We start from the raw sequence: 54,235 nt of genomic DNA on the forward strand, positions 1-54,235 counted from the left end.
GCACACCGAACCAGCCCACGTACAGGCGGTTGTTGGTGGAGGTGACCCACTCGCAGAACTGGTTCCACGCAGAAGCGCCTTGGCGCTGCTGAATAGTGGTTGTCATGAGAACGAGAGAAGGGTGTTCCAGAGGAACGGGTATGGAGGGCGGTAAACCGCCAGGGCGAAAACCGCCGGACGGAATCCCATCACACGCAACTGTAACGGAAGATTGCGGCACTGGTGAGAAGGTCGCCGCCTGGGCGCCCCAGCGCTGCTGATGGCTCCAATAAGCCCTGCTGATGTGTACCGCGGGGGCGGCGCGATCACTTGGAGTCCCAGCGTCACGCTGGTGCCCACCCGGAGCTGCTTCAACGCCTGCGGCTATTGCAGCTTTCGCAGGCCCGCCAATCCCGTCGATCCCCTGGCGGATGCCTTGCCTGATGGCGAGGCCCGGGCGGTTCTGGGGGCCCGGCCCCAGGCCGCCGAGGTGCTGCTGCTCAGCGGCGAGGTCTCGCCCAGCTCTCCCCATCGGCGCGCCTGGTTGGCCCGCCTGCAGGCGCTCAGTCGGCTGGCCTGGGCGGCGGGCCGATTGCCCCACACCAATGCGGGTCCCCTGTCCCTGGCGGAGATGGCGGCCCTGGGCCGGCTCAACGCTTCGATGGGGCTCATGCTGGAGGGGCTTGGCCCCGCCTATGACGCCCTGCACCGCCGGGCACCGAGCAAGCGGCTGGAGGTGCGGTTGGCCCAGCTGGAGCAGGCCGGGCGGCTGGGGATTCCCTTCACCAGCGGGTTGTTGCTGGGGGTGGGGGAGAGCCAGGCCGATCGCCGCGAGGCGCTGGAGGTACTGGCCAGGCTGCAGCGGCGCTGGGGCCATCTGCAGGAGGTGATCCTGCAGCCCTTCCGGCCCGATGGCGCCACGGCCGAGCGGCTCACCGCAGCGGAGCAGGCCGACCTGCTCGGCACCATCGCCGAGGCCCGCAGGACCCTGCCCCCGGAGGTGCATCTGCAGATGCCGCCGAACCTCTGGCCCCTGGAGGCCTTGCCTGCGGCCCTGGCGGCCGGCATTGACGATCTGGGCGGGATCGACAGCGGCGATGTGATCAATCCCGCCTATCCCCAGCCCACGCCCACTGAGTTGGCGGCTGTTCTGGCGCGTTCCGGCTACCGATTGGTGCCTCGGTTGTGCGTGCATCCGGCCTGGCAGTCCTGGCTGCCCGCTGCCATTCAGGAGCAGGCCCGCCGCGCCGAATCCAGGTTGTTAGCGTCCATCTCTTCGGGCCCCTGGAGTTAACGGCCGTGAGCACCACGAGCGACCACCGGGTGCTGCTGGTACGGCTGCCCTGCAACCCCATCTTCCCGATCGGCCCCATCTATTTGGCCGATCACCTGCACAAGCAATTCGGGGAGATGCCCCAGCGCATCCTCGACCTGGCCGCGGTGCCCTTGCTCGATGTGGAGCGGGTGTTGCTCCAGGTGGTGGCGGCGTTCCGCCCCACCCTGCTGGTGTTTTCCTGGCGCGACATCCAGATCTACGCGCCGGTGGATGGCCGGGGGGGCAATCCCCTGCAGAACTCCTTTGAGGTGTTCTATGCCCGCAACCCCCTGCGACGGCTGCGGGGGGCCTGGGGCGGTTTGCAGTTGATGGCGTCGTTCTACGGCGAGCTGTGGCGCAATCTGCGGCTGGTGCGTCGGGGGTTGCGCCGGGCCCGCCGCTTCCACCCTGAAGCGCGCGCCGTGATCGGCGGCGGGGCGGTGAGCGTGTTCTACGAGCAGCTGGGCCGCAAGCTCCCGAAGGGCACCGTGGTGTCGGTGGGCGAAGGCGAGCCCCTCCTGGAGAAGCTGATCCGCGGTGACTCCATCGCCGGTGAACGCTGCTTCGTGGTGGGCGAAGCGCCCCGGGCGGGGTTGATCCATGAGCAGCCGGCGGGCATGGAGAAAACCGCCTGCAACTACGCCTATATCGCTGAGATCTGGCCCCAACTCGACTGGTATCTCGACGGCGGCGACTTCTACGTGGGCGTGCAGACCAAGCGCGGCTGTCCCCACAACTGCTGCTATTGCGTGTACACGGTGGTGGAGGGCAAGGCGGTGCGGGTGAACCCCGTCGAGGAGGTGATCGCAGAGATGGGCCAGCTCTATGCCAAGGGGGTGCGCGGCTTCTGGTTCACCGATGCCCAGTTCATCCCCGCGCGCCGCTACATCGAGGATGCCAAGCAGCTGCTCCGAGCCATCCAGGCCCAGGGCTGGAACGACATCCGCTGGGCCGCCTACATCCGGGCCGACAACCTCGACGCCGAGCTGGCGGAGCTGATGGTGGCCACCGGCATGGACTACTTCGAGATCGGCATCACCTCCGGCTCCCAGGAGCTCGTGCGAAAGATGCGCATGGGCTACAACCTGCGCACCGTGCTGGAGAACTGCCGCCTGCTGGCGCGGGCCGGCTTCCGCGAGCACGTGTCGGTGAACTACTCGTTCAACGTGATCGACGAGCGGCCCGAGACGATCCGCCAGACCGTGGCCTACCACCGCGAGCTCGAACGCATCTTCGGGGCCGACAAGGTGGAGCCGGCCATCTTCTTCATCGGCCTGCAGCCCCACACCCATCTGGAGCAGTACGGCTTCGACCAAGGCCTCATCCAGCCCGGTTACAACCCGATGAGCATGTTGCCCTGGACGGCCCGCCAGCTGCTCTGGAACCCTGAGCCCATGGGCAGCACCTTCGGCCGCATCTGCCTGGAGGCGTTCGAGCGCAACCCCGCCGATTTCGGTCGCACGGTGATGGATCTGCTCGAGCGCGACTACGGATTGGCTCCCCTCGAGGAGGCGTTGCACGCGCCGGTGGAGGGGCGCAAAGCCCTGGCTACGGCGACCCGTTAGCGCCATTCCACCAGCGGCGGCGCACCCAGAGCAGGGCCGCCAGGCCGATCCAGCCGATCAGGCCGCCGATCGGGTTGATGTCGGCGCCACCGGGCCCCACCCACCAGGCGGGTGCCGCCGGGGAGATTTGCAGCAATCCCTTCTGCACCAGAAACCAGCCCCCCACCAGGCCGCCGTGGAGGCCGACGGCCCCCCACAGGGAGCCCCCATCGGCGCGGCGCTGCAGGGCCAGCACCAATCCCAGCAGCACCAGTCCCCCCAACAGGCCTACCGCCTCCAGGCCAGGGGCGCGATACCACGGGTGCAGCAGGGCAAAGATCACGGCCTGCAGGAGCAAGGCCCGCCTGGGGCCCACCAGCAGGTCCAGTTCGCCCCAGAGCCAGCCGCGAAACAGCAGCTCTTCAGCGAAGCCAACCCCGATCAGCAGCAACAGGCCGTTGAGGAGCAGGGCGCCATGCACTTCACCCAGCCACTGGGCCTGGCCGGCCAGCAGCAGGGCCCCGGCCACCAGCACCAGCAGGGCCAGGGCCTTGAGCAGGCCGCGAACGCCGCTGCGGAGAGCGACGGCTGGGGGGACGGCCACGCCCAGCCGCGCCCAGGGGTGGGGCTCTTGCCAGACGCGCCGCAGGCGCATGGGCAGGCTGACCAGGAGCAACAGCAGCGCCACCACCAGCCCGGCCAGGTCAACCTGGTCAGAGCGCCAGCCAGGGGCCACCAGGGCCAGGGGACGGGACACCAGCCATCCAGCGGCATAGAGCAGGGGCACGTACAGCAGGGTGCCCCAGCCATGGGGCCGGATCGCGTGGGGCACCTCGGCTGAGGGCGGAGCCATTCAGGTTTCCGGCTCGAGGCTGCTGCTCAGGCCCTTGGCCTTGAGGGTTTCGCAGTAGAACTCCGCCGGCTCCAGATCGCAGACGATCACCAGGCCCACGCCAGTGTTGTGGGCCTCCAGCATCACGGCGATCGCGTCCTGCTCGCTGAGGCTGGGCACCACCTGACGCAAGGTGCTCACCACGTATTCCATGGTGTTCACCGGGTCGTTGTGGAGCAACACCTTGTAGCGGGGAGACGGCTTGCGCACCCGCTCTGGAGCCTTCTCCATCACAGCCGCTCCGCCGCTTTCGCGGCCCGGGCTCTGGCTGGCGACTGGTTGGGAGGTCATGGCCGCTGGTGTCATGACAACGGTTCCATTAAAGGGCGCGGATGCGCCGCATGGCTTCTTCCACGTTCTCGCGACTGTTGAAGGCCGAGAGGCGGAAGTAGCCCTCGCCGGCGGCGCCGAAACCGCTGCCGGGGGTGCCCACCACATTCGCTTTGCTGAGCAGACGATCGAAAAATCCCCAGGAATCCAGGCCCTCCGGCGTTTTCAGCCACACGTAGGGGGCCTGCTCGCCGCCATACACCTGCAAGCCGGCCGCCTGCAGCTCCCGGCGGATGATCGCGGCGTTCTCCATGTAGAAGCCAATTAGCGCCTTCACCTGGGCCTTGCCCTCGGGCGAATACACGGCTTCGGCCCCGCGCTGCACGATGTAGCTGACGCCGTTGAATTTGGTGCACTGGCGCCGGTTCCACAGGCCCCAGAGCTCCACGCGCTCGCCGTTGGCCGCCGTGCCCATCAGGCCGCGGGGCACCACGGTGAGGGCGCAGCGGGTGCCGGTGAATCCGGCGTTCTTGGAGAAGGAGCGGAACTCGATCGCGCACTCGCGGGCGCCCTCGATCTCATAGATCGAGTGGGGCAGGGAGGGATCCTGAATGAAGGCCTCGTAGGCGGCGTCGAACAGGATCAGGGCGCCATGGGCGCGGGCGTAGTCCACCCAGGCCTGGAGCTGCGCCTTCGTTGCCACCGCGCCGGTGGGGTTGTTGGGGAAGCACAGGTAGATCAGATCCACCGGTGCGTTGGGGATTTCCGCTGTGAAACCGTTTTCGGCGTTGATGGGCAGGTAGGTGAGGCCGCCGTACTGGCCGGCGTCATCGGCGTCGCCGGTGCGCCCCGCCATCACGTTGCTGTCCACGTACACCGGATACACCGGGTCGGTCACGGCGATGCGGTTGCCCTCGCCCAGGATGTCGAGAATGTTGGAGCTGTCGCACTTCGAGCCGTCCGACACGAAGATCTCCTCGGCCGTGATCTGGCAGCCGCGGGACTGGAAGTCGTGCTGGGCAATCGCTTCGCGCAGCCAGAGATAGCCCTGCTCGGGCCCGTAGCCGTGGAAGCCTTCACGGGTGCCCATCTCGTCGATGGCGGCCTTCATGGCGGTGCGGCAGGCCTCCGGCAGCGGCTCGGTGACATCACCGATGCCCAGACGGATGATCGGTGCACTGGGGTTGGCTTCGCTGAAGGCCTTCACCCGCCTGCCGATCTCCGGGAACAGGTAGCCCGCCTTGAGCTTGAGGTAGTTGCCGTTGACCTGGGCCATGGAAGAAGAATGTCGCGGACGGAAGGGAATGGCGGGATTGTCCTATGGCGGGTGGCGCTGCATACGATCAAGGCAGCTCCCCAGCCGCCCGCATCTGTGACTGTCGTCCCCGTCGAGGCGCCCCAAGATGGTCCAGTGGCGGCCCCAGTGGATTTCCCCACCCTCGTCGACCTGGAGATCAGCAAGCCGGCCCGCTACCTGGGCAATGAGCTGGGGGTGCGTGAGCGGGATTGGGCGGCCGACTGGCCAGCTGCCGGCGTGCGCTGGGCGCTCACCTACCCCGAGGTCTACGAGGTGGGCGCCAGCAACAGCGGCCACATCATTCTCTATTCGATCCTCAACAGCCTCCCCGGCCAGCTGTGCGACCGCAGCTACCTGCCGGCGCCGGATTTGGCGGCTCGCCTGCGGGAGCGCGGGGTGCCCCTGTTTGCGGTGGAGAGCCGCCGGCCCCTGGCCGCCTTCGACATCCTGGGCTTCTCGCTCAGCTACGAGCTGGGCGGCACCAACATCCTCGAGATGCTGGAGCTGGCTGGCATTCCGATCCATGCTGCCGACCGCGGCGACCTGCCCCTCAGCCACCCGGCGGCGCCGCCGCTGATCTTCGCCGGAGGGCCCACCGCCACCAGCAACCCGGAGCCCTTCGCCGCCTTCTTCGACTTCATCGCCCTGGGCGACGGCGAGGAGTTGTTGCCGGAGATCGGTCTGGTGGTGGCCGAGGCTCGCGCTGCCGGTCTGACACGTCTCGAGCTGTTGCGTGACCTGGCCCAAGTGCCAGGGGTCTATGTGCCCAGCTTGTATGCCCCAGGTGCCGATGGGGTGGCGCTCGAGCCGCTGGAGCCCGGTCTTCCGGCGCGGATTCAGCGCCGCACGGCCACGCCGATGCCCCATTACGCCATGGGGCTCGTGCCCCACATCGAAACGGTGCACGACCGGCTCACGGTGGAGATCCGCCGCGGCTGCACCCGCGGCTGCCGCTTCTGCCAGCCCGGCATGCTCACCCGCCCCGCCCGCGACGTCGAGCCCGAGGCGGTGGTGGAGGCGGTGGAAGAGGGCATGCGGCGCACGGGCTACAGCGATTTCTCCCTGCTGTCGCTGAGCTGTTCCGACTACCTGGCCCTGCCAGCGGTGGGCGTTGAGCTGCGCAACCGCTTAGCAGACCAGAACGTGAGCCTCACCCTGCCCAGCCAGCGGGTGGACCGCTTCGATCAAAACATTGCCCACATCCTCGGGGGAACGAGAAAGGGCGGACTCACCTTCGCCCCCGAGGCCGGCAGCCAGCGCCTGCGCGACATCGTCAACAAGGGGCTCACTGATGCCGAGCTGCTGGCCGGGATCCGCATGGCGATGGAGAACGGCTACCGCAAGGTGAAGCTCTATTTCATGATCGGCCTGCCGGGGGAAACCGACGCCGACGTGCTCGGCATCGCCGACACCTGTCAGGCCCTGCAGCGGCAGTGTGCCGATCTGGGCCGGTTGGAGCTGAATCTGACGATCAGCAACTTCACCCCCAAGCCCCACACGCCGTTCCAGTGGCACAGCGTCAGCACCGCGGAGTTTCGGCGGCGCCAGGAGTTGTTGCGCCGGGCCCTGCGTCAGCTGCGCGGCCTCAAGACCAACTTCACCGACGTGCGCCTCTCGGCGGTGGAAGATTTTGTTGGCCGCGGCGACCGGCGTGTCTCGGCGGTGATTGAGGCGGCCTGGCGGGCTGGGGCGGGTCTCGATGCCTGGTTTGAGTCGGCGGAGCGCAGCTATGCCGCCTGGACTGGTGCCATCGAGGCGGCGGGTCTGGGGGGGCGCTACCGCCAGTTGGAGCTCGGCGCCTGGAGCGCGGCTGAGGCGATGGAGGCGGCGGATCTGGAGGGCTTCTGCCGCCAGAGCCTGCCCTGGGACCACATCGATTCGGGCCTCGACAAGCGCTGGCTGGCGGAGGATCTCCAGCGGGCCCTGGCCGCGGCCGTTGTCCCCGACTGTTCTTTTGAGGGCTGCAGCAGCTGCGGCGTGTGTGGTCCGGAGCTCGGCCACAACGTGGTGATTCCGCCGCCGGCGATTCCGGTCGCCTTGCCCCAGCGCGCCCCGGCCAGTGAGCGGGTGGATCGGCTGCGGATCGGTTTCACCAAATCGGGCTCCCTGGCCCTGATCAGCCACCTCGACACCCTGCGGATGTTGGAGCGGGCCCTGCGTCGCTCCGGGCTGCCGGTGAGCTTCACCGGCGGCTTCCACCCCCTGCCGCGGCTGCAGCTGGCCCTGCCCTTGCCCCTGGGGGTGGAGGGTTATGGCGAGTGGCTCGACCTGGAGTTCACCGAGGAGGTGGATCCGGCCCAGGTGCGGGAGCGGCTGCAACCCCAGCTGCCCCCTGAATTCCAGCTGCTTTCGATGGCCCGGGTCCCGGTGTTCGGGGTGAGCCTGTCCCAGGAGCTGGAGTCTGCCCAGTGGACCTTCCTGCTCCAGCCCCAGGGGGGAGAGCCGGTGGAGCCCGAGCAGTGGCAGGGGGCGCGCGCCGCCCTGCTGGCGGCTGAGACCTTGGTCTGGCATGACACGGATAAAAAAGGTCGTCCCCGCAGTCGGGATTGCCGGCCCTTTCTGCTGGATCTGCAGATGCCCGCCGCGTCAGATGGCACCCAGCCGTGCAGCTTGAGGGCTGCGATCGATGCCTCCGGGCGCAGTCTGCGGCCTGAGCAGGTGCAGCACTGGATCGCTGAGCGCCTGGGCCAATCCCTCGTGTTGAGAGCTCTGCGCCGCCAGGCCCTTGTGCTGAAGCCAGTGCTAATATCCATCCAAGGCGAATAGCTTGTGAATTCCGACGTTTTTTTCGGAGTCCTCAGCTGCCGGTAGCCAGATTCGCTGGTTTCACCGCCCCAGGGCACCCCTGCCCCAGTCTTCGCCCCACTGCTTTCAAGAAGTTCCATTCCTGAAAGCTGTTCCGCGGCAGTTGATGCGCGGCTGAATCAGAACAGCATTTTTCGCAGCAACGCCTCCCGGGCTGTCCGGTTTCCCGGTAACCCGGTTGCTCCAGGCCCTTCTCCAGGCCGATTGATTTGACGGGCTGACGACAGCCCCACCGCATTGCATGACCCGGGATCGGCAGAGCCCCCATCCGGTTCCGCCCAGCCCAGATCTGGTCAAGCCAGATCCAGTCCATTGAGTTCTCCCCTGGCCGGGCCCATCGGGCCCTATCCCTCTCCCCATGCCCCAGCAGATCGTCATTGCCGAGCAACTGCGAATCGCTGCAGTGCTCAACGACGAACGTGTTGATGAACTGGTGGTGGCCCAAGGCCGCTACCAAATTGGCGATGTTTATCTCGGCACGGTCGAAAACGTGCTGCCCGGGATCGATGCCGCCTTTGTGAACATTGGCGAAAGCGAGAAAAACGGCTTCATTCACGTCACGGATCTCGGCCCGTTGCGACTGCGCAAGGGTGCCGCTGGCATCACCGAGTTGCTGGAGCCTCGCCAGAAGGTGCTGGTGCAGGTGATGAAGGAACCCACCGGCACCAAGGGGCCTCGCCTCACGGGCAATCTCGCCCTGCCGGGGCGTTTCCTGGTGCTCCAGCCCCAGGGCCAGGGCGTCAACATCTCCCGCCGGATCAACGGCGAAAACGAACGCAACCGCCTGCGGGCCCTTGGGGTGTTGATCAAGCCGCCTGGGGCGGGGCTGTTGATTCGCACCGAGGCCGAGGGCGTCAGCGAAGAGCTGCTGATCGACGACCTCGAAACCCTCCTGCGCCAGTGGGAGGGCATTCAGACCGCGGCGGAGAGCGCCAGTCCGCCGGTGCTGCTCAACCGCGATGAAGACTTTGTCCATCGCGTGCTGCGCGATCTCTACAGCCCTGACCTGGTTCGGGTGGTGGTGGACACCCCCGAAGCGGTGGCCCGGGCCAACGCCTTCCTCGGTTCCGACCACACCTCGGTGCTGGTGGAGGCCCACGCCGAGTCGGCGGAGATCCTTGAGCACTTCAAGGTCAACGCCGCCATTCGGGATGCCCTCAAGCCAAGGGTGGATTTGCCATCCGGTGGCTACGTGATCATCGAGCCCACCGAGGCGCTCACCGTCATCGATGTCAACTCGGGCTCGTTTACCCGCTCGTCCAATTCCCGCGAGACGGTGCTCTGGACCAACTGTGAAGCGGCCGTGGAGATCGCCCGCCAGCTCAAGCTGCGCAACATTGGCGGCGTGGTGATCATCGACTTCATCGATATGGAGTCGCGTCGCGATCAGCTGCAGGTGTTGGAGCATTTCACCCAGGCCGTTCGGGATGACGCGGCCCGGCCCCAGATCGCCCAGCTCACGGAACTGGGCCTGGTGGAGCTCACCCGCAAGCGCCAGGGTCAGAACATCTACGAGCTGTTTGGTCGTGCTTGCCCCAGCTGTGGGGGTCTGGGCCATGTGGCGGTCTTGCCCGGCAAGGACACCCTCCAGCCCCTGGCCACCCTCACCGGTCTGGTGCGCTCGGCCGCGTCGGCCCGGGCCGAGGTGCTGAGCCCAGGGACCGCAGAGGGTGGCTCCGGCCGCCGGCGTCGCGGTGGCCGTGGTGGGCGCGGTGGCAGTGATCTGGCGGAGACGCCCACCTCTGGCGACAGCCTCGACACTCCCGTGGCGTTCGAGGCCCCTCGCGGCAGTGGTGGCGCCAGCACGGAGCCGGCTCCCCGGCGCTTCGATCACGAGCTGGTGGCTGTGCCCATGGATGCCGACCAGGAATTGGTGTTTGGTTGGATGGGTCTCAATCCGGCCCTGTTGCTGGAGGAGCCCCCCAGCGGCGACAACGTTGTCGTGCGGGTGGTGCGTCCAGGCATGGATGCCGAAGACGTGTTGGAGGATGCCCGCCAGCAGCTCGCCGCCTCCGGCTCCCGTCGCCGTCGTGGTCGGGGTGGTCGGGGCTCCGGATCGGCCGAGGGCCAGGCCGGTGATACGGAGGCCCAGGTGCCGCTCCGGGAGGTGCCCGCGCCGGTCGAGATCACCCCGCTGCCCGAACCGGGCGAGCCCGAAACGGTGGTCACGGTGTCGGTGCCGACCACCGTCAGCATTGCCCCCCCTGAGGTGGAGCTGCCGGCCCGGCGTGGTCGCACCCGCAGCTCCGCAGGCTCCTCCGGTGCCAAGACGGGGGCTGCCAAAGCCGCCGCCGCGCCAACCACTCCAGAGACCACCTCTGCTCCGGTGACGCCCGTCGCCCTCGCGGAACCCGAACTGGATGATGCCGGCGAACCGCGCCGTCGCCGCCGCCGCTCCTCCGCTTCCAGCTGATTGGTGTCGCCGGATCCCTGGCAGGGCCGGGATCCGGCCGTGTGTGCCGGGCTGGATGAGGTGGGTCGGGGATGCCTGTTCGGTCCGGTGTTTGCCGGCGCCGTGGTGTTGCCGGCCACGGCGTTGCATCCCCTGCGCGAGCTTGGTCTCACGGACAGCAAGAAGCTCACCGCTCGCCGTCGGGCGGCCCTGGTGCCGGTGATTCAGCAACTGGCATCGGCCTGGGCCCTGGGCCAGGCGGCCGCTGCGGAGATCGATCGCCACGGCATCCGGCTGGCCACGGAGCGGGCCATGCACCGCGCCCTCCAGAAGCTGCCCTGCCAGCCCGAGCTGGTGCTGGTGGATGGGGTGCTGCCGCTGCGGGGCTGGGGTGGCGAGCAGGTGACCCTGGTGCGGGGCGACAGCCACTGCCTGGCGATTGCGGCGGCCAGTGTGCTGGCCAAGCAGGCGCGAGACGGGCTGATCACAGCCCTGGCGGCGCGCTATCCGGGGTATGGCCTGGAGCGGCATGCGGGATATGGCACGGCCGAGCATTGTGCGGCCCTGGAGGCCTGGGGGCCCACGCCCCTGCACCGCCGCAGTTTTCTGGGTCGGCTGACGCTCAGTGCTCCTGACACCAGCTTTGAAAGTCGCTGAGCAGCTGCTGGCCCACCCGACCCTTGATCCCCAACAGGATGCCGGCCAAAAGGGAGCGGCCCGTGGCCTCCAGCACCTTGGCCGGGATCAGCTTGAGCAGGGGCGGTTGGCTCACCTCCACCGCCAGGGTGGCTTCCCCCTCCAGCCCGCTGGGTCCCGCCGCCAGCCAGGAGCCCAGGGTGAGCTGGAAGTCGTCCACCAGCCCCAGCCCCTCCAGTTCGCAGTCGGTGGCCTCCAGCACCAGGCGCCCTGGCTCCAGGCTGGTGCGCAGGTCGACCACCGGCTGAATCTGCAGTTGGAACACCTGCAGATGGGTCACCGAGTAGCGGTAGCGCCCCTGGCCCAGGGCCTCGAGCTGGCTCGGGTCGAGCAGGGCCTTCACCACCCGATCCTGATCGTCCAAGTAGGCGGCCAACCGCTCGGGTTGGTGGCTCACCTCAAGTTGCAGTTGCTGACTGGCGCTGAAGGCCAGGGGCATGGCCTGCGGGCCGGCGCGGCATGATCCTATCGGCCCCCTTGGGCCACTCCCCTTCGGTTTCTGGAAGCGATGCGTTTTGCCTTTCTCGGCCCGGTCGGCACCTACGGCGAGCAGGCAACCCGGCACCTGGCCGAGCTGGAGGGCGTTGCCGAGCCGGAGCTGGTGCCCCAGCTCGGCATTCGTGCGGTGGTGCAGGCCCTGGCCCAGGGCAGTTGTGATGCGGCGGTGGTGCCGGTGGAAAACTCCGTGGAGGGAGGGGTCACGGCCTGCCTGGACGCCCTCTGGGAGCATCCCGATCTCACCGTGGCGCGGGCCCTGGTGTTGCCCATCCGCCATGCCCTGCTGGGCAGCGGCCCGATCGAGGCTGTGAGTGAGGTGCTCTCCCATCCCCAGGCCCTGGCCCAGTGCAGCCAGTGGCTCTCCGAACACCTGCCCCAGGCGCTGCAGCTGCCCACCAGTTCCACGGCCGATGCGGCTCGGATGGTGGCGGGTAGCCGGTTTCGGGCGGCGATTGCGTCCCGCCAGGCGGGGGTGGAACACGGCTTGCAGGAGCTGGCCTATCCGATCAATGACGTCGCCGGAAATTGCACCCGGTTTCTGCTGCTGCGCCGGGGGCCCCGCTCTCCCCATGGCCCCATGGCCAGCGTGGCCTTCTCGCTCCATTCCAACCAGCCGGGGGCCCTGCTCGAGGCGCTGGGTTGTTTTGCCCAGCGTCGGCTCAACATGAGCCGCATTGAGTCGAGGCCGTCCAAACGGGAGATGGGCGAGTACATCTTTTTCGTGGATCTGGAGCTGCCTGAGGGATCTGCTCCCCTGGAGGCGGCCCTGGCCCAGTTGGAGCCCCTGTGCGAGCACCTGGCCCTCTTTGGCGCCTACCCGCTCACCAACCTGACCTAGGGCCCCATCAGGCTGGTTCGGGTTTGCGGCCGCGGAACACGCCGAACTGCATCAGGCCGGTGGCGAAGGCCCAGTGCATCAGCAGGATCGTGGGGGTCTCGCGCAGGCCTTGCAGCACGGCGGCTGGCCCCAGACCCAGGATGGCCCAGGGCCTGCGGACTCCTTCACTGATTGAGTCGATCCAGGAAGGCAGGGTGGCGCGGGTCCAGTCATCGGTGTCGATGGCCAGGCTGGCGCCGTAGGCACTGTCTTCGAGGTGCCGCTGCAGACTCCGGATGCTGGCAAATTCCGGATGGGCCCACTGTTCCAGCAGTTGGCGCATGACCCAGCGTTCCCGCCGGTCCATGGCTCCATCGGCGGGATCACGGCGGTTCCAGTCGGCCACGGCCAGTCGGCCGCCGGGTTTGAGCACCCGCAGCAGTTCATCGGCGTAGCGCTGTTTGTCCGGCATGTGGGGGCAGGCCTCCACGCTCCAGACGGCGTCGACGCTGGCGTCGGCCACCTCTAAGGCCAGGGCATCCATTACGGCGAAGCGGCAGCGCAGACCGGCTGGGGTGAGGGCTGTGGCCCGGGCAATTTGGGCGGGACTGATGCTGATTCCCAGCACTTGGAAGCCATAGTCCCTCGCCAGGATCCGGGCGCTGCCGCCGATGCCGCAGCCCACGTCGAGCACGGTGGAGCCGGGGGGAAGCTGGTCGAGGCCGCTCCAGCGCACCAGCTCGTGCACGAAGGTTTCCTTGGCTGCGCGGAAATCCTGGTGGCGAGGCCGTCCTAGCCCGCTATCGCGGTAGTAGCCCAGATGGATGTGGTCGCCCCAGAGGCGCTCGAGCAGCTGGTCGTTGGTCCAGCGGTCGTAGGCCTGGGCGACGCTGTCGGCCGATTGGTAGCGCCGCCGCCGCTGCAACCACAAGCCAGTGCCCAGACCGATCGCTGCACAGGCCAGGGCCCCGGCCCCGAGGGTGGCGGCCAGGGGCCAGCTGATGAGCGTCATGGGCCGGAGACGGGAGGGCGTTACTGGGGTTGGAAGGTGTCTTTGAGCACCGTGCGGGCAGCCAGCTGCCGGCGGGTCTGATCCAGCAGCTCATATTCCTGGCGCAGGCGCTCCCCGGTATCGGTGATCTCGAGCAGGGCTTGCTGGTGGTCGGCCACGGGGCCACCCAGGTGGGCACCGATCCAAAAGGACAGTTCGCGCGGCAGGTCCGGCAGATCGCTGGGCAGGCTGGCCGGCTTGCCGATCAGTTTGCCGGTGAGTTCCACCACGTCCCGCAGGGCCTGGCCCACATCGCTGGCCAGAACCTCCAGTTCCTCATGGCTGGCCTCGGGATCATCTTCAATCCAACTCACCAGACCCACCCGGAAGGGGGCTTCGCGCACGATCTCGAGCACCCGAAAGCGCTGTTGCCCCATGGTCACGATGTTGCTGCGGTCGTCGTCCTGGGTTTGGCAGTGCAGGATCTCCGCGCAGCAGCCCACCGAGGCCATGGCCTGGGTTTGGGGATCCCACCGCACCACTCCAAAGCGTTGGTCATCGGCCATCACCGTGCGCAGCAGCATCCGGTAGCGGGGCTCGAAGATGTGCAGCGGCAGCACTTCCTGGGGGAAGAGCACCACGTCTGGCAAGGGGAAAAGGGGCAGCTCCCGTACGGCCAACTCACCCATGGCTAGTTCAGGAGAAGCTCGGTCATCCTAGAAAAATTGCCCCTGACACGCGATGACGTGACCGGGGCAAACGGGAATGCTCGGGGATCTCTGCGCCTGGGAGACCGAATCAGAGCTTGACTTCGATGTCCACACCACTGGGCAGGTCCAGTTTCATCAGGGCATCGATCGTCTTGGCCGAAGGGCTGTAGATGTCGATGATGCGGCGATGGGTGCGCGTTTCGAAGTGCTCACGGGAGTCTTTGTCCACGTGGGGCGAGCGCAGCACGCAATAGATCTTGCGCTTGGTGGGCAGGGGGATGGGGCCGATGGCCGTCGCGGCGGTGTGATCGGCGGTCTCAATGATTTTTTCGCAGGAGAGATCCAGCATGCGGCGGTCGAACGCCTTCAAGCGAATGCGGATCTTCTGCTGGGCGATGGCGGTGGACATGTCAGAACGGGCGTCGGGAAGCCCCAGGGCTGGACACCCGGGTGGCTGATGGAGCTGGGTTGTCGAGGTGCGAAGTGTGGAGATCGGGGGATGGACCCGAAGGCCCACCCCACGAAACTACCTCAGGCTCAGGCGATGATCTTGGAGACCACGCCGGCACCGATGGTGCGACCGCCTTCGCGGATGGCGAAGCGCATGCCCTGCTCGATGGCCACCGGGCAGATCAGCTCGCCGGTCATCTTGATGCGGTCACCGGGCATCACCATTTCCACGTTCGCGCCGTCGTCGGAGGTGAAGGCCGTGATCTGGCCAGTCACGTCGGTGGTACGGATGTAGAACTGCGGGCGGTAGCCAGCAAAGAAGGGGGTGTGGCGGCCGCCTTCTTCCTTCTTCAGCACATACACCTCACCCTCGAACTTGGTGTGGGGGGTGATGGAGCCGGGCTTAACCAGAACCATGCCGCGCTCGATGTCTTCCTTCTGCACACCACGAAGCAGCAGGCCGACGTTGTCCCCAGCCATGCCCTCGTCGAGGAGCTTGCGGAACATTTCCACCCCGGTCACTGTGGTCTCGCGGGTGTCTTTGATGCCCACGATCTGGACGGTTTCGCCCACCTTCACCTTGCCGCGCTCGATCCGGCCGGTGGCCACGGTGCCGCGTCCGGTGATGGAGAACACGTCTTCCACTGCCATCAGGAAGGGCTTGTCGATTTCGCGCTCAGGCTCGGGAATCGACTCGTCCACCGCATCCATCAGGTCGAGGATTTTGTCGACCCACTCGTCGGCGCCACGCTCGGCCTTGTTGCCCGCCTGGATGTACTCCAGAGCCTTGAGGGCAGAGCCAGCCACCACGGGAATGTCATCGCCGGGGAAGTCGTAGCTGCTGAGCAGCTCGCGCATTTCCAGTTCGACGAGTTCGAGGATCTCCTCGTCGTCGACCATGTCCTTCTTGTTGAGGAACACCACCAGGGCAGGAACGCCCACCTGCTTGGCCAGCAGGATGTGCTCCTTGGTTTGGGCCATGGGGCCGTCGGTCGCGGCAACCACCAGGATCGCGCCGTCCATCTGGGCGGCACCGGTGATCATGTTTTTCACGTAGTCCGCGTGACCGGGGCAGTCCACGTGGGCATAGTGGCGCTTTTCGGTTTCGTACTCGACGTGCGCCGTGTTGATCGTGATGCCCCGTTCTTTCTCTTCAGGAGCACCATCGATTTCGTCGTAGGCCTGGGCCTTGGCCATGCCTTGGGATGCCAGCACGTTGGTGATGGCAGCCGTGAGGGTGGTTTTGCCGTGGTCAACGTGGCCGATGGTGCCGATGTTGACGTGGGGTTTGTTCCTTTCGAACTTCTCGCGTGCCATGAGTAGAAAGAATCGGGGGTTGGAGGGTTAGGGGAAGATCAGGAATTGCCCTGATTCTTGGAGATGATGGCCTCAGCCACATTGCGAGGAACTTCCTCGTAATGGCTGAACTCCATCGAGAAAATACCCCGACCCTGGGTCATGGATCGGAGCTGGGTGGCATAGCCGAACATCTCGGCCAGGGGCACTTTCGACTGGACTTTGGACTGACCATTGTCAATGGACTGTCCTTCGACCTGGCCACGACGGGATGAGAGGTCGCCGATGACCGATCCGAGGAAATCCTCGGGGATCTCGACTTCCACCTTCATCATCGGCTCAAGGAGCACAGGATTGCACTTCTTGACGGCGTCTTTGAAGGCCATGGATCCGGCGATCTTAAACGCCATCTCCGAAGAGTCGACGTCGTGATAGGAGCCGTCGACCATGGTCGCCCTGACGTCGATCATGGGGAAGCCCGCAATCACGCCGGATTGGCAGGTCTCCTTCATGCCGGCTTCGGCTGGACCGATGTACTCCTTGGGAACGATGCCGCCAACAATCTTGTTGACGAATTCGAACCCTGAACCCGGCTCGCCGGGCTCCATCTCGATCACCACATGGCCGTACTGGCCTTTGCCGCCGGTTTGGCGGGCAAATTTGCCTTCGCCTTTGGAGCTGGTACGAATGGTTTCGCGGTACGACACCTGGGGGGCGCCGATGTTGGCTTCCACCTTGAATTCGCGCAGCATCCGGTCCACCAGGATTTCCAGGTGGAGTTCGCCCATGCCAGCAATCACCGTTTGGCTGGTTTCCGGATCGGTGGAGACCCGGAACGTGGGATCCTCCTCCGAGAGAGACTGGAGCGCCTTGGAGAGCTTCTCCATGTCGCCCTTGGTCTTGGGCTCAACGGCCACCGAGATGACCGGCTCGGGAATGTAGAGCGATTCAAGAATGATCGGGTCGGAGTCAACGCAGAGGGTGTCCCCCGTCGTCGTGTCCTTCAGGCCTAGGACCGCACCCAGGTCACCGGCGCGCAGCTCATCCACTTCTTCGCGGTCGTCGGCCTTGAGCAGGATCAGGCGCGAAATCCGTTCCTTCTTGTCCTTGGTGGAGTTCAGGACGTAGCTGCCCTTGTTGAGCACCCCGGAGTACATGCGCACGAAGGTGAGCTTGCCGTAGGGGTCCGCCATGACCTTGAAAGCCAGGGCGCTGAAGGGGGCGTTGTCGTCGCAGGGGCGGTTCGACTCGGTGCCATCGGGCAGCAGGCCGGTGATGGGCGGCACATCGACCGGGGCGGGCAGGTAGTCGACCACGGCGTCGAGCACCAGCTGGACCCCTTTGTTCTTGAAGGCAGAACCGCACACCATGGGCACCATGCCGTGGTGAATGGTGGCCTTGCGAATGCCTTTGATCAGTTGCTCTTCGGTGAGTTCGCCGTTTTCGAGGAAGACGTCAATCAGTTCCTCGTCGGATTCGGCTACCGACTCCATGAGTTTGAGGCGCCACTCCTGGGCTTCATCCTTCATGTCGTCAGGGATCTCCCCTTCGATGATGTCGGTGCCAAGGTCGTTGGTGTAGATGATCGCCTTGTTACGCACCAGGTCGATAATCCCCTTGAGTTCCCCTTCAGCGCCGATTGGCAGCTGGATGGGAGCAGCATTCGCCTTCAGACGGTCTTTGATCTGCTCGTAGACCTTCAGAAAGTTGGCGCCGGTCCGGTCCATCTTGTTGACGAACACGATCCGGGGCACGTTGTAGCGGTCAGCCTGGCGCCACACCGTTTCGGACTGGGGCTGGACGCCACCAACGGCACAGAACACGGCCACCACGCCGTCGAGCACCCGCATCGAGCGCTCCACTTCGATCGTGAAATCGACGTGCCCAGGCGTGTCGATGATGTTGATCCGATTGTCTTTCCAGCTGGTGGAGATGGCGGCGGCGGTGATGGTGATGCCGCGTTCACGCTCCTGTTCCATCCAGTCGGTGACGGCGGCGCCATCGTGGACTTCGCCCATCTTGTGAACCACACCCGAATAGAACAGAATCCGTTCGGTCGTGGTGGTCTTGCCCGCATCAATGTGAGCGGCGATACCGATATTTCTGACGCGTTCCAGTGGAAAGGCGCGGGCCACGGGGGAGGTCTCCGAGAGGTCTACAAAACGAGGGCGTCACTCTACAGACTGGGTCTGCAGGGGCTGAAGTCGCCCTGGACTTCAGCCGCTGGCTGGTGAATCAGTAGCGGTAGTGGGCGAAAGCCTTGTTGGCTTCGGCCATCTTGTGGGTCTCTTCCCGCTTGCGGACGGCACTGCCGGCTTCGTTCGCGGCATCCATCAGTTCGCCGGCCAGCTTCTGGGCCATGCTGCGGCCGTTGCGGGCTCGGGAAAAGTTGACCAGCCAGCGCAGAGCCATGGCGGTGCCGCGCTCCTGGCGCACTTCCATGGGCACCTGATAGGTGGCACCACCGACACGGCGGGCGCGGACTTCCACCAGGGGGGTGGCGTTGCGAACCGCCGTTTCAAACAGCTCCAGCGGGTCGGAGCCCGTGCGTTCATTGATCAGCGAGAAGGCATCCGACAGGATCCGCTGGGCTGTGGATTTTTTGCCGTGCTTCATCAGCCGGGCCACGATCATCGAGGCGAGTCGGCTGTTGAACTGGGGGTCGGGAAGCACGGGGCGCTTCTCGGCGGCATTGCGGCGAGACATGGTCGACCGGAGCGGGAAGAACGAAGGGAAAAGGTGGGGGATTGCGCAGGCTCGAAGGCCCTGCCCAATCAGCCCTTGGGCGTCTTGGCGCCGTATTTGGAGCGGGACTGACGACGATCCTTGACGCCGGCGGTGTCCAGGGTGCCCCGAATGATGTGGTAGCGGACCCCAGGCAGATCCTTAACCCGACCACCGCGGATCAGCACCACCGAGTGTTCCTGGAGGTTGTGGCCGATGCCGGGGATGTACGCGGTCACCTCAAAGCCCGAGGTGAGCCGCACCCGCGCCACCTTGCGGAGCGCCGAGTTCGGCTTCTTCGGGGTGGAGGTGTACACACGCGTGCAGACGCCCCTGCGTTCGGGACAGGCGCGCAGGGCGGGCGACTTCGTCTTGCGGGAAAGACTCTGACGCTCAGTACGGATGAGCTGCTGGATGGTGGGCATCGAGGACCGGGATCTGGTCGGAGAACACTGGTCGGACGTCCGACCGATTTCGACAATCCGTCACCTTACTGGGTCGCCTGACGCCCACCCCCGATGCGTCGGAAGGCCGTGCCGCAGGCGCAGCTCACGACCCCGTCGCCCGGCCGCACCAGAAAGCCGCCGCCACTGATGTCACCGCGGAAATCCAGGCTCAACCCGGTCACCAACTCCAGCTGGTCGGCGGGGGCATACAGGGTGATGCCATCGGCTCGGGCGATCGGCGTACCGGCCAGATGGCCAGGCCTGAGCCGAATGGCCCAGCGCTCACAGCTGCCGTCCACCAGGTCGAGATGCATCATCCCCGGCGTGCCCGCCACAGCAGCCTGGCGCCCCAGCTCGGCCGCTGCGGCTGCGGTCAGGCGCAGGCTGTGGCCCTTGGGCATGGCGAGCTTGGGAGTGGATCGATTCCCCACTCTGGCAGCCCCCTCAGGGCACCAGCCCCACCCCGTTGTGCACGGAGCCGGCCACGCCCCGACCCTTCACCTGCAGGGAGCCGCCCAGCACCAGTCCGGTGGAGCTGCCGCCGTCCAGGTTCAGGGCATCACGGAGCCCAAGCTGTTGCAGCAACAGGGCCGTTTCGCCGAGGGACGGGCCGCTGTCCTGGATGCCCTCGAGGGTGATCAGCCACACCTGGCGGTCATCACGGGCCAGCACGGTGCGGGGAGCCCCCTGGCTGAGGAAGGAGGCGCTGAAGTTTTCGGCAGCACCGTTCAGCACGATCTGTCCCTCTTGCAGCAACAGGGGCCCACCGCCGATCACATGGGTGGCCAGTCCGAGGTCGTTGCTGGGCCGGCTGTCGAGCTGGAGCCGGTCGCCGGGCTCCCAGGGCAACTCCGTGCCGCCCCGGCCCACCAGCAACTGGTCATCGCCCCGCAGTGGCACCCCGGCCTCCAGCGCGTCAGAGCTGAGGCGTTGGCTCACCCAGCCCGCCCGCAGGAGCAGGCCCGTTTCCGAGCCGCTCAGGGCCCGGTAGGCGGGCCCCCATTCGGCGGTGTACCGGCTGATGCCCCGTTGCACATATCCGCTGTTGAGGGCGTTGATCGGCAGTCGCTGGCCATGGGGGCCCGCGATCGACTCCACCAGTTGCAGACGGCCGAACCGGGGCAAGCTGCGCTCGCTCCAGGCCGCCACGCCCCGGTTGAGAATGGGGCCGGACAGCCAGCGGCCGTTGGCTTTCAGGGCGCCCAGGGGCAGGCGGCGCACCCGGTTGAAGAAGCCGCCGTTGATGGCCACCCAGGCCTGCTCTTGGTTGGCGAGCTGCACCAGCGAACTGAGCCCCTCCATTCCCCCTGGCCGGGCTAGGGGCTTGAGCTGCAGGGAGGCGGTGCGGGGGTCGACGCGGATGGCGTTGATTCGTACCCCCTGGCGGCTCAGACGGTCCCATTGGATCTCCCTGCCGAGCAGGGCCTGTACGCGCGGATCGATGGGGATGGCCCCACCGTCGCTGGGGAGCGGGCCGTCCGCGGGCCACTCGATCACCAGCCGTGGCGGAGCGCCCAGGCTGAATGTCCGCGTCAGCTTCCCTGCTGCTGGTTGGAGTCGCAGCCTGCCGCTGCTCTGGAGGCCCCCAAGGCCCAGGGCCTTGAGTTGGGCCTGTTGGTCGTCGCGGCTGGTGAGGTCCAGCACCAGCCCCCCGCTGTCGCCCTCCACCAGGGCCGGGCCGCTGAGGTCGAGCACGACGCGCCGCAGGTTGCCCGGGGTGGCGCTGCGAACCTGCAGCAGCTCGGGCCGGCCCAGGTTGAGGCTGAGCTGGCCGCCCTCCTGGCGCACCGTGAAGCCGATGTTCCGGAACAGCCCGGCCACCTCGATGGCCACCTCGTCCTCGAGGCTCCGCTGGGCAGTTGCCGGCACCTTCAGCCCCTGGCCAAACCACTCGAGGTCGAGGGAGCCATCGCTCAGGCTGCGGCTGGTGACCCCCAGTTGGTTGTCGAGCAGCTCGAGGGGGATCCAGAGTTGCTGGGGTGCTTCACCGGCACGCCCAACCCACAACCAGCGGGCTTTCTGGACCCTGCCGTTGATGCTGACGCTGCTCCCCTGGCGCTCCAGGCCCGTTGGTTGTTGGGTGGGGACCGGCGGCGGGGGCGGCGGCGGCAACGCCAGGGCCAGGCCGGCTGGGGGCAGAAGCAGGGACAGCAGGCAAGGCGTCAGCAGCAGGCTGGGCCTGAGGGAACCCGCAGTCGCCATCGCCAGCCCAGCCGACAGCGCCCAACGCTAGCGGTGGGTGGCTGCGCTAGAGGCCGGGTTTGGGGGTGTGAATCCCTAGGATCAATCGTTCTGCTGTGGTCGCCCCCCGTCGGGGTTCTGCCGCAGCAGAACGTCTGGATCCACTGTCAGATCCACTGTCAGATCAACTGCCGGACCTTTTCGGGTTATGCCTCAATCCCCTCGCCCTGTTTGGCCCCATTGCGACAGCCCCGCTCCGGCGGCGGTGGCGGGCGAGAAGGATGCCTGTGGTGTGGGCTTTCTGGCCAGCCTCAAGGGGGTTTCGAGCCACTGGTTGCTGCAGCAGGCCCTGCGCGGCCTCGATTGCATGGAGCATCGCGGTGGCTGCGGCGGCGACGGCGACTCGGGTGATGGCGCCGGGGTGCTGTGTGGCATCCCCTGGAGCTATCTGGAGGCGGTGTGGCCCGAAGCGGCGGCCGCCCAAGGCAGCTCCCGGGGCCTGGGCATGGTGTTCCTGCCGGCCGACGCCAGCAAGCGCGACCAGGCCAAGGCTTTCTGCGCCGAAGAGGCCACCAAGCTGGGGCTACGGAGCCTGGGTTGGCGCGCCGTCCCGCTGAACCCTGCGGTGTTGGGTCCCCTCGCCCTGGGGACCGCCCCCGCCATTGAGCAGTGGCTGGTGGCGGCTGATCTGGCCGGAGATGCCCTCGAATCCCTGCTGTTCCGTCTGCGGCGCCGCTGCGGCGACCGGGCTCGGGAAGCCTGGGGGCCCGGTCCTGGAGATCTCTATTTCGCCTCCCTGAGCAGCCGCACCGTTGTGTACAAGGGCATGGTGCGCTCGGAGGTGCTCTCCGCCTTCTATGGCGATCTGCGGGACGAGCGCTTTGCCGTGAGCTTCGCCGTTTACCACCGCCGGTTCAGCACCAACACCCTGCCCCGCTGGCCCCTGGCCCAGCCCATGCGGTTGCTGGGCCACAACGGCGAGATCAACACCCTGCTGGGCAACCTCAACTGGGCCCGGGCTTCCGAGGCCAATCTCGATGCGGTGTGGGGGGAGGCCGCCGCCGAGCTGAAGCCGGTGGTGAATGCTGCCTTCAGTGATTCGGCCAACCTCGACGCCACCCTGGAGCTGCTGGTGCGCAGCGGCCGGCCCATCACCGAGAGCCTGCTCACTCTTGTGCCCGAGGCCTTCCGCGACCAGCCCGAGCTGGTGGGCAAGCCGGAGATCCAGGCCTTCTACGAATATTCCGCCTGCACCCAGGAGCCCTGGGATGGCCCGGCCCTGCTGGTGTTCGCCGATGGCCGCAGCGTTGGGGCCACCCTGGATCGCAATGGCCTGCGCCCAGCCCGCTACTGCATCACCAGCGACGGCTATGTGGTGATGGGCAGCGAAACCGGCGTGGTGGAGCTCGAGGAGAGCCGCATCATCGAGAAGGGCCGCCTGGGCCCTGGCCAGATGCTGGCGGTGGACCTGGAGCAGGGCCGCCTGCTGCGTAACTGGGATGTGAAGCAGGAGGTGGCGGCCCGTCACCCCTATGGCGCCTGGTTGGCGGAGCATCGCCGCAGCCTGGCTCCCCAGCCCTGGACCCAGGAGCGCCAGCTGGGTGATCTGGAGCTGCTGCAGCAGCAGACGGCTTTTGGCTTCACGGCCGAAGACTTCGAGCTGGTGATCGAGGACATGGCCGGTGCGGCCAAGGAGCCCACCTACTGCATGGGCGACGACATTCCCCTGGCAGTGCTCTCCGATAAACCGCATCTGCTCTACGACTACTTCAAGCAGCGCTTCGCCCAGGTCACCAACCCGCCGATCGATCCGCTGCGCGAAAAGCTGGTGATGAGCCTGGAGATGCACCTGGGCAAGCGGGGGTCGCCCTTGAAGCCCGAGGCGGCTTCGGCGGCGGTGCTGCATCTGGCCAGCCCGATCCTCAACGAGGCGGAGCTGGCGGCGCTGGCCCAGCAGGGCCTGCCCACCCTCAAGCTCTCCACCCTGATGGCCATCACCGATGGGCCTGGGGGCCTGGCGGCTGCCGTGGAGCGCCTCAAGGCAGAGGCCGAGGCAGCCGTGCGCGCCGGCACCCAGATCCTGGTGCTCAGTGATCGCGGCGGTTCCAGCGGCGGCATTGCGGCCACCACCACCACCATCCCGCCGCTGTTGGCGGTTGGTGCGGTGCACCACCACCTGCTCAACCTGGGGCTGCGGCTGCAGGCGTCCTTGGTGGTGGACACGGCCCAGTGCTGGAGTACCCATCATCTGGCCTGCCTGATTGGCTACGGCGCCAGCGCCGTTTGCCCCTGGCTCACGTGGGAAACCACCCGCCACTGGCTGGCGCACCCCCGGGTGCAGAAACTGATTGAAACCGGCAAGTTGCCGGCCCTCACGCCCGATCAGGCCCAGGCCAACGTGCGCAAGGCCCTGGAAGACGGCCTGCGCAAGATCCTCTCCAAGATTGGGATCTCGCTACTGGCCAGCTACCACGGTGCCCAGATCTTCGAGGCCATCGGCCTCGGTGCCGACCTGATCGAGCTGGCCTTCAAGGGCACCACCAGTCGGGTGGCGGGCCTGAGCCTGGCTGAATTGGCCAGCGAAACCCTCAGCTTCCATGCCAAGGCCTTCCCCGAGTTGAACCGCACCAAGCTCGAATTCATGGGCTTTGTGCAGTACCGCACCGGCGGCGAGTACCACCTCAACAGCCCGGAGATGGCCAAGGCCCTGCACGCGGCGGTCAAGGCGGGCCCCGGCTACGACCACTTCTCCACCTACAAGACCCTGCTGGAAAACCGGCCGGTCACGGCCCTGCGCGACCTGCTGGAGCTCAAGCCCGCGCCGGCACCTCTGCCGATCGAGCAGGTGGAGAGCGTGGAGAGCATCTGCAGCCGTTTCTGCACCGGTGGCATGAGCCTGGGCGCCCTCTCGCGGGAGGCCCACGAGGTGTTGGCCATCGCCATGAACCGCATCGGCGGCAAGAGCAACAGCGGCGAGGGCGGCGAGGATCCGGCCCGCTTTGGGGTGCTCAGCGATGTGGACGATGACGGCCACTCCGCGACCCTGCCCAGCCTGAACGGCCTGCGCAACGGCGACACCGCCTGCTCGGCGATCAAGCAGATCGCCTCGGGCCGTTTCGGGGTGACCCCCGAGTATCTGCGCAGCGGCAAGCAGCTGGAGATCAAGGTGGCCCAGGGGGCCAAGCCCGGTGAGGGCGGCCAGCTGCCTGGCCCGAAGGTGGATCCCTACATCGCCTGGCTGCGCAACAGCAAGGCCGGTGTGGCGCTGATTTCACCGCCACCCCACCACGACATCTATTCCATCGAGGACCTGGCCCAGCTGATCCACGACCTGCACCAGGTGCATCCCGCCGCCAAGGTGAGCGTGAAGCTGGTGGCTGAGATCGGCATCGGCACCATCGCCGCCGGTGTGGCCAAGGCCAACGCCGATGTGATTCAGATCTCCGGCCACGACGGTGGCACCGGCGCCTCCCCCCTGAGCTCGATCAAGCACGCCGGCAGCCCGTGGGAGCTGGGCCTCACCGAGGTGCACCGCTCGCTGCTGGAGAACGGTCTGCGGGATCGGGTGTTGCTGCGGGCCGACGGCGGCCTCAAGACCGGCTGGGATGTGGTGATCGCCGCCCTGCTGGGTGCGGAGGAATACGGCTTTGGCTCGGTGGCGATGATCGCCGAGGGCTGCATCATGGCCCGGGTTTGCCACACCAATAACTGCCCGGTGGGCGTGGCCACCCAAAAGGAGAACCTGCGCAAGCGCTTCCCCGGCGTGCCCGAACACGTGGTGAATTTCTTCCTGTTCGTGGCGGAGGAGGTGCGCCAGCTGCTCAGCGTGCTGGGGGTGGCCCGTCTGGAGGATTTGATCGGCCGCAGTGAGTTCCTCCAGCCTCGGGCCGTGGCCCTGGCTAAAACCCAGGCCTTGGATCTCTCCTGCCTGATGGATCCGATTCCGCAGGCGGCTGATCGCCGTTGGCTGCAGCACGAGGCCCAGGCCCATGGCAATGGTCCAATCCTGGAAGATCAGCTGCTGGCTGATGCCGAGGTGATGGCCGCGATCGAAGGCCACGGCCGGGTGCGCCGCACCCTGGCGATCGTCAACACCGACCGCAGTGTGGGCGCCCGCCTCTCCGGCGAGATCGCAGCGCGCCACGGCAATAAGGGCTTCCAGGGTCAGCTCGACCTCACCCTGGAGGGCGCGGCCGGCCAGAGCTTCGGGGCCTTCGTGCTCCAGGGCATGAACGTGCGCCTTGTGGGTGAAGCCAACGACTACGTCGGCAAGGGCCTCAATGGGGGGCGCCTCACCGTGGTCCCCCCTGCCGGCGGCAACGACCCCGGCAGCCAGGTGATCCTCGGCAACACCTGTCTCTACGGCGCCACCGGCGGCGAGTTGTTTGCCCTGGGCCGGGCCGGGGAGCGCTTCGGCGTGCGCAACAGCGGCGCCCGCACCGTGGTGGAGGGTGCCGGCGACCACTGCTGCGAGTACATGACGGGTGGCGTGGTGGTGGTGCTGGGCAGCACCGGCCGCAACGTGGCCGCCGGCATGACCGGTGGCGTGGCCTTCATCCTCGATGAGAGCGGTGGTCTGCGGGAGCGGGTAAATCCCGAGATCGTGGCCATTTGCTCGCTCACCACCCCCGAGCAGGAGGCCCTGCTCAAGCCCCTGCTGCAGGCCCATCTCGACGCCACCGGCAGCGCCAAGGCCGCCGCGATCCTGGCCGACTGGAGCACCTGGAAGGCCCAGTTCAAGCTGCTGGTGCCCCCCAGCGAAAAGGCCACCGTGGGCCTGGCCGAGCGGGAGGCGGTGGTGGCTTGAGCACCACCCCTGCAGCAGCGGCTTAGCGGGGATGCTCCCGCATCAGCCGCTGCACCTCGCCGGCGTGGTAGCTGCTGCGGGTGAGCGGGCTGCTCACCACCTGCAAAAATCCCAGTTCCGTTTCGCCATGGGTCCGGAACGCCTCAAATTGCTCCGGGGTCACGAAGCGATCCACCGGCAGGTGCTTGGGACCGGGCGAGAGGTATTGGCCGATGGTGACGATGTCCACCCGGTGGCGCCGGAGATCGGCCATCACCTCGCGCACTTCCCCGTCGCTTTCCCCCAGACCGGCCATCAGCCCTGATTTGGTGTAGGCGCGTGGCCAACCTTCGCGCACCCGCTGCAGCAGCTCCAGCGAGCGCTGGTAGATCCCCTGGGGCCGCACCATCTTGTAGAGCCGTGGCACCGTTTCGATGTTGTGGTTGAGCACGTCGGGCGCCGCCTCCATCACCGTGGCCAAGGCCTGCCAATTGCCGCAGAAATCGGGGATCAGCAGCTCGATCGTGGTGAGGGGGGAGCGCTGGCGCACCTCGGCGATGCAGCTCACAAACTGGCTGGCGCCGCCATCGGCCAGGTCGTCGCGGTTCACCGACGTGATCACCACGTGGCTCAGGCCCAGCCGCGCCACGGCCTCCCCGAGCCGTTGGGGTTCCGTGGGGTCGAGCTCCCGCACGCTCTTGTCGAAGTCGATGTCGCAGTAGGGGCAGGCGCGGGTGCAGCCCGGCCCCATGATCAAAAAGGTGGCGGTGCCGCCGGCGAAGCACTCGCCGATGTTGGGGCAGCTGGCTTCCTGGCAGACGGTGTTGAGCTTGAGATCCTGCAGCAGGTCGGCCACCTCGCCGATCCGCTCCCGCTGGGGGGCCTTGACGCGCAGCCAGTCGGGTTTGAGCAAGGGGCCGGGGGGCCGTAGGGGCCAGGAGAAAGGCAGTTGGGAACTTTAGAAAGCGATCGGGATCCCAGCCTCAGGATGGCGGGCTGGGGGGCGGCGGCCATCCCCTAAAGTCGCCCCATCGGGATGTAGCGCAGCTTGGTAGCGCACTTCGTTCGGGACGAAGGGGCCGCAGGTTCGAATCCTGTCATCCCGATTTTTCTTTGCTTCAGCTCTGTTCAGCTGAGCTCGGCCCCCGGGTAGCCGCGTGGGGTCACCATGCGGCCGTCCTGGGCATAGCTGGTGCTGTTGCCCACCAGCACCAGGGTGAGCATGTCCACCTGCTCCACCGGCAGCTCCCCAAGGGTGTGCAGGCTCATCGACTCGTCGGCCCGGCCCAGTTGGCGGGCCACGGCCACCGGGGTCGCTGCCGGCCGGCCCTCCAGCAGCAGCTCCCGGGCCCGGGCCAGTTGCCAGTCCCGTCCCTGGGAGCGGGGGTTGTAGAGCGCCACCACGAAATCGCCTGCGGCGGCGGCCTGCAGTCGGCGCTCGATCACGGCCCAGGGGGTGAGGCGGTCGCTGAGGCTGATGGTGCAGAAATCGTGCATCAACGGGGCTCCGGCCCGGGCCGCGGCCAGTTGCAGGGCCGAGATCCCCGGATGCACGGTGAAGCTGGGGCGGCCATCCGCGGCTTGGGCCAGCCACAGTTCCAGGGCCAGCCCGGCCATGGCGTAGATGCCGCTGTCGCCTGAAGACACCAGGGCCACAGTCAGCCCCTGGCTGGCCAGTTCCAGGGCCAGGGCGCAGCGGGCCCGCTCTTCGGTGAGCTGGCCATCCCAGCGCAACTGATCGGGTCGCCGCAGGGGTTCGAGCAGGTCGAGGTAGAGCCCATAGCCCACCCACACTGTGGCTTCAGCCAGGGCCCGCCGGGCATCGCCCGTGAGCAGATCCAGGCTGCCTGGCCCACTGCCCACCAGGTGCAGCTGGCCGCGCTGGGGGGCCCATTGGCTCGCCGCCAGGGCGATGGCCAGGGTGGCGGCTCCCTGCTCACCGTTGCCGGCGCGCTCGATGCGTTTGGTCTGGAGGAGCTGTGCTCCGGGGCCGGCCGCCAACAGGGCCGAGGCTTCCGCCACGCTGGCGGTGCCCATCTCCTGGGCCACGGCCGTGGAGGGATTGGGCACGGGCACCTCGGCCAGCCGTGGTGCGTCAAACCAGCGCAGCGGCCAGTGCCGCTGCGCGGCCAGGGCCAGCAGGGCAGGTTCATCGGCCTTGCGGTCGATGCTGGCCAGCCCGGCCACCGCTTCGGGGGCGAGTTGGAGGTCCGCCAGGGTTTGGTCCACCACCCGCTCCAGCAGGCTGAGGCTGGTGTGGCGTTCGCAACCCAGCCCCAGCCAGAGGCTGGGGGGGTGCCAGCGGCAGCCATCCCCGCTGTGGATGTCCACCACCATGGCTGGGGTTGCCGTGGCGTTTGCTGGGGCCGCTTGCAGACCAGCAGCGGCGGGCAGGTCCAGCCAGCGCCGGCTGCCGTGGCGGGCCTCCACCAGGAGCGGTGCGGTGTCCCGGGCCGCCGCCTGCATCAGGCCACTCCAATCGCCCTGGCCGCGCCGCCAGCCCCAGGCCTGGCCAAAACTGTCGAGGTTCAGGCGGCCCATGGCGGCCGTGGCTCCAGTCAGCACGGCCTGGCCCCCGAGGCTGGCCGCGACGCGGTGACTGAGCTGTTCTGCGCCGGCGGCGTGTCCCCCCAGCAGGGGGATGGCAAACCGCCCCTCAGGGTCCACGACCACCACGGCCGGGTCCCTGTCCTTGTCGCTGAGCAGTGGGGCCATCAGGCGGGTCACCAGACCACAGGCCCCAACCACCACGAAGGCGCCGGCGGATGACCATTCGCGCCGCAGACAATCCCGCGGGGAGGGCTCGTCGTGCGGGCCCACCTGGCGATCCAGCAATCCGGCCTGCTGGAGCCGCGTCAGCACCGCCGTGCTCGCCGAGCTGAAGCCCAGCCCCCAGATGCCAGCCCGCTGACCTGCGGCTGGAGCAGTTGTAGGGAGTTGACTCACGCGCCCAGCTTCTGGCGCAGCCCGGCCAGGGGGCCGCTGGGGCGGGGCTTGAGCAATGAGCCGTCAGGATTCACCTGGTTTCGAGCAGATCCCTCCACACTGCTTGACGGCACGATCCGGTCGGGATTGGCCGTTGGGGCCGCCGGTTTGGTGTCTTCCGGGGTGGGGGTGGGCTCGAGAGCGGCGCTGGGCTCGGCAAGGGGTGTTGCGGCCGGTTCGAGGTCCGTCACGACATCCTCTTCCCTGGTCTCGAGGGTTTGTTCGATCGGGGCCGCGGCCGGGGGGATAAGAGTTTCAGGGGTTGACGCGGCCGTTGGCTCCGGATCCGTTGGCGGTTCGGGCAAGGGTTCGGCTTCCACGGTTGGGGCCACGGGGGGGACCTGCGGGGGTGCCTCGGGTTCGCTGGGCGGGGTGGGCGCAGCCTGCACCTCTGGCGGGGCCGTGCCCAAGAGCTGGGCCAGGTCGCTCGCACTGAGGCGACCCTGCTGCCAGACCGGCCCTGGGGCGCTGGGGTCGAGCACCACCTCGGCCACCAGGCTGTTGAAGGGAGGGTTCAGGGCGTCGCCGCGGCCATCCACCAGCTCGAACAGCAGGCTGTTGCTGCCCCTCTCCCAGCCCTTGAGCCAGAGGGGTGCGTTCTGATCCACCAGGAAGCTGTCGCCATTCACGGTGACCCGCAGACGCCAGCTGCCGTCGTTGTCCCGCAGGCCCTGCAGCGGGGCATCGAGCAACAGCCAATCCAGCAGCACCGGTTCCCGGGCCGCCTGGGATGGGGGGCTCACCACCAAGAGCTGGGGGGTGCCGGGCTGGGGAATGGCCAGGGGGTTGGCCGCAACCCGGTGCACCTGGATCTGGGCCGAGGCGCCTGGGCTTTTCACCGCCTCACCCCAGGGGCGGGCCGCATAGGCGGTGATTCTGTGGCTGCCAGGAGACAGGGCCGGCAGCTCCAGCTTGAGATCGGTCACGGCCAGGGGGGGCTGGTCGTCGACCTGCACCACCACGTGGGGTCCAAGGCCGAGGGGGCCAGCGTCCACCAGGGGCCAGTCACGCACCTGCAGTTGCAGGCCAACGGGGCCGCCCGGCAGTACGGCCCCATCCCGCGGCGTCAGGATCGACACCTGCGGGTTGTGGTCGGCCAGGCCCGCCTGAAGTTGTTGCACAGCAGCGGGCGGGGCCACTTCCTGCAAGCGCCCCGCTGGCCCTTCGGCCCTGAGGGGAGCTCCAGCCCCAGGTTGGGCTCGGGTCGGGGAGAGCCGATCGCAGCCGGCTGGGAGCACCAGCACGGCGACCAAAGCCAGATGCAGCAGGGCCAGGCGCAGCAGGGACGCGACCCGACTCCGCCAGTGGTCGTGCCGCCTGGGGCCGTCGCCGGGAAGGGCGGGATGGGTTGCGCTGCCTGCGCCCACGCTGGGTTGCTCAGCTGTTTCTCAGGGCATTCTGCTGGCCCGGGCCACCCCGGGAATCCGAAGCCCCGCCGCCGCCAGCACGGAGTGGCTCGCTCGACAACTTTGGCTGGTTAAGTAATAACGAGAGGGGTAAAAAATGCCCGATCTCAATGATTCTTTCTGTTCTGTAAAGCCCAGTGCTGGCCTGGGAAGCGCCGGGATTGAACCTTTGTAACTGCAGCCCAAAAGTCCTCGGAAGCGGCCTCTATACTTCCGCCAGCGGTCCCCTATCTGGGGCCCCAAGCTCCAGTTGTGGCAAGCGGTTTCACGGTTTCGTGGACTTCTTTCCCGCTGGTGCCCATGGGCGGTTCGGACGCTTCGGCGTCCGGCTCCCATGGGGCCCACTGGTAGGCCCTCCGGCCTGCCTCAGGGGTGGACCCACCACCTCGACCCCGTCCCTCGAGGAACGTCTCGATGACCATCAGCCCACCAGAGCGTGGGGAAAAGGCGAAGGCCATGGTCGACCGGAACCCCGTTCCGGCCACCTTCGAACTGTTCGGCAAGCCCGGCCATTTCGATCGCAGCCTTGCCAAGGGTCCCAAAACCACCACCTGGGTTTGGAACCTCCACGCCAATGCTCACGACTTCGACAGCCACACGAGTGACCTCGAAGAGGTCTCTCGCAAGATCTTTTCGGCTCACTTCGGCCACCTGGCCGTCATCTTTATCTGGCTGAGCGGCGCCTTCTTCCATGGAGCGCGCTTCTCCAACTACACCGGTTGGTTGACCGATCCCCTGCACGTCAAGCCTTCGGCGCAGGTGGTTTGGCCGATTTTTGGCCAGGAAATCCTCAATGGCGATGTGGGTGCCGGCTTCCACGGCATTCAGATCACCTCCGGTCTCTTCCACGTGTGGAGGGCCTGGGGCATCACCAACGAAACCCAGCTGCTGGCCCTGGCCATCGGCGCCCTGGTGATGGCCGGCCTGATGCTCAATGCGGGCGTCTTCCACTACCACAAGGCAGCCCCCAAGCTCGAGTGGTTCCAGAACGTTGAGTCGATGCTCAACCACCATCTGGCCGGTCTGCTTGGTCTGGGCTCCCTCTCCTGGACAGGACACCTTCTGCACGTGTCCCTGCCCACCAACGCGCTGATGGAGGCCATCGACGCCGGCAAGCCGCTGGCGCTCAACGGCAAGACCATCGCCACTTACGCCGACATCCCCCTGCCCCACGAGTTCCTGAATCAGGACGTGATTGCCCAGCTGTTCCCCGGTTTCGGGGCGGGCATCTCAGCCTTCTTCACGGGCAACTGGGCGGCCTACAGCGATTTCCTCACCTTCAAGGGTGGGCTGAATCCCGTGACCGGCAGCCTCTGGATGACCGACATCGCCCATCACCATCTGGCGATTGCGGTGCTGTTCATCGTGGCCGGCCACATGTACCGCACCAACTGGGGCATCGGCCACAGCATCAAGGAGATCCTCGAGGGTCAGAAGGGTGATCCCCTGCTGTTCCCCGCTCCCAACGGTCATGACGGACTCTTCGAGTTCATGACCACCAGCTGGCACGCCCAACTGGCTGTAAACCTGGCTCTGCTGGGTTCGCTGACCATCATCGTGGCCCAGCACATGTATGCGATGCCTCCGTATCCCTACATCGGCATCGACTACCCCACCCAGCTGTCGATCTTCACCCACCACACCTGGATCGGTGGCTTCTTGATCGTCGGTGCCGGCGCCCACGCCGCCATCGCGATGATCCGCGACTACGACCCCGCCAAGCATGTGGACAACGTGCTTGACCGGGTGCTCAAGGCCCGCGATGCCCTGATCAGCCACCTCAACTGGGTGTGCATCTGGCTGGGCTTCCACAGCTTCGGCCTCTACATCCACAACGACACCATGCGTGCCCTGGGTCGCCCCCAGGACATGTTCAGCGACTCCGCCATTGCCCTGAAGCCCGTCTTCGCGCAGTGGATTCAGGGTCTCCACGCCGCCGCCGCCGGCAGCACCGCCCCCAACGCCCTTGCCGGCGTGAGTGAGGTGTTCAATGGCGCTGTGGTGGCCGTGGGAGGGAAGGTGGCTGCCGGTCCGATCCCCCTGGGAACGGCCGACTTCATGGTCCACCACATCCACGCCTTCACGATCCACGTCACCGTGCTGATCCTGCTGAAGGGTGTGCTGTATGCACGGAGCTCCCGCCTCGTTCCTGACAAGGCGAACCTGGGCTTCCGTTTCCCCTGCGACGGCCCCGGCCGTGGCGGCACCTGCCAGGTGTCGGCTTGGGACCACGTGTTCCTCGGCCTGTTCTGGATGTACAACTCCCTGTCGATCGTCATCTTCCACTTCTCCTGGAAGATGCAGAGCGACGTGTGGGGCACCGTCAACGCTGACGGCAGTGTCCAGCACATCACCAACGGCAACTTCGCCCAAAGCGCCATCACCATCAATGGTTGGCTGCGGGACTTCCTCTGGGCCCAGGCCGCACAGGTGATCAACAGCTACGGCTCGAGCTCCAGTGCTTACGGTCTGATGTTCCTGGGAGCCCACTTCATCTGGGCCTTCAGCCTGATGTTCCTGTTCAGCGGCCGCGGCTACTGGCAGGAGCTGATCGAGTCCATCGTCTGGGCTCACAACAAGCTGAGGGTTGCCCCCGCCATCCAACCGCGGGCGCTCTCCATCACCCAGGGCCGTGCCGTCGGTGTCGCTCACTATCTGTTGGGCGGTATCGCAACGACCTGGTCCTTCTTCCTGGCCCGCATCATTGCGGTCGGCTGACCTTTCCTGACCTTTCCCAATGGCAACGAAATTTCCTTCGTTCAGCCAGGGTCTGGCACAGGACCCGACAACCCGCCGTATTTGGTACGGCATTGCCACGGCTCACGATTTCGAGAGCCACGACGGCATGACCGAGGAGCGGCTTTACCAAAAGCTGTTCTCCACCCATTTCGGTCACCTGGCCATCATTGGCCTCTGGGTTTCGGGCAACCTGTTCCATATCGCCTGGCAGGGCAACTTTGAGCAGTGGGTCGCCGATCCTCTGCACGTCCGTCCCATCGCTCACGCGATCTGGGATCCCCACTTCGGCCAGGGCGCCATTGCCGCCTTCACCCAGGCGGGCGCCTCCTCTCCGGTGAACATTGCCTATTCCGGTCTGTACCACTGGTGGTACACGATCGGCATGCGCACCAACGCCGAGCTCTACCAGGGTTCCATCTTCATGATGATCCTGTCGGCTTGGGCCCTGTTCGCCGGCTGGCTCCATCTGCAGCCCAAGTTCCGGCCTTCCCTGGCCTGGTTCAAGAACGCTGAATCCCGCCTCAACCACCACCTGGCGGTTCTGTTCGGTTTCAGCTCCATCGCCTGGACCGGCCACCTGGTTCACGTGGCCATCCCTGAGGCCCGTGGTCAGCACGTGGGTTGGGACAACTTCCTCTCCGTGCTGCCGCATCCCGCCGGTCTGGCTCCGTTCTTCACCGGCAACTGGGGCGTGTATGCCCAGAATCCCGACACTGTGTATCAACAGTTCGGCACGGCTGAGGGCTCAGGCACCGCGATCCTCACCTTCCTCGGCGGGTTCCACCCGCAAACGGAAGCCCTGTGGCTCACGGATATTGCCCACCACCACCTGGCAATTGGTTGCATCTTCGTGATCGCTGGCCACATGTACCGGACCAACTTCGGTATCGGCCATTCGATTCGCGAGATCCTCGAGGCCCACAACCCTCCTAAGGGCACCCCTGGTGATCTCGGGGCCGGCCACAAGGGTCTCTACGACACGATCAACAACTCGCTGCACTTCCAGCTCGGTCTGGCCCTGGCAGCTCTGGGTGTGGTCACCAGCCTGGTGGCCCAGCACATGTATGCGATGCCCTCCTACGCCTTTATCGCGAAGGACTACACAACGCAGGCTGCGCTTTACACCCACCACCAGTACATCGCCATCTTCCTGATGTGCGGTGCGTTCGCCCACGGTGCGATCTTCTTCATCCGCGACTACGACCCGGAAGCCAACAAGGACAACGTGTTGGCCCGGATGCTTGAGCACAAGGAAGCCCTGATCAGCCACCTGAGCTGGGTCTCCCTGTTCCTCGGTTTCCACACCCTGGGTCTCTACGTCCACAACGACGTCGTCGTGGCCTTCGGTACCCCCGAGAAGCAGATCCTGGTGGAGCCCGTCTTTGCCCAATTCGTCCAAGCCGCTTCCGGCAAGGCGATGTACGGCATGGATGTGCTGCTTTCCAACTCTGCGAGCGCCGCCAGCACAACCAGTGCGGTCTATCTGCCCGGCTGGATTGATGCCATCAATGGTGGTAACGACCTGTTCCTGCCCATTGGTCCTGGCGACTTCCTCGTGCACCACGCCATTGCGCTGGGTCTGCACACCACCACCCTGATCCTGGTGAAGGGTGCCCTGGATGCCCGGGGTTCCAAGCTGATGCCCGATAAAAAGGACTTCGGCTATTCCTTCCCCTGCGACGGCCCTGGCCGTGGCGGCACCTGCGACATCAGTGCCTGGGACGCCTTCTATCTGGCAGTCTTCTGGGCCCTGAACACCGTGGGCTGGCTCACCTTCTACTGGCACTGGAAGCACCTCGCCATCTGGCAGGGCAACGTGGCCCAGTTCAACGAATCCAGCACCTATCTGATGGGTTGGTTCCGCGACTACCTGTGGCTCAACTCCTCCCAGCTGATCAACGGTTACAACCCGTTTGGCAGCAACAACCTGGCCGTCTGGTCCTGGATGTTCCTGTTCGGTCACCTGGTGTGGGCCACCGGCTTCATGTTCCTGATCTCCTGGCGCGGTTACTGGCAGGAACTGATCGAGACCATCGTCTGGGCGCATCAGCGCACTCCGCTTGCCAACCTGGTGGGCTGGCGTGACAAGCCTGTGGCGCTCTCGATCGTTCAGGCCCGTGTGGTGGGCCTCGCCCACTTCACGATCGGCTACATCCTCACGTATGCAGCCTTCCTGATCGCTTCCACTTCGGGCAAGTTCGGCTGATCCCAGCTCCCTTGCCCTCTCTTTGAGGGACGACCCAACCCCGGCCTAGGCCGGGGTTTTTTTATGGCAGATCTTCCCAATCGACATCGACACGGCCCTTAGCCAGCCATCCCTTAACGGCTGCTCGCTGCCGGGTAATTCCGTTCGACATACGCCTGCTCTTCGCAGCGCAGTTCGTTGCCATCGGTTTGGGCCCGTTCGCCGTGGAGGCAGGCCACGGTGGATTGGTGTCCTTCACTCCAGCCGCGCCGGAGGGCCGTGGCGGCAGCTTTGGCTTCGGCCGCCTTGCGTTCTTGTGTGGCCGCTCGCTGGGCCTGCTGCTGGCTTGTATTGGGGAGTTGGGCGTCAGGCACGGAAGTCACGGCCCTGGGCTTGGCGGCTTCCCTGCCGCAGGCTGTGAGCAACAGGGCTGCACACAAGAAGGGTGTGCCCAGCCAGGCCGGGTTCACCCAGCGGTTAGGGAAGGGAGCTCGGCCGTTGGGGCGAGGTCTGTGACGGCTGGAACGGACCATGGCGTGCTGAGGCGTTTCCTTCCATTGTTGGCCCGATTCGAGCGGTGCCACAGGGCTGCACTTGGGCAGCGATGTCCCATCAAAAAAGCCCCGCCTGAGCGGGGCTTTAGGTGCCAGGTGGCCGATGCGTTCAGCTGACGCTCCAGACCCCACCGGCGATGTTGACCAGGGGAGAAACAATCGCCGTTCCGGCGAGGAACCAGGCAAAGGCAGCACCGCCACAGCCTCCGAGCCAGAAGCCACTCGCAAATTCAGCCCAGCCAGCCTTGGTGAAGAGGTCTGCGGGTGGATTGTCGATGGTGGCATCCGTGGGCTGAATGTTCGGCCCATTGCCAGCGGTGCCGTAGATCGACAGGCACACGGTGAGGATCGACACCAGGCCGATGGTGGCCAGCAGGCCCGCGGTGCTGGCGTATTCGGTGAGCCGCAGGGGGCCGCAGATGGTGAAGGGTCCGTAGAGGAAGAAGCCATGGGCCATGCCCACTTCCAGGCCGCGCCGATTGGGCGAAAGGGACGGACGGTAGGCCGGCAGGGCATTCAGAAAAGCCCGGCTGAAATAGCTGCTGTTGACGGGGGTGGCCAGATTGCCGACGCAGGGGTCGGCCACGGGGGTCACGGTCATGGTGGCGGGGAAGGTGCGGTGAGGAAGGACAACGGCTCCGGAGAGAGCTCAATCGCGCGCTTCGATCACGTTGAAGAGCAGGGCCATGGCCACGGCTGGGCCGAGGATTCCCACCAGGGGTACAAACACTGAGGGCAACCAGGCGGCAGCGAATTCTCCAGTCATGGCGCGGGCCAATAGCAACCTTCGGTACTGTAAGGAGCTGCCCCAAGCCAGCCCCAACGGCCTTCCTGGGGCGACATAAAAGTTCAATCCATGCATCCTTCTTTGCTTGCTGGTTCGGCGGCCGTTTTGGTGGCCCTGTATTGGGTTCTGGCCCGCCGACGCCCCTCCGTGGCAGCGACCATCGACACCCAGGCGATCGCGGCCCTGAATCGCGCTCAGATCGCCCTCATGGCTCCTGCCCCGGCGGCCAGTGGGCCTTCGCTCCAGCCGCTGCCCAGCCCGGATGGACTGTTGCCCCTGCCTGCCACGGCCCGGGAACGGGCTGCTTTTCGGCAGCGCCTTGCTGAGCAGTTGGGGGGAGATAGTCCCCAGCGCCTGGCGGCCATCGAGGCGGCCCGGCGCTGGGGAGGCCGTCAGACCCTGCCCTTGCTCTATCGCGGCCTGCGGGATGTGGATCCGGCCGTGGTGTTCGCTGCAGCCCAGGCCATGGAGCGCTTCCGGGGACGCAGCACTGCGCGGCCTCCGCTCACTCAGGCGCTGCCGCGCAATGTGTCGCGCACCCGATAGATCGGGCGCCCCTGGCTTTCGTGGTAGGTGCGCATCTGCAGCTCCGCCAGCAGGCCAAAGCAGAACAGCTGCACCCCCGTCAGAAAACTGAGCAGGGCCATCAGCAGCAGGGGGCGATCGCCGATGTCACTGCCCAGTAAGAGCTTTTCGCCGACGAGCCAGAGGCCGACCATGACGCCCAAGCCCATGGCCGCCAGCCCCCCGAAACCGAACACGTGCATCGGCCGGGTGAGAAAGCGCTTCATGAACCACACGGTCAGCAGGTCCATCAGCACCCGGAAGGTGCGATCCAGGCCGTACTTGCTTTGGCCAAAACGCCGGGGGTGGTGGTTCACCTTCACTTCGCTGATCCGCGCCCCTTCGATGAAGGCCAGGGCTGGCAGGAAGCGGTGCAGTTCGCCGTAGAGGTTCAGGTCACTCACCACCTCCCGGCGGTAGGCCTTGAGGGAACAGCCGTAGTCGTGCAGCCGAACGCCGGTGACCCGGGCGATCAGGCGATTGGCGATCCGGCTCGGCAGGAGCCGTTGCAAAGCAGCATCCTGGCGCTGGTGACGCCAGCCACTCACCAGGTCGTAGCCCTGGTTGAGCTCGGCCAATAGCAGGGGTATGTCGGCCGGATCGTTCTGCAGGTCCCCATCGAGGGTGACGATCACGGCCCCGCGGCTGGCATCGAAACCCGCCGCCATGGCAGCGCTCTGGCCGTAGTTGCGCCGCAGCAGCACCGCCACCAGCTCGGGCACGGTGGCCGCCAGGGCGCTGAGCACGTTGGCGGTGCCGTCCTTGGAGCCGTCATCCACCAGCACCAGTTCGAAGGGCAGGTTGAGCACCCGCATGGCGGCCAGCAGTTGGTCCACCAGCTGGGGCAGGCTCTCCTCCTCGTTGTAGAGGGGCACCACCACGGAGAGTTCCGGCACGGGCTGGCTCATCTCCAGGCTGTTTCTGGCGGTGACCCTAAGCGGGCAGCGGGCTGCCGTCATGGCTGTGCATCACCCGCCCGGCGCCGCGCAGTTCCAGCCGGTAGTGGCGGGCCACCGGATCGGGATTGTGGGGCGCAAGGGTGTCGAGGCCAATGCCGTTGCGGCCGTGGGCGCTGCCGGAGCTGTGCAGATAGGTTCCGGCCCCCAGGTGCAAACCCACATGGGTGCAGCGCCGGGGAGGGCCGAAGAAGATCAGGTCGCCGGGGGCCAGCAGCTGGGTGTGGCCGGGTTGCACCGCCACAGGCTGGCAGAAGCGTTCCTGCAGGTAGGCATCGCGGGGAATCCAGATGCCAGCGCTGGCAAAGGCCCGCTGGATCAGGCCAGAGCAGTCGTAATTGGGCCCCAGGCTGCCGCCCCAGAGGTAGGTGTTGGGTTGATCGTGGGCGGCCTTGGCAAAGGTCAGCACCTGGGGCAGCCGCTGGGCGATGGCGCGACGTGTCACGGCTGGTGCCAGGGGGCGCGCACTGGCCACCGCCCGTCCCAGCAGCGCCGCCGGGTCCATCCAGCCGGGGTAGCCATCCTCCAGCAGCCGCACCCGCAGCCGTTGGCCGGGCATGGCTTCCTGCCCGGAGGACAAAATCTGCAGGTGTCGGCCGGCCCAGGCCTGGGTGGCCAGTCCGGCACCCTGGGGCTGGCTGTGCAGGTTGACCGGACCGCTGAGGCGCCAGATCGTGCCGGCCCTCAGCCATTCGGGGGCCGCGGGGGTGCCGCTGGCCAGGTGGAGCGGGTCGATGGTGCCTAATGTCGCCACAACGGTTGCCGGCGGTGATGGCGTTCTACAGCCCAGATCCGGCCATGGGCCAGATCCTGGCCGACCTGGTGCGCGCCCTGGAGCTCGAAGGGCGGCCTGGACTGGCCCAGCAGCTCTCGATCACCTGGGTGCGTTACGACCAGTCCCTGGTCGGCCGTGCTGCCGATCGGGCCCCGGACCAGTTCTGGGCGCTGCCGGTGCAGGGGGCGAGCTGGGCCGGCGAGCGGTTGCGCTATCCCGCCAGCGTGGTGAAGTTGGTGTATCTGGTGGCGGCCGAGGCCTGGCGCCAGGCCGACCTGCTGGAGGAGACGCCGGAGCTGCGGCGCGCGCTGGCCGACATGATCCGCGATTCCAGCAATGACGCCACGGGGCTGGTGCTGGATCTGCTGAGCGGCACCACCAGCGGTCCGGCCTTGCCTGCGGAGCGGATGGCCTCCTGGGTGGAGCAGCGTCAAGTGGTGAACCGCTGGCTGGCGGAGCTCGGCTGGCCGGAGCTCGAGGGCTGCAATGCCTGTCAGAAAACCTGGGGGGATGGCCCCTACGGCCGTGAACGGGAGTTTTATGGCGCCCAGCTGGAGAACCGCAATCGCCTGAGCACCGATGCCGTCGCCCGTCTGCTGCAGGGGGTGATGGCGTCGGCCCTGGTCTCTCCTCCAGCCGGAGCACGGATGCGCGCGGTGCTGTCCCGCAGCCTGGATCCGGCCCAACGGGCCGCCGATCCGGAGAACCAGGTGGATGGGTTCATCGGCGAAGGGCTGCCGGCCGGCAGCCGGCTCTGGAGCAAGGCCGGCTGGATGAGCCAGGCGCGCCACGATGCGGCCTACGTGGAAGGGGCCGGCGGGGCGTCGCCGTTCCTGTTGGTGATTTTCACTGAAGGGCAGGCTTGCGCCCGGGATACCCAACTGCTGCCCGAATTGGCCTCCCGGTTGGCCGAGGTCTGCGGCCATGCAGCTGAAGGGGGGCGCGGGTGAGCCCTCCTTCAGCCTGTCAACCGGGTTCAAACGGAGAGGGAGGGATTCGAACCCTCGACAGATGTTGCCACCTGTAACTCCTTAGCAGGGAGCCGCTTTCAACCACTCAGCCACCTCTCCAGGGGGCCCGATGAGCTTATCAGTGAGCCCCATCGTTGGGGCCCTCCCAGGCGGCCTGGGCAGCGGTGAGTCGTGGTAGCCGGTGCTTGAACCCGCAAAGGATTTCCCAGGGGATGGTCTGGCAGCGGTCGCTCCAGTCGGAGGGGGTGATCTGTTGGTCACCGTCCCGGCCCAGCAAGGTCACCACCGAGCCCACGTCCAGGCCCGGGCAGTCGGTGACATCGAGCACCAACTGGTCCATGGTGATGGCCCCCACCTGGGGCAGGCGCTGGCCCTGGAACAGCACCTCAAGCTGGTTGGACAGCTGGCGCGGCACACCATCGGCGTAGCCGATGCCCACCACCGCCAAGCGGCTGGGCCGGGAGGTGTGGAACCGGTGGCCGTAGCTCACCCCCACTCCCGCACCCACCTCCCGGATCAGGCTCACCCGGGCGTGCAGGGTCATGGCCGCCTCCAGGGGGATGGCGCCGGCCAGGTGGGCGGCGGGGCTGTGGCCGTAGAGGGCGAGCCCCACCCGCACCAGGTCGTAGTGGAGCCCGGCGCTGCGCAGGGTGCCCGCGGAGTTGGCCAGGTGGCGGCTGCCTGCCTGCAGGCCGAGGTCGTGCAGGGCGCGCAGCACCGTGTCGAAGCGCTGCTGCTGTTGATGGGTGAGGCCATCGTCCTCGAGGGGGGCGGCATCGGCGCTCGCCAGGTGGGAATACACGCCCTTGAGTTCAACGGCCTCCAGCTCCGCCAGGGCCGTCACCAGTCTGGGTCCCTCCTGCCAATCGGCCCCAAGCCGCGCCATGCCGGTATCGAGTTTCAGCTGCAGGGCCATGGACCGGCCCTGGCCGCTGGCGAGGTTCTGGCAGAGCAGGGCTTCCCGCATGCCGCTGATGGTGGGCATCAGTTGCCAATGGAGGCAGCAGCGCAGTTCTTCCACCTGGCTGAGGCTGCCCAGCACCAGAACCGGCGCCTGGATTCCGGCCCGGCGCAGTTCGATGCCCTCGGCCAGGGTGGCGACGCCGCATTCGCTGGCCCCGCCGGCCAGGGCGGCCCGGGCCACCGGCACCGAGCCGTGGCCGTAGCCATCGGCTTTGACCACGGCCATCAGGCTGGTGCGGGGGCCGATGCAGCGTTTGAGGCTGCGGGCATTGGCGGTAATCGCCGCGGTGTCCACTTCCACCCAGGCCCGTTGGCGGGCCATCTCGGCCTCGGCGGCCGCACCGTTCCAACTGGCCTGGGTGGATGTGGTGGCCTGGGTCACGGATCCCACCGAAGATTGCGCCTAGCATGCCGCCCAACACGGGTGCTGGCATGGGCCACGTTCTCGTTCTGAATGCGTCCTACGAGCCCCTCAACATCACTACCTGGCGCCGTGCCGTGGTGATGGTGCTGAAGGGGAAGGCCGAGGGGCTTGAACATGATCCGGCCCGCAGGATTCGCGACGATACCTGGCTGCCCACGGTGATCCGGCTGCGCCATTACGTGCGGGTGCCCTACAAACCACTGCCGCTCACCCGCCGCAACCTCTTCCATCGCGATGGCCACCGTTGCCAGTACTGCGGCACCTGCAGCGACCAGCTTTCGGTGGATCACGTGGTGCCCCGCAGCCGGGGTGGCCTCGACACCTGGGAGAACGTCACCACCGCCTGCTTGCCTTGCAATGTGCGCAAGGGCAACCGCACGCCCCGGGAGGCGGGCATGCCCCTGGCCAGGCAGCCCCATCGCCCCCTCAGCAGCCTCAACTTCGAGGCCAGTCGCCACATCTCTGCCGGCCTGCATGGGGAGTGGGCCAAGTATGTGATCGGCGCCTGAGCCGATCAGCGGGCCACCTCCTCGGCCAGTTCTTCCAGTTGGCGGCTCTGGTCTGCGGCGATGCAGGCCCCGATCAGATCGTGCAACTGGCCATTGAGCACGGGCTCCAGGGAAAAGTTGCGGCCCAGGCGGTGGTCGGTGGTGCGGTTGTCTTTGTAGTTGTAGGTGCGGATCTTTTCGCTGCGATCGCCGCTCCCCACTTGGGCCAGCCGGGCAGAACGCTCCTGGGCATTGGCCTCGGCCAGTTGGCGCTCGTAGAGCTTGGCGCGCAGGATCTCGAAGGCCCGTTCGCGGTTTTGCAGTTGGGAGCGTTCCTGGGTGCAGAACACCCGGATGCCAGTGGGTTTGTGCAGCAGGTCCACCGCCGTTTCCACCTTGTTGACGTTCTGACCGCCCGCACCGCCGGAGCGGGCGGTGCTGATCTCAATGTCGGTGGGATCGATCTGCACCTCCACGGGGTCGGCTTCCGGCATCACGGCCACAGTGGCAGTGGAGGTATGCACCCGGCCCTGGGATTCGGTGGCGGGCACCCGTTGCACCCGGTGCACGCCAGCCTCGAATTTCAACTGGCTGAACACCCCCTCCCCCTGGATGGCCAGGATCAGTTCTTTGTACCCCCCCAGTTCCGCTTCTGAGGCGCTCACCGGCTCCACCCGCCAGCCCACGCTCTGGGCATACCGCTCATACATGCGGGCCAGATCGCCGGCCCAGATGGCCGCCTCATCACCCCCTGCGCCGGCTCGGATCTCCAGCATCACGCTGCGCTCGTCCCGGGGATCCCGCGGCAGCAGGGCCAGGGTGAGCCGGTCGCGCAGGCTGCTGATGGCGGTTGCCAGGCTGGCGAGCTCGTCGGTGGCGAGCTCTTCCATGGCGGGGTCGCCTCGATGCTCCTTCAGCAGGGCGCGGGCTTCCTGCTCTTCCAGTTCGAGCTTCTGGAGTTGCTGGTGGTCCTGCACCAAGGGCTCCAGGCGGGCGCGCTCCTGGGCGATCGCCTGCAGCTGGCTGGGGTTGGAGGCCACGGCGGGATCGGCCAGCTGCCGTTCGAGGGTCTCGAAGGTGCGGCGGGCCGTGTCCAGGCGCTCATGCAGCAGGGAGGGGTCCATCGGCGGGGCGGAGCGGGGCCTGGAGGGCTCCAGACAAGACAAAGCCGGATGCCCGAAAGCACCCGGCCAGGGGATTGGAAGTCAATCGCGATCAGGCCAGGCCGAACTCAGGCTTCGGCTGCTGCAGGGGTGGCTTCAGCGGCGGCAGCTGGGGCCGGGGCTTCGCTCTTGGCGGCCTTTTTGGCGCCCGAGCTGGAGCCGGCTTCGGCTCCGCCCATGCCGTACTTGCGCATGAAGCGGTCCACCCGACCCTCGGTGTCCAGGATCTTCTGGGTCCCGGTGTAGAAGGGATGGTTGCCACTCCACACGTCGACGTGGATCTCGGGCGAGGTGGAGCCGGTGGTCATGACCACCTCTCCGTTGCAGATCACCTTGGCATCGGGGTACCAGGTGGGATGGATGTCGGCCTTGGGCATGGCAGGAAGGGGCTGATGGCGAAGAGAAGAAATCAGCGCTTGGAGAACTGAGGAGCCTTACGGGCTTTCTTCAGGCCGTACTTGCGGCGCTCCTTGGCGCGCGGGTCGCGGCTGAGGTGGCCTTCGGTCTTGAGCGGTTTGCGGTTGTCGGGGGACAGGTCGCACAGGGCCCGGGCGGCGCCCTGCTTGATGGCATCGGCCTGGCCGGTCAGGCCACCACCGCGCACATTGACCAACAGGTCATACTCGGCGGCCAAGCCGAGGGTCTGCAGGGGGGCTTTCACCGCCGCCAGGTAGACGGGGTTGTAGTTGAGGTAGTTATCGCCAGGGCGACCGTTGATGGTGACGGTGCCGTTGCCGGGAACCACACGCACGCGGGCAACGGCGGTCTTGCGACGACCCGTACCCCAGTAGACGACTTTGTTGGTGCTCATTGGGCTGCGGTGGCGGGATCGAGGGCGAGAACCTGGGGCTGCTGGGCGGCATGGGGATGCTCGGTGCCCTTGTAGACCTTCAACTTGCGGAACAGCTGACGGCCCAGGGCGTTGTGGGGAAGCATGCCCTTGATGGCCTTCTCCACAATGCGCTCGGGGATCCGGGCCTGGAGGTGCTCGAAGGTTTCGGTTTTCATGCCACCGGGCCGGCCCGAATGGCGTCGGTAGATCTTTTGGGTGGGCTTGTTACCGCTCACCCTCACCTTGTCGGCGTTGATGACGATCACAAAGTCGCCGGTGTCGAGGTGGGGGGTGTAGCAGGGCTTGTTTTTGCCGCGCAACACCTGGGCCACTTCGCTGGCCAGGCGACCGAGGGTCTGATTCTCCGCATCCACCAGATACCACTGGCGGTCAAGGGAATCAATGGAGGGCAGGGGGGTCTTGTTCATGTCGCCTGATCAGGCACCGGCAGGCCGGAAGTTGGGGCAGGACAGCTGGTCGTTGGAAACCCAACGCCCGGTTTCAGTGACCTTACCGCCTGGCCTGCGCGCCCCCGGATGGCAGCGGCGCGGGTTGGGCGGACGGGACGGCTGAAGCAGGCTGGAGATCCGGTGAATCGGAGGTCTCGAGCTGAAACCGCGGTTGGCAATCATACCAGGCGGGTCTGGGGAAGACTTCGCTGGGATAGCCCACCCGCAGCAGGCACAGGCCCTGGGGCGGCGCGGCCTCCTTCACCTCCACCCGGCGGCACTCCCGCCAGCGGCGTTCGAAGGCCATGCGGCTGAGCCGGCCCTCGCCCACCGCCACCAGCTGGCCCATCACGAGGCGCACCATGCCGTAGAGGAAGCCGCTGGCCTGCAGCTCCACCGTGATCAGGTCACCCTGGCGCTCCAGGCACACCTCCTGCAGGGTCGTGCGTCCATGGGCCCGGCGGCTGCCGGCCCGCTGGAAGGCCGAGAAATCGTGCTCCCCCAGCATGGCCTCGAGGGCCAGGCCCATCGCCTGGTCGTCGAGCCGTTGCTGGTATCGCTGCCAGCTCCAGGGGGCCAGGAACAGATTGGGAGTGCGGGCGTTGAGGATCGTGTAGCGGTAGCGCCGGTAGGTGGCGCTGAAGCAGGCGTGCCAGGTGTCGGGCACCGCTGCGGCTGCCCGGATACGAATCGAGCTCGGCAGCCGTCCGTTCAGGGCCTTGGGCCAGCGCTCCGGCGGGATGGGCCCGGCGCTGTCGAAGTGCACCACCTGGGCCGCGGCGTGCACCCCGGTGTCGGTGCGGCCGGCTGCCATGGTGCGGGCGGGGCCATGGGGCTCCAGCCCGGCGATCGCGCTCTCCAGGGTCTCCTGCACGCTGGGGGCATTGCGCTGGCGTTGCCAGCCGCAGAAGGCACTGCCGTCGTATTGCAGGCAGAGGGCGATCCGGTGCAGGGAAGGGTCGGGGGGAAGGGCCGGCTCCATTAAAAAACCGCGGTGGATGGTCTCCACCGCGGCGCTGTTAACGAGCCCTCGGGGGACTCAAACCAGCTCGATGATGGCCATTTCGGCATTGTCGCCACGGCGGGGCACGGTGCGGATGATCCGGGTGTAGCCGCCCTGGCGCTCGCCATAGCGTTCCTGGGCCTTGTCAAACAGGGCGTGGACCAGCTGCTTGTCGTAGATGTAGCCGATGGCCCGGCGACGGGCCGCCAGGCTGCCGTCCTTGGCCAGGCTGATCATGCGCTCGGCTTCATCGCGGAGGGCCTTGGCCCGGGCCTTGGTGGTGGTGACCCTGCCTTCGCGAATCAACTGGGTGGTGAGACCACGCAGCATGGCTTTGCGTTGGTCGGCGGGGCGTCCCAGCATGGGGACTCGGCACTGGTGTCGCATGGGACTGGGGCTGGTGAGATGGCGTGTCGGGAAACGGGGCCGCCGGTCAGGCGCTGGTGCGGCTCTGGGGCAGGGTGATGCCGATGCGCTCCAGCGCTTCGATCACCTCATCGGCTGACTTGGAGCCGAAGTTCTTGATCTCCAGGAGATCTTCGTAGCTGAAGCCCATCAGGTCGGACACGGAGTTGACCTGGGCGCGCTTCAGGCAGTTGTAGGCCCGCACCGAGAGGTTGAGCTCTTCGAGGGGAATCTGGGCCTCGGCGGAAGGCTCCGGCTCAAGGCCAGGCTCCTCCACCATGGTGAGGCTGGCCAGGGGCTGGAACAGGGCGATCAGTTGGTTCGCGGCCTGGGCCATGGCGTCGTCGGGGGTGACGCTGCCGTTGGTTTCGATCTCCAGGCGCAGCCTTTCGCGGGCGGAGCCGCCCTCACCCACGGCGGTTTCGTCGACGGTGTAATTGACGCGGCGCACCGGTTTGAACACCGCATCGATCTGGAGCAGGTCGATGGCACTGGTGTCTTCGCTGTGGCGATCGACGGGCCGGTAGCCCACGCCGCGCTCCACATGCACTTCCATTTCCAGGCTGTGGCCTTCGGCCACGGTGGCGATCAGCCGGTCGCCGTCGATCACCTGCACCTGGGAGGAGAACTGCAGGTCGGCGGCGGTCACCGTGGCCGGACCATTCACCACCAGACGGCCGATCTCCAGTTCGCGATTGCGGCTGTTGACGGAGATCTGCTTGCAGTTGAGCAGGATGTCGAGCACGTCTTCCCGCACACCGGGCACGGTGGCGTACTCGTGGTTGACACCGGAGATCCGCACGGCGGTGATGGCGCTGCCTTCCAGGCTGCCAATCAGGACGCGCCGGAGGGCGTTGCCGAGGGTGGTGGCCTGGCCGCGATCGAGCGGGCCGATCAGGAAGGTGCCGGTCTGGGACCGGTCTTCGGCGACCTGGTGCTCAATCCGATCAATTTGGTAGTGCAGCACGGTCTGAAGGGTCGAAAGGGTGAAGGAAGCCCCGGGGGCAAGCACGAGACGACGGGTCAGACGCGACGGCGCTTGGAGCGACGGCAGCCGTTGTGGGGCAGCGGCGTCACGTCGCGGATCAGGGTGATTTCCAGGCCGGCGACCTGCAGGGCGCGAATGGCGGTTTCGCGGCCGGAGCCGGGGCCACGCACCAGCACTTCGATCTGGCGCATGCCCTGCTCAAGGGCACGGCGGGCAGCGGCCTCGGCGGCGGTCTGGGCGGCGAAGGGGGTGCCCTTGCGGGCTCCCTTGAAACCACTGGCGCCGGCGGAGCTCCAGGAGATCACCTCACCGGCCGTGTCGGTGATCGACACGATGGTGTTGTTGAAGGTGCTCTGGATGTGCGCCACGCCGTTGGGCACGTTGCGCTTCGTTTTCTTGGCGCCGGATTTTTTGGCTGGCTTTGCCATGGCGGAAAGGCCTGCTGGTGCAGGAGGTGATCAGAGAACGTGAAGGGGGTCGCTCTGGTGACGCCGGGAGCTCGAACGGGTGAACTGACCGGAGGGACAGAACCTGAACAGCGGTTGGCGGCAGGGCGAGGGGCAGAGAGAGGAAGGCGGAACGCCTTACTTCTTCTTGCCGGCCACGGTTTTACGGGCACCCCGGCGGGTGCGGGCGTTGGTGCGGGTGCGCTGGCCACGCACGGGCAGGCCCATGCGGTGACGCCGGCCGCGGAGGCAGCCGATGTCCTGCAGACGCTTGAGGGCCATGCCCTCCTGGCGGCGCAGGTCGCCCTCCAGGGTGAAGCTCTCGGCGGCGCCCCGCAGCTTCTGGACGTCGGCGTCGCTGAGGTCCTTCACCCGGATGTCCGGGTTGACCCCGGACTTGGCCAGGATCTTCTGGGCACGGGTGAGACCGATGCCATACACATAGGTGAGGGCGATCTCAACGCGCTTTTCGCGAGGGATATCAACGCCGGCAATCCGAGCCACGTGGGAAATCGATGAGGGGGCAGGAGGCCCCGCCGAGGCGGAGCGGGAAGGAAGGGTTGGGCAGCTGGCCCCCAGGCGGGGCTGGCCGGGGCTGGTCAGCCCTGGCGCTGCTTGTGCTTGGGATTGGTGCAGATCACCATCACCCGGCCATGGCGACGGATCACCCGGCACTTGTCGCACATCTTCTTGACTGAGGCACGCACCTTCATGGGCGTTGTGCTCTCCGAATTTGCAAACCGACAACCTACCACACGGGTCAACGCCCTCCTGGACTCAACCCAGCAGGCCGGTGATGCGCGCGGCGATCTCATCCACCAGGCCGTTGGCCTCTACGGCCTGGAGCAGCCCCTTCTCCTCGTAATAGCGGATCAGGGGGGCCGTCTGCTCGCGATAGACCTCCAGGCGGTGACGGATCACGGCTTCGTTGTCGTCGGCGCGGCCCCGGGCCAGCAGGCGCTGGATCAGCACGGCGTCATCGAGTTCCATCAGCACCACCAGGTCGATCGGTTGCTGCAGCTCGTCGAGCAGGGCGCCCAGGGCTTCGGCCTGGGCGCGGTTGCGCGGGAAGCCGTCGAGCAGCCAGCCGCCGCCGCCGCTGGCCGCCTGCGCTTCCAGGCGGCTGCGCACGATGGCCAGCACCAGCGCATCGCTCACCAGTTCCCCGCGGGCCATCACCGCTTCGGCTTCCTGGCCGAGGGCGCTGCCGGCGGCCACTTCAGCCCGCAGCAGATCGCCGGTGGAGAGGTGAAGCAGGTTGTGGCCTGCGGCCAGCTGCTGGGCCTGGGTGCCCTTGCCGGCTCCGGGGGGGCCGAGGAACAGGAGACGTTGCTTCATGGCAGGGGAGGAAGCGGGGATGGAGACGGAGAAGGGAGGACCGGAGTGCGGCGCATCACTGCCGCACCATGCCCTCGTAGCGCTGGGAGATCACGTAGGTCTGCACCTGCTTGGCGGTGTCGATTGCCACCCCCACCAGGATCAGCAGGGAGGTGGCGCCCAAGCCCTGGAAGGTGCGCACCTGGGTGGCACCCTCTACGGCGGAGGGGATGATCGCCACGGCGCCGAGGAAGACGCCGCCCAACAGGGTGAGCCTGTTCTGCACGCCGCTGAGATAGTTCGCCGTAGCCGAGCCTGGGCGAACTCCTGGGATCGCCACGCCACTGCGTTTGAGGTTGGTGGCAATGTCCACCGGATTGACGGTGAGCGAGGCGTAGAAGAAGCCGAAGCCGCAGATCAGGGCAAAGAACACCAGGGCGTAGAGCCAGGGGGTGCTGCTGTTGGGGTTGAGGTAGCCCGCCAACTGGATCAGCCAGGGGCTGCGGGTGAGGTTGGCGATCGTGAGCGGCAGGAACACCACCGCCGAGGCGAAAATGATCGGCATCACGCCGCCGGCGTTGAGCTTGAGCGGCAGGTAGCTCTGGCGTGCGGAGAGCATGCCCGCCCCGCCCACTTGGCGCTTGGCGCTCACGATCGGGATCCGGCGGTTGCCCTCCTGCACGAAGATGATTCCCACGATCGTGAGCAGGAAGACCAGCACCAGCACCACGATGCCGCCGACGGTGCTGCGGTCTCCGCTCTGGGCCAGCTCGATGGTGGAGCCCAGCGCCTTGGGCAAGGTGGCCACGATGTTCACGAAGATCACCAGGGAGGCCCCTTGGCCGATGCCCCGCTCGGTGATCACCTCACTGATCCACATCACCACCATGGAGCCGGTCACCAGGGCCAGGGCTGTCTGGATGACGAACACAGGCTCCGAGAGTCCTTCGGTGGCGTACTGCCGCAGGATCAGGGCAAACACCAGGCTCTGCAGGATGCCCCAGCCCAGGGCGACATAACGGGTGATCTGGGCGATCTTGCGGCGGCCGGCCTCGCCTTCGTTCTTCTGGAGGTCTTCCAGCTGGGGCAGGGCTGCGGTGAGCAGCTGGATGATGATCGAGGCGTTGATGAAGGGCAGGATCCCGAGGGCGAAAATCCCCAGGGTGGAGAGGCCGCCTCCGGTGAAGATGTCGAGGAAGCCGATCAGCTGGCCGCCACGGGAGAGGAACTCCTGGAAGGCCACCCGGTCGATGCCGGGCATCGGGATGTAGATGCCAAGCCGCACCAGCAGCAGCAGGCCGAGGGTGGTGAGCACCCGGTCGCGCAGGCCCTTCGACTGGATCAGTTGGCTGAGAATTTCCCCAGCACTGGGGTTGCGACCCCGGCTAACAAGCATGGCGGCGTGTGGTGGGCATGAAAAAACCGCCCGCCGGACTCTGGGAACGATCCCCGAATCCGCTGGACGGCTCAGACCTTAGGGCGGAGGGCCCCAAGGGGATCAGATGACTTCGCAGCTGCCACCGGCAGCTTCGATCTTGGCGCGGGCGCTGGCGGTGAAGGCAGCCGCCTGCACGGTCAGCTTGACCTTGAGGTCCCCGTTGCCCAGCACCTTCAGGGGGTGCTTGGGGCTTGTGACCAGGCCGTCCTTGACCAGGGAATCGAGGCTCACGGTGCTGCCGGCTTTGCAGTCGGCCAGCTTGGCCACGTTGATGATCGTGAATTCCTTCTGGTTGACCAGCTCAAAGTGCTTGAGCTTGGGGATGCGCCGGTAGAGGGGCATCTGGCCGCCCTCGAAGCCGGGCCGGGTGGGGCGACCGGAGCGGGACTTCTGGCCGCGCATGCCGAAACCGCAGCTGGCGCCCTGGCCGGCGGCGATGCCGCGGCCCTTGCGGAGCTTGCGGCGTCGGGCGCCGGCGTTGGGTTTCAGCGACTGGAGATTGATGCTCATGGCGAGGCCTCAGGAGTAGATCTGCTCAAGGGAGATGCCCCGCTCCTTGGCGGTCTCCTTGTGGGTCCGCAGGGCGGACAGGGCCTCCATCGCAGCGCGGGCGTTGTTCAGGGGGGTCTTGGAGCCGAGGCGCTTGGCCAGGACGTTCTTGATGCCGGCCAGTTCGAGCACCGTGCGGATCGAGCCCCCCGCGATCACACCGGTACCGGGGGCGGCCGGGCGGATCAGCACGCTGGCGGCGCCATCGCGGCCGTTGCTGAGGGTCGGGATGGAGCTGTGGCGGGTGAGGGGCACCTTCACCAGGTGCTTCTTGCCATCGGCCACGCCCTTGCGGACGGCACCGATCACATCGCCGGCCTTGCCGACGCCCACGCCCACCTGGCCCTTCTCGTTGCCGACGACAACGATGGCCCGGAAGCTCATCTTCTTGCCGCCTTTCACGGTCTTGGAGACGCGGCGGATTTGCACCACCCGCTCCTGCCATTCGGAGTCGCGCTCTTGACCGCCGCGACGGTTGTCGCGCCCGCGGCCCCCACCGCGGCGGCTGTCGCCACCCCGGCCCTCACCGCGGCCACCCCGGCGTTCCTGCTGGCCTTCGGCCGCTGCAGGCACATCCGATGCGGCCGGAATGTCGTTGGACTGAACTTGATCGTTGGTTTCGGTCATGGTGAGAGCAGGGATCAGAACTGAAGGCCCGCTTCCCGGGCGGCGTCAGCCAGGGCCTTGACCCGGCCGTGGTACAGGTTGCCGCCGCGATCGAAGACCACCTGCTGGATGCCCTTGGCAAGGGCCCGTTTGGCAACCAGCTCACCCACGGCCACGGAGGCATCGCAGGTGGCGCTGGTGGTGAGGCTGGTGCGCAGGTCCTTGTCGAGGGTCGATGCCGCACAGAGGGTGTTCTGGGCGTCGTCGTCGATGACCTGGGCGTAGATGTGGTTGTTGGAGCGGAACACGGCGAGCCTGGGACGGGCAGCCGTGCCAGTGAGCTGGCGACGCAGGCGGCGGTGACGCTTCTGGGTCTGCTGTTTGCGGGAGATGGAAGACATGGCGATACAGGGTAACGACGCTCAGGCAGACCTCATTTCTTACCGGTCTTACCGGCCTTGCGCAGGATGCGCTCACCCTCGTACTTGATGCCCTTGCCCTTGTAGGGCTCGGGCGGACGAATGGCGCGCACCTTGGCAGCTTCGTTGCCCACCAGTTCCTTGTTGGCCCCGGAGACCAGCACGGTGGTGTTGCCCTCAACGGCGAAGGTGACGCCCTCGGGGGGCACCATCTCCACCTGGTGGCTGTAGCCGGCAGAGACCACCAGCTTTTTGCCCTGGACGGCGGCGCGGTAGCCCACACCGACGATTTCCAGCTTGCGGGTGTAGCCCTGGCTGACGCCTTCCACCATGTTGGCGACGAGCGTGCGGCAGAGACCGTGGCGCTCACGGGAGCGGCGCGTTTCGCTGCTGGGGCTCACCACCAGGGTGTTGCCGTCCTGGGAGATCTGCACCCCATCGGGCAGGGTGCGGCTGAGTTCGCCCTTCGGGCCCTTCACGGTGACGGCCAGGCCATTGAGGCTGACGCTCACCTTGTCGGGGAGGGGAATCGGCGCTTTACCAATACGAGACATGGATCAACCTCCCAGGATCAGTAGACGTAGCAGAGCACTTCGCCACCGACACCCTGCTTGCGGGCGTCGCGGTCGCTCATCACTCCCTTGGAGGTGGAGATGATGGCCACTCCCAGGCCGCCCAACACTTTGGGCAGCTGGCGATTGTTCTTGTAGATGCGCAGGCCTGGCTTGCTGACCCGCTGCACGGAGCGGATCGTCGGCTGGCGGTGCTTGCCGCTGTACTTGAGCTCGACAACCAGGTGCTTCTGCACGCCCTCACCTTCTTCGGTGATGGCGGCGATGAAGCCCTCCTGCTGCAACACGTTGGCGATGTTGCGCACCAGACGGGAAGCAGGGATCTTGGTGGTCTCGTGACGCTTCTCACTCGCATTGCGGATGCGGGTGAGCATGTCGGAAATCGGGTCGTGATTGGCCATGGTCGGGTCCGAAGAGGGCTCAGTTGCTGCGGAACGGCATTCCCATCTCGCGGAGGAGGGCCCGGCCCTCTTCGTCGTTACGGGCGTTGGTCACGATCGTGACGTCCATACCTCGGATCGCATCGATTTTGTCGAAGGAGATCTCGGGGAAGATGATTTGCTCGCGGATTCCCAGGGTGTAGTTCCCCCGACCGTCAAAGCTCTTGGGGCTCACGCCGCGGAAGTCGCGGATGCGAGGCAGGGCCAGGTGAATCAGGCGCTCCAGGAAGGCGTACATCCGCTCGCCCCGGAGGGTGACGGCCACGCCGATCGGCATGCCCTGACGGATCTTGAAGCCGGCGATGGCCTTTTTGGCCCGGGTCACCACCACCTTCTGGCCGGTGATCGTGGCCAGCTCGGTGATCGAGGCCTCAAGGGCCTTGGCGTTCTGGGCGGCCTCGCCGAGGCCCCGGTTGACGGTGACTTTCACCACCTTCGGGACTTCGTGGATGTTGGAGAGATTCAGCTCCTTGAGGAGTTTCGGTTGAATCGTCTCCCGGTAGCGCTGTTTCAGTGACATGACGGGGGAGGGGTTGCGCTTCTGGTCGGGGTCAGAAGGCGGACAGGGAACGGGAGAAAGGTGAAGGAAGGAAGAAGCAGGAGATCAATCCAGAACTTCGCCGGTTTTTTTCAGCCGACGCTTCTTGGTGCCATCCTTTTCCACCACGATCTCCACCCGGCTGGCCACCTGTTTGGTGGTGGAGTAGAGCATCACATTGGAGGCGTGCACGGAGGCTTCCTCCGTGACGATCCGGCCGGATTCGCCTTCCTGGGTGGGTTTGACGTGGCGGGTGCGGAGGTTGATGCCCTGCACCACCACCCGGTTGTCGTAGGGCAGGGTGCGGAGCACTTCGCCGGTCTTGCCCTTGTCCTTGCCAGCGATCACCTGAACGGTGTCGCCTTTCTTGAGGCGCATTTTGATGCGCTCAGGGGACTTGGCTTTGGGGGTTGCGGTGGCCATCTCAGATCACCTCCGGGGCGAGGGACACAATCTTGGTGAAGTTGCGCTCGCGCAGCTCCCGGGCCACGGGCCCGAAGACGCGGGTGCCCTTGGGGTTGTTGTCGTTGCCCAGGATCACGGCGGCGTTGTCGTCGAACCGGATTGAGTTGCCCGTGTCGCGGCGCAGGGTGGCCTTGGTGCGGACCACAACGGCCTTGACCACGTCCGACTTCTTCACGCCCATGTTGGGCATGGCGTCTTTGACGGCTGCAACGATCACATCACCCACGTGGGCGTAGCGACGGTTGGTACCGAGCACCCGGATGCACTGGATGCGCTTGGCGCCGCTGTTATCAGCGACGTTCAGAAAGGTTTCCTGTTGGATCATTGGGGGTTGTCCTCAACCGACGGTGGTGTTGGTGAGAACTTCAGCCACGGTCCAGCGCTTGGTGCGGCTGAGCGGGCGGGTCTCGGTGATGCGAACCCGGTCGCCCACTTTGCAGCTGTTCGCTTCGTCGTGGGCTTTGTAACGGGTGGTGCGGCTGACCGTCTTTTGATAGATGGGGTGGGGGAAGCGGTTTTCCACCGCCACCACCACCGTTTTGTCCATCTTGTCGCTGACGACGGTGCCGACCCTTTCCTTGAGTGCCATGGGATCGAGGGGGGGTATCAGGAGGCTGAATCAGCCGTGGCGGCGGAGCGCAGTTGCTCCTTCTGCACCGTCAGCAGGTGGGCCAGCTTGATGCGGGCTTCCTTGAAACGGTGCGGGTTTTCCAGGCGGC

56 protein-coding genes and 2 tRNA genes (1 of these 58 cut by a window edge) are annotated in these 54,235 nt (G+C 66.7%); 13 read left to right on the forward strand and 45 right to left on the reverse strand.

Translation table 11 applies throughout. From position 1 onward, the window contains the following. The first annotated feature begins 259 nt into the window (after positions 1 to 259). A complete protein-coding gene (gene cofG / locus H6G16_RS02455) occupies positions 260 to 1,273 on the forward strand; it encodes a 7,8-didemethyl-8-hydroxy-5-deazariboflavin synthase subunit CofG (RefSeq protein ID WP_190388752.1) in 1,014 nt (337 codons plus the stop codon). Positions 1,274 to 1,278: 5 nt separating this feature from the next. After that, entirely contained in the window at positions 1,279 to 2,859 is a 1,581-nt protein-coding gene (locus tag H6G16_RS02460) for a photosystem II high light acclimation radical SAM protein (RefSeq protein WP_347238760.1), read from the forward strand. Here the strand turns inward: H6G16_RS02460 and H6G16_RS02465 are convergent. From H6G16_RS02465 to H6G16_RS02475, 3 genes are read right to left on the reverse strand one after another with little or no spacing between them, the layout of a single operon-like run. Further along, positions 2,843 to 3,691, reverse strand: coding sequence for a CPBP family intramembrane glutamic endopeptidase (locus tag H6G16_RS02465; protein WP_190388753.1), 849 nt, complete (start codon positions 3,689 to 3,691; stop codon positions 2,843 to 2,845). The genes H6G16_RS02460 and H6G16_RS02465 overlap by 17 nt on opposite strands. Then, complete coding sequence (gene clpS, locus H6G16_RS02470) at positions 3,692 to 4,021, reverse strand: ATP-dependent Clp protease adapter ClpS (RefSeq protein WP_242036123.1); 330 nt, start codon at positions 4,019 to 4,021, stop codon at positions 3,692 to 3,694. Between the two features lie 28 nt (positions 4,022 to 4,049). After that, entirely contained in the window at positions 4,050 to 5,276 is a 1,227-nt protein-coding gene (locus H6G16_RS02475) for an LL-diaminopimelate aminotransferase (RefSeq protein WP_190388755.1), read from the reverse strand. A 135-nt stretch (positions 5,277 to 5,411) separates the two neighbouring features. Here H6G16_RS02475 and H6G16_RS02480 point away from each other — a divergent pair, with 135 nt between their 5' ends. The 3 genes from H6G16_RS02480 (at position 5,412) to H6G16_RS02490 (ending at position 11,151) form a co-directional block, all read left to right on the forward strand. Beyond that, positions 5,412 to 8,063: a TIGR03960 family B12-binding radical SAM protein gene (locus H6G16_RS02480; protein ID WP_347238761.1), complete on the forward strand. Its 2,652-nt coding sequence runs from the start codon at positions 5,412 to 5,414 to the stop codon at positions 8,061 to 8,063. A 397-nt stretch (positions 8,064 to 8,460) separates the two neighbouring features. After that, positions 8,461 to 10,515 (forward strand): Rne/Rng family ribonuclease, encoded by a 2,055-nt coding sequence (locus tag H6G16_RS02485; RefSeq protein WP_190388757.1) that lies wholly within the window; start codon positions 8,461 to 8,463, stop codon positions 10,513 to 10,515. Between the two features lie 3 nt (positions 10,516 to 10,518). Further along, on the forward strand, positions 10,519 to 11,151 hold the full coding sequence (locus tag H6G16_RS02490) for a ribonuclease HII (protein ID WP_347238762.1): 633 nt from the start codon (positions 10,519 to 10,521) through the stop codon (positions 11,149 to 11,151). Here H6G16_RS02490 and H6G16_RS02495 read toward each other — a convergent pair. Continuing rightward, positions 11,117 to 11,629 carry a DUF1997 domain-containing protein gene (locus tag H6G16_RS02495; protein ID WP_190388758.1) on the reverse strand — a complete coding sequence of 171 codons (513 nt, stop codon included), beginning with the start codon at positions 11,627 to 11,629 and terminating at the stop codon, positions 11,117 to 11,119. The genes H6G16_RS02490 and H6G16_RS02495 overlap by 35 nt on opposite strands. A 69-nt stretch (positions 11,630 to 11,698) precedes the next feature. Between H6G16_RS02495 and pheA the strand changes: the two genes are divergently transcribed. Next, on the forward strand, positions 11,699 to 12,526 hold the full coding sequence (pheA, locus tag H6G16_RS02500) for a prephenate dehydratase (RefSeq protein WP_190388759.1): 828 nt from the start codon (positions 11,699 to 11,701) through the stop codon (positions 12,524 to 12,526). Between the two features lie 7 nt (positions 12,527 to 12,533). Here pheA and H6G16_RS02505 read toward each other — a convergent pair whose 3' ends face one another. From H6G16_RS02505 to H6G16_RS02545, 9 genes are all read right to left on the reverse strand, one after another. Further along, on the reverse strand, positions 12,534 to 13,517 hold the full coding sequence (locus H6G16_RS02505; protein WP_190388760.1) for a methyltransferase domain-containing protein: 984 nt from the start codon (positions 13,515 to 13,517) through the stop codon (positions 12,534 to 12,536). A 20-nt stretch (positions 13,518 to 13,537) separates the two neighbouring features. Beyond that, positions 13,538 to 14,185, reverse strand: coding sequence for an LON peptidase substrate-binding domain-containing protein (locus tag H6G16_RS02510; protein ID WP_190388761.1), 648 nt, complete (start codon positions 14,183 to 14,185; stop codon positions 13,538 to 13,540). Between the two features lie 109 nt (positions 14,186 to 14,294). Next, positions 14,295 to 14,615 (reverse strand): 30S ribosomal protein S10, encoded by a 321-nt coding sequence (rpsJ, locus tag H6G16_RS02515; RefSeq protein ID WP_006910513.1) that lies wholly within the window; start codon positions 14,613 to 14,615, stop codon positions 14,295 to 14,297. A gap of 128 nt (positions 14,616 to 14,743) precedes the next feature. Beyond that, positions 14,744 to 15,973: an elongation factor Tu gene (gene tuf / locus H6G16_RS02520; RefSeq protein ID WP_190388762.1), complete on the reverse strand. Its 1,230-nt coding sequence runs from the start codon at positions 15,971 to 15,973 to the stop codon at positions 14,744 to 14,746. Between the two features lie 38 nt (positions 15,974 to 16,011). Then, positions 16,012 to 18,087 (reverse strand): elongation factor G, encoded by a 2,076-nt coding sequence (gene fusA / locus H6G16_RS02525; RefSeq protein WP_190388763.1) that lies wholly within the window; start codon positions 18,085 to 18,087, stop codon positions 16,012 to 16,014. Between the two features lie 100 nt (positions 18,088 to 18,187). Further along, on the reverse strand, positions 18,188 to 18,658 hold the full coding sequence (rpsG, locus tag H6G16_RS02530; protein WP_190388764.1) for a 30S ribosomal protein S7: 471 nt from the start codon (positions 18,656 to 18,658) through the stop codon (positions 18,188 to 18,190). 68 nt (positions 18,659 to 18,726) lie between these two features. Further along, positions 18,727 to 19,101 carry a 30S ribosomal protein S12 gene (gene rpsL / locus H6G16_RS02535; protein WP_190388765.1) on the reverse strand — a complete coding sequence of 125 codons (375 nt, stop codon included), beginning with the start codon at positions 19,099 to 19,101 and terminating at the stop codon, positions 18,727 to 18,729. 65 nt (positions 19,102 to 19,166) lie between these two features. Next, positions 19,167 to 19,523 (reverse strand): AIR synthase, encoded by a 357-nt coding sequence (locus tag H6G16_RS02540; RefSeq protein WP_190388766.1) that lies wholly within the window; start codon positions 19,521 to 19,523, stop codon positions 19,167 to 19,169. Between the two features lie 43 nt (positions 19,524 to 19,566). Further along, complete coding sequence (locus tag H6G16_RS02545) at positions 19,567 to 21,324, reverse strand: phosphodiester glycosidase family protein (RefSeq protein ID WP_190388767.1); 1,758 nt, start codon at positions 21,322 to 21,324, stop codon at positions 19,567 to 19,569. Between the two features lie 187 nt (positions 21,325 to 21,511). Between H6G16_RS02545 and H6G16_RS02550 the strand changes: the two genes are divergently transcribed. After that, positions 21,512 to 26,110, forward strand: coding sequence for a glutamate synthase-related protein (locus H6G16_RS02550; protein ID WP_190388768.1), 4,599 nt, complete (start codon positions 21,512 to 21,514; stop codon positions 26,108 to 26,110). Positions 26,111 to 26,132: 22 nt separating this feature from the next. On the opposite strand, the gene lipA is transcribed toward H6G16_RS02550, so the two are convergent. After that, positions 26,133 to 27,002 carry a lipoyl synthase gene (gene lipA, locus H6G16_RS02555; protein ID WP_190388769.1) on the reverse strand — a complete coding sequence of 290 codons (870 nt, stop codon included), beginning with the start codon at positions 27,000 to 27,002 and terminating at the stop codon, positions 26,133 to 26,135. Positions 27,003 to 27,121: 119 nt separating this feature from the next. On the opposite strand from lipA, the gene H6G16_RS02560 reads away from it, so the two are divergent. Next, positions 27,122 to 27,195, forward strand: a tRNA-Pro gene (locus tag H6G16_RS02560). A 22-nt stretch (positions 27,196 to 27,217) separates the two neighbouring features. Here H6G16_RS02560 and cobJ read toward each other — a convergent pair. Both cobJ and H6G16_RS02570 read right to left on the reverse strand, forming a co-directional pair. Then, the gene (gene cobJ, locus H6G16_RS02565; protein WP_347238763.1) at positions 27,218 to 29,035 is read right to left on the reverse strand and encodes a precorrin-3B C(17)-methyltransferase; all 1,818 of its coding nucleotides are present in this window, start codon (positions 29,033 to 29,035) and stop codon (positions 27,218 to 27,220) included. Further along, positions 29,032 to 30,441: a hypothetical protein gene (locus H6G16_RS02570; RefSeq protein WP_347238764.1), complete on the reverse strand. Its 1,410-nt coding sequence runs from the start codon at positions 30,439 to 30,441 to the stop codon at positions 29,032 to 29,034. The genes cobJ and H6G16_RS02570 overlap by 4 nt, the downstream gene beginning before the upstream one ends. 453 nt (positions 30,442 to 30,894) lie before the next feature. Between H6G16_RS02570 and psaA the strand changes: the two genes are divergently transcribed. Together psaA and psaB are read left to right on the forward strand one after the other, a co-directional pair. Beyond that, positions 30,895 to 33,198, forward strand: a complete 2,304-nt coding sequence (gene psaA, locus H6G16_RS02575) for a photosystem I core protein PsaA (RefSeq protein ID WP_190388770.1) — start codon at positions 30,895 to 30,897, stop codon at positions 33,196 to 33,198. Between the two features lie 19 nt (positions 33,199 to 33,217). Further along, entirely contained in the window at positions 33,218 to 35,425 is a 2,208-nt protein-coding gene (gene psaB, locus H6G16_RS02580; RefSeq protein WP_190388771.1) for a photosystem I core protein PsaB, read from the forward strand. A gap of 113 nt (positions 35,426 to 35,538) precedes the next feature. Here the strand turns inward: psaB and H6G16_RS02585 are convergent, their stop codons facing one another. The 3 genes from H6G16_RS02585 to H6G16_RS02595 form a co-directional block, all read right to left on the reverse strand. Continuing rightward, positions 35,539 to 35,787 carry a hypothetical protein gene (locus tag H6G16_RS02585; protein ID WP_190388772.1) on the reverse strand — a complete coding sequence of 83 codons (249 nt, stop codon included), beginning with the start codon at positions 35,785 to 35,787 and terminating at the stop codon, positions 35,539 to 35,541. Positions 35,788 to 36,067: 280 nt separating this feature from the next. Beyond that, entirely contained in the window at positions 36,068 to 36,559 is a 492-nt protein-coding gene (locus tag H6G16_RS02590) for a photosystem I reaction center subunit XI (RefSeq protein WP_190388773.1), read from the reverse strand. A 48-nt stretch (positions 36,560 to 36,607) separates the two neighbouring features. Next, positions 36,608 to 36,724, reverse strand: a complete 117-nt coding sequence (locus tag H6G16_RS02595) for a photosystem I reaction center subunit VIII (protein ID WP_190388774.1) — start codon at positions 36,722 to 36,724, stop codon at positions 36,608 to 36,610. A 90-nt stretch (positions 36,725 to 36,814) separates the two neighbouring features. Here H6G16_RS02595 and H6G16_RS02600 point away from each other — a divergent pair, with 90 nt between their 5' ends. After that, positions 36,815 to 37,291: a HEAT repeat domain-containing protein gene (locus H6G16_RS02600; RefSeq protein ID WP_190388775.1), complete on the forward strand. Its 477-nt coding sequence runs from the start codon at positions 36,815 to 36,817 to the stop codon at positions 37,289 to 37,291. On the opposite strand, the gene H6G16_RS02605 is transcribed toward H6G16_RS02600, so the two are convergent. Both H6G16_RS02605 and H6G16_RS02610 read right to left on the reverse strand, forming a co-directional pair. Next, complete coding sequence (locus tag H6G16_RS02605) at positions 37,255 to 38,217, reverse strand: glycosyltransferase family 2 protein (protein ID WP_190388776.1); 963 nt, start codon at positions 38,215 to 38,217, stop codon at positions 37,255 to 37,257. The genes H6G16_RS02600 and H6G16_RS02605 overlap by 37 nt on opposite strands. A gap of 25 nt (positions 38,218 to 38,242) precedes the next feature. After that, positions 38,243 to 39,019, reverse strand: coding sequence for a C40 family peptidase (locus H6G16_RS02610; protein ID WP_347238765.1), 777 nt, complete (start codon positions 39,017 to 39,019; stop codon positions 38,243 to 38,245). 17 nt (positions 39,020 to 39,036) lie between these two features. Here H6G16_RS02610 and H6G16_RS02615 point away from each other — a divergent pair, with 17 nt between their 5' ends. Beyond that, the gene (locus tag H6G16_RS02615) at positions 39,037 to 39,990 is read left to right on the forward strand and encodes a serine hydrolase (protein ID WP_190388777.1); all 954 of its coding nucleotides are present in this window, start codon (positions 39,037 to 39,039) and stop codon (positions 39,988 to 39,990) included. A 31-nt stretch (positions 39,991 to 40,021) separates the two neighbouring features. Here H6G16_RS02615 and H6G16_RS02620 read toward each other — a convergent pair. Together H6G16_RS02620 and alr are read right to left on the reverse strand one after the other, a co-directional pair. Continuing rightward, a tRNA-Ser gene (locus tag H6G16_RS02620) sits at positions 40,022 to 40,110 on the reverse strand. A gap of 19 nt (positions 40,111 to 40,129) precedes the next feature. Further along, entirely contained in the window at positions 40,130 to 41,296 is a 1,167-nt protein-coding gene (gene alr / locus H6G16_RS02625; RefSeq protein WP_190388841.1) for an alanine racemase, read from the reverse strand. Between the two features lie 110 nt (positions 41,297 to 41,406). Between alr and H6G16_RS02630 the strand changes: the two genes are divergently transcribed. Further along, a complete protein-coding gene (locus tag H6G16_RS02630) occupies positions 41,407 to 41,907 on the forward strand; it encodes an HNH endonuclease (RefSeq protein ID WP_190388778.1) in 501 nt (166 codons plus the stop codon). Positions 41,908 to 41,912: 5 nt separating this feature from the next. Here H6G16_RS02630 and prfA read toward each other — a convergent pair whose 3' ends face one another. The 22 genes from prfA to rpmC form a co-directional block, all read right to left on the reverse strand. Further along, positions 41,913 to 43,010, reverse strand: a complete 1,098-nt coding sequence (gene prfA / locus H6G16_RS02635; RefSeq protein WP_190388779.1) for a peptide chain release factor 1 — start codon at positions 43,008 to 43,010, stop codon at positions 41,913 to 41,915. A gap of 107 nt (positions 43,011 to 43,117) precedes the next feature. Beyond that, complete coding sequence (gene rpmE / locus H6G16_RS02640; RefSeq protein ID WP_190388780.1) at positions 43,118 to 43,426, reverse strand: 50S ribosomal protein L31; 309 nt, start codon at positions 43,424 to 43,426, stop codon at positions 43,118 to 43,120. Positions 43,427 to 43,458: 32 nt separating this feature from the next. After that, complete coding sequence (gene rpsI / locus H6G16_RS02645) at positions 43,459 to 43,860, reverse strand: 30S ribosomal protein S9 (RefSeq protein ID WP_094560068.1); 402 nt, start codon at positions 43,858 to 43,860, stop codon at positions 43,459 to 43,461. Beyond that, positions 43,857 to 44,309, reverse strand: coding sequence for a 50S ribosomal protein L13 (rplM, locus tag H6G16_RS02650; RefSeq protein WP_190388781.1), 453 nt, complete (start codon positions 44,307 to 44,309; stop codon positions 43,857 to 43,859). Before rplM ends, rpsI begins: the two co-directional genes overlap by 4 nt. A gap of 82 nt (positions 44,310 to 44,391) precedes the next feature. Further along, entirely contained in the window at positions 44,392 to 45,312 is a 921-nt protein-coding gene (gene truA, locus H6G16_RS02655; protein ID WP_190388782.1) for a tRNA pseudouridine(38-40) synthase TruA, read from the reverse strand. 57 nt (positions 45,313 to 45,369) lie between these two features. Then, entirely contained in the window at positions 45,370 to 45,720 is a 351-nt protein-coding gene (rplQ, locus tag H6G16_RS02660) for a 50S ribosomal protein L17 (protein ID WP_094560065.1), read from the reverse strand. Between the two features lie 46 nt (positions 45,721 to 45,766). Then, positions 45,767 to 46,705, reverse strand: a complete 939-nt coding sequence (locus H6G16_RS02665; RefSeq protein ID WP_094560064.1) for a DNA-directed RNA polymerase subunit alpha — start codon at positions 46,703 to 46,705, stop codon at positions 45,767 to 45,769. 56 nt (positions 46,706 to 46,761) lie between these two features. Then, on the reverse strand, positions 46,762 to 47,154 hold the full coding sequence (gene rpsK / locus H6G16_RS02670) for a 30S ribosomal protein S11 (protein WP_010311626.1): 393 nt from the start codon (positions 47,152 to 47,154) through the stop codon (positions 46,762 to 46,764). 156 nt (positions 47,155 to 47,310) lie between these two features. Continuing rightward, positions 47,311 to 47,676, reverse strand: a complete 366-nt coding sequence (gene rpsM / locus H6G16_RS02675; protein ID WP_190388783.1) for a 30S ribosomal protein S13 — start codon at positions 47,674 to 47,676, stop codon at positions 47,311 to 47,313. A gap of 95 nt (positions 47,677 to 47,771) precedes the next feature. Then, positions 47,772 to 47,885 carry a 50S ribosomal protein L36 gene (gene rpmJ, locus H6G16_RS02680; RefSeq protein WP_006173336.1) on the reverse strand — a complete coding sequence of 38 codons (114 nt, stop codon included), beginning with the start codon at positions 47,883 to 47,885 and terminating at the stop codon, positions 47,772 to 47,774. Positions 47,886 to 47,949: 64 nt separating this feature from the next. Continuing rightward, a complete protein-coding gene (locus H6G16_RS02685) occupies positions 47,950 to 48,510 on the reverse strand; it encodes an adenylate kinase (protein WP_190388784.1) in 561 nt (186 codons plus the stop codon). A gap of 55 nt (positions 48,511 to 48,565) precedes the next feature. Further along, positions 48,566 to 49,885, reverse strand: a complete 1,320-nt coding sequence (secY, locus tag H6G16_RS02690; RefSeq protein ID WP_190388785.1) for a preprotein translocase subunit SecY — start codon at positions 49,883 to 49,885, stop codon at positions 48,566 to 48,568. A gap of 102 nt (positions 49,886 to 49,987) precedes the next feature. Further along, on the reverse strand, positions 49,988 to 50,437 hold the full coding sequence (gene rplO, locus H6G16_RS02695; RefSeq protein ID WP_190388786.1) for a 50S ribosomal protein L15: 450 nt from the start codon (positions 50,435 to 50,437) through the stop codon (positions 49,988 to 49,990). Positions 50,438 to 50,446: 9 nt separating this feature from the next. Beyond that, positions 50,447 to 51,103: a 30S ribosomal protein S5 gene (gene rpsE / locus H6G16_RS02700; protein WP_190388787.1), complete on the reverse strand. Its 657-nt coding sequence runs from the start codon at positions 51,101 to 51,103 to the stop codon at positions 50,447 to 50,449. A gap of 14 nt (positions 51,104 to 51,117) precedes the next feature. Next, positions 51,118 to 51,483: a 50S ribosomal protein L18 gene (gene rplR, locus H6G16_RS02705; protein ID WP_190388788.1), complete on the reverse strand. Its 366-nt coding sequence runs from the start codon at positions 51,481 to 51,483 to the stop codon at positions 51,118 to 51,120. A gap of 32 nt (positions 51,484 to 51,515) precedes the next feature. Beyond that, entirely contained in the window at positions 51,516 to 52,055 is a 540-nt protein-coding gene (gene rplF, locus H6G16_RS02710; protein ID WP_190388789.1) for a 50S ribosomal protein L6, read from the reverse strand. A 17-nt stretch (positions 52,056 to 52,072) separates the two neighbouring features. Further along, positions 52,073 to 52,474, reverse strand: a complete 402-nt coding sequence (rpsH, locus tag H6G16_RS02715; protein ID WP_190388790.1) for a 30S ribosomal protein S8 — start codon at positions 52,472 to 52,474, stop codon at positions 52,073 to 52,075. Between the two features lie 19 nt (positions 52,475 to 52,493). Then, the gene (gene rplE, locus H6G16_RS02720; RefSeq protein ID WP_190388791.1) at positions 52,494 to 53,033 is read right to left on the reverse strand and encodes a 50S ribosomal protein L5; all 540 of its coding nucleotides are present in this window, start codon (positions 53,031 to 53,033) and stop codon (positions 52,494 to 52,496) included. Between the two features lie 84 nt (positions 53,034 to 53,117). After that, positions 53,118 to 53,474 carry a 50S ribosomal protein L24 gene (rplX, locus tag H6G16_RS02725; RefSeq protein ID WP_190388792.1) on the reverse strand — a complete coding sequence of 119 codons (357 nt, stop codon included), beginning with the start codon at positions 53,472 to 53,474 and terminating at the stop codon, positions 53,118 to 53,120. A gap of 1 nt (position 53,475) precedes the next feature. Next, the gene (gene rplN / locus H6G16_RS02730; RefSeq protein WP_048018117.1) at positions 53,476 to 53,841 is read right to left on the reverse strand and encodes a 50S ribosomal protein L14; all 366 of its coding nucleotides are present in this window, start codon (positions 53,839 to 53,841) and stop codon (positions 53,476 to 53,478) included. A 12-nt stretch (positions 53,842 to 53,853) separates the two neighbouring features. Continuing rightward, positions 53,854 to 54,105: a 30S ribosomal protein S17 gene (gene rpsQ, locus H6G16_RS02735; RefSeq protein WP_190388793.1), complete on the reverse strand. Its 252-nt coding sequence runs from the start codon at positions 54,103 to 54,105 to the stop codon at positions 53,854 to 53,856. 17 nt (positions 54,106 to 54,122) lie between these two features. Then, positions 54,123 to 54,235, reverse strand: partial view of a 50S ribosomal protein L29 gene (rpmC, locus tag H6G16_RS02740; RefSeq protein ID WP_190388794.1) — the 3' portion only. The gene runs 112 nt beyond the window's last position; only the last 113 of its 225 coding nucleotides appear in the window; the start codon falls outside the window, past its right edge — the gene reads right to left on this strand; its stop codon occupies positions 54,123 to 54,125.

The sequence above is a fragment of the Cyanobium sp. FACHB-13342 genome (assembly GCF_014697415.1).
GTDB lineage: Bacteria > Cyanobacteriota > Cyanobacteriia > PCC-6307 > Cyanobiaceae > Cyanobium_A.

Bases quoted from the DNA above. Each gene is read 5' to 3' on its own strand.
- cofG (WP_190388752.1), top strand. From the start codon at position 260: ATGGCTCCAATAAGCCCTGCTGATGTGTACCGCGGGGGCGGCGCGATC.
- H6G16_RS02465 (WP_190388753.1), bottom strand. From the start codon at position 3,691: ATGGCTCCGCCCTCAGCCGAGGTGCCCCACGCGATCCGGCCCCATGGC.
- clpS (WP_242036123.1), bottom strand. From the start codon at position 4,021: ATGACCTCCCAACCAGTCGCCAGCCAGAGCCCGGGCCGCGAAAGCGGC.
- H6G16_RS02475 (WP_190388755.1), bottom strand. From the start codon at position 5,276: ATGGCCCAGGTCAACGGCAACTACCTCAAGCTCAAGGCGGGCTACCTG.
- H6G16_RS02485 (WP_190388757.1), top strand. From the start codon at position 8,461: ATGCCCCAGCAGATCGTCATTGCCGAGCAACTGCGAATCGCTGCAGTG.
- H6G16_RS02495 (WP_190388758.1), bottom strand. From the start codon at position 11,629: ATGCCCCTGGCCTTCAGCGCCAGTCAGCAACTGCAACTTGAGGTGAGC.
- pheA (WP_190388759.1), top strand. From the start codon at position 11,699: ATGCGTTTTGCCTTTCTCGGCCCGGTCGGCACCTACGGCGAGCAGGCA.
- H6G16_RS02505 (WP_190388760.1), bottom strand. From the start codon at position 13,517: ATGACGCTCATCAGCTGGCCCCTGGCCGCCACCCTCGGGGCCGGGGCC.
- H6G16_RS02510 (WP_190388761.1), bottom strand. From the start codon at position 14,185: ATGGGTGAGTTGGCCGTACGGGAGCTGCCCCTTTTCCCCTTGCCAGAC.
- rpsJ (WP_006910513.1), bottom strand. From the start codon at position 14,615: ATGTCCACCGCCATCGCCCAGCAGAAGATCCGCATTCGCTTGAAGGCG.
- tuf (WP_190388762.1), bottom strand. From the start codon at position 15,973: ATGGCACGCGAGAAGTTCGAAAGGAACAAACCCCACGTCAACATCGGC.
- rpsG (WP_190388764.1), bottom strand. From the start codon at position 18,658: ATGTCTCGCCGCAATGCCGCCGAGAAGCGCCCCGTGCTTCCCGACCCC.
- rpsL (WP_190388765.1), bottom strand. From the start codon at position 19,101: ATGCCCACCATCCAGCAGCTCATCCGTACTGAGCGTCAGAGTCTTTCC.
- H6G16_RS02540 (WP_190388766.1), bottom strand. From the start codon at position 19,523: ATGCCCAAGGGCCACAGCCTGCGCCTGACCGCAGCCGCAGCGGCCGAG.
- H6G16_RS02545 (WP_190388767.1), bottom strand. From the start codon at position 21,324: ATGGCGACTGCGGGTTCCCTCAGGCCCAGCCTGCTGCTGACGCCTTGC.
- H6G16_RS02550 (WP_190388768.1), top strand. From the start codon at position 21,512: ATGCCTCAATCCCCTCGCCCTGTTTGGCCCCATTGCGACAGCCCCGCT.
- psaA (WP_190388770.1), top strand. From the start codon at position 30,895: ATGACCATCAGCCCACCAGAGCGTGGGGAAAAGGCGAAGGCCATGGTC.
- psaB (WP_190388771.1), top strand. From the start codon at position 33,218: ATGGCAACGAAATTTCCTTCGTTCAGCCAGGGTCTGGCACAGGACCCG.
- H6G16_RS02590 (WP_190388773.1), bottom strand. From the start codon at position 36,559: ATGACCGTGACCCCCGTGGCCGACCCCTGCGTCGGCAATCTGGCCACC.
- H6G16_RS02595 (WP_190388774.1), bottom strand. From the start codon at position 36,724: ATGACTGGAGAATTCGCTGCCGCCTGGTTGCCCTCAGTGTTTGTACCC.
- H6G16_RS02600 (WP_190388775.1), top strand. From the start codon at position 36,815: ATGCATCCTTCTTTGCTTGCTGGTTCGGCGGCCGTTTTGGTGGCCCTG.
- H6G16_RS02605 (WP_190388776.1), bottom strand. From the start codon at position 38,217: ATGAGCCAGCCCGTGCCGGAACTCTCCGTGGTGGTGCCCCTCTACAAC.
- H6G16_RS02615 (WP_190388777.1), top strand. From the start codon at position 39,037: ATGGCGTTCTACAGCCCAGATCCGGCCATGGGCCAGATCCTGGCCGAC.
- alr (WP_190388841.1), bottom strand. From the start codon at position 41,296: ATGGCCCGCCAACGGGCCTGGGTGGAAGTGGACACCGCGGCGATTACC.
- H6G16_RS02630 (WP_190388778.1), top strand. From the start codon at position 41,407: ATGGGCCACGTTCTCGTTCTGAATGCGTCCTACGAGCCCCTCAACATC.
- prfA (WP_190388779.1), bottom strand. From the start codon at position 43,010: ATGGACCCCTCCCTGCTGCATGAGCGCCTGGACACGGCCCGCCGCACC.
- rpmE (WP_190388780.1), bottom strand. From the start codon at position 43,426: ATGCCCAAGGCCGACATCCATCCCACCTGGTACCCCGATGCCAAGGTG.
- rpsI (WP_094560068.1), bottom strand. From the start codon at position 43,860: ATGAGCACCAACAAAGTCGTCTACTGGGGTACGGGTCGTCGCAAGACC.
- rplM (WP_190388781.1), bottom strand. From the start codon at position 44,309: ATGAACAAGACCCCCCTGCCCTCCATTGATTCCCTTGACCGCCAGTGG.
- truA (WP_190388782.1), bottom strand. From the start codon at position 45,312: ATGGAGCCGGCCCTTCCCCCCGACCCTTCCCTGCACCGGATCGCCCTC.
- rplQ (WP_094560065.1), bottom strand. From the start codon at position 45,720: ATGCGACACCAGTGCCGAGTCCCCATGCTGGGACGCCCCGCCGACCAA.
- rpsK (WP_010311626.1), bottom strand. From the start codon at position 47,154: ATGGCAAAGCCAGCCAAAAAATCCGGCGCCAAGAAAACGAAGCGCAAC.
- rpmJ (WP_006173336.1), bottom strand. From the start codon at position 47,885: ATGAAGGTGCGTGCCTCAGTCAAGAAGATGTGCGACAAGTGCCGGGTG.
- H6G16_RS02685 (WP_190388784.1), bottom strand. From the start codon at position 48,510: ATGAAGCAACGTCTCCTGTTCCTCGGCCCCCCCGGAGCCGGCAAGGGC.
- secY (WP_190388785.1), bottom strand. From the start codon at position 49,885: ATGCTTGTTAGCCGGGGTCGCAACCCCAGTGCTGGGGAAATTCTCAGC.
- rplO (WP_190388786.1), bottom strand. From the start codon at position 50,437: ATGAGCATCAATCTCCAGTCGCTGAAACCCAACGCCGGCGCCCGACGC.
- rpsE (WP_190388787.1), bottom strand. From the start codon at position 51,103: ATGACCGAAACCAACGATCAAGTTCAGTCCAACGACATTCCGGCCGCA.
- rplR (WP_190388788.1), bottom strand. From the start codon at position 51,483: ATGTCTTCCATCTCCCGCAAACAGCAGACCCAGAAGCGTCACCGCCGC.
- rplF (WP_190388789.1), bottom strand. From the start codon at position 52,055: ATGTCTCGTATTGGTAAAGCGCCGATTCCCCTCCCCGACAAGGTGAGC.
- rpsH (WP_190388790.1), bottom strand. From the start codon at position 52,474: ATGGCCAATCACGACCCGATTTCCGACATGCTCACCCGCATCCGCAAT.
- rplE (WP_190388791.1), bottom strand. From the start codon at position 53,033: ATGTCACTGAAACAGCGCTACCGGGAGACGATTCAACCGAAACTCCTC.
- rplX (WP_190388792.1), bottom strand. From the start codon at position 53,474: ATGGCCACCGCAACCCCCAAAGCCAAGTCCCCTGAGCGCATCAAAATG.
- rplN (WP_048018117.1), bottom strand. From the start codon at position 53,841: ATGATCCAACAGGAAACCTTTCTGAACGTCGCTGATAACAGCGGCGCC.
- rpsQ (WP_190388793.1), bottom strand. From the start codon at position 54,105: ATGGCACTCAAGGAAAGGGTCGGCACCGTCGTCAGCGACAAGATGGAC.